Source organism: Nonomuraea sp. NPDC050547 (assembly GCF_044457345.1).
Taxonomy (GTDB): Bacteria; Actinomycetota; Actinomycetes; order Streptosporangiales; family Streptosporangiaceae; genus Nonomuraea.
Window position 1 is genome coordinate 113920 of sequence record NZ_JBITGW010000018.1, and the last position, 55477, is coordinate 169396.

The following is a 55477-nucleotide window of genomic DNA, read 5'->3' on the forward strand; positions in this document are numbered from 1 at the left end:
TCATCAGCTTCCCGCGCGACTCGATGGTCGACATCCCGCGGTGCAAGAACGAGACCACCGGCGCGATCATGCCGCCCCACCGGGACATGATCAACGCGGCCTACAACTCCGGCGGCATCGCCTGCACGATGACCACCCTGGAGACGCTGACCGGCATCCCCATCCAGCACTTCGCCGAGGTCGACTTCAGCGGGTTCAAGAACATCGTCGACGCCCTGGGCGGCATCGAGATCTGCCTCAAGAGCGGCGTCAACGACAAGAAGTCCAAGCTCGTGCTGCCGCCTGGCAAGAGCAAGCTCAACGGCGAGAAGGCGCTCGGCTTCGTCCGCCTGCGCAACTACGGTGACGGCAGCGACATCCAGCGCATCCGCCGCCAGCAGCTCTTTCTCGGCAAGGTCGTCGCCAAGGCCACCAGCAGCGAACTGCTGACGAACGTGCCTCAGTTGTCCAGCTTCGTGAAGGCGGCCGGCCAGTCGGTCACCATGGACCCGGGCCTGGCCGACGACCCCGAGAAGCTCATCCAGATCGCGCAGAGCGCGGCGAAGATGACCGCGGGCGACGTCAAGTTCATCACGGTGCCGTGGGGGGCCGACCCCACCGACCCCAACCGCGTGGTCTGGAAGCAGCCCGCCGCCAACGAGCTCTTCAACATGATCAAGACCGACGTCGACATCGCGGTGCCCGAGCCCACCCCCACCGGTTCGGCCAAGCCGAAGATCACGGTCAAACCCGAGCAGGTCGAGGTCCAGGTCCTCAACGGCACCGCCACCCAGGGCAAGGCCAGGGAAGTCGCCGACCAGCTCACCAAGGAGGGCTTCCGGGTCGTCAGCCTGGGCAACTACAAGCCCGCGACCGGCAGCGTCGCCAAGACCGAGCTGCGCTACGGCAAGAAGGCCACCAACGGCGAGGACTACGCCGGCGTCGTGGGCAAGGCGACCTCACCGGCCGTCACCCCGGCCAAGGGCGGCGTGAAGCCGCTGACCACCGAGCCCTACACCTCCACCGTCCCGCCCGCGGAACCCGTCGGCGGCACGAAACCGCCGGTGATCCAGCTGATCGTCGGCGACGACTGGAAGGGCGTAAAGGTGACGAAGGTATCCGAAGACGTCAAGCAGAACACTGTGAGTGCAAACCAGTCCAACGTGTGCACCTAACCTCCAAGTTCCCTGTGGATACGGGGTTTCTTGGCGCTCCTTCGGAGACAGGAGTGTCCCGCGGCGCTAGTGTTGTGAGGTCGGCGACTGCGCTCGTACGACGTCGTCCAGGCGTCAGTCGAGACAGACGGTCGCGTTCCCCCGACCCCGAACGAACTGAGCGTCTGCCACGTGACTGACACCCGGTCCACCGTCCCTGCCACCACCATCGAGCAGCAGGACAGCACCGACGCCAAGAACCGGTGGCCGCTGCCGGGGCAGGACGCGGGTTTCTGGGGGCAGGAGAAGGACGAGCCGGATCCGGCGCCGCCGCCGGCCAAGAAGCGCGACCCTTATCTCGACAACGTCAAGTTCGTGCTCATCGCGCTGGTGGTCGTCGGCCACTCGCTGGTGCCGACGCTCAACACCGACTCCTCGCGGTCGCTGTACATCTTCATCTACATGTTCCACATGCCGCTGTTCGTGCTGATCAGCGGTTACCTGTCGCGTAACTTCTGGAACTCCAACGCCAAGACCAACAAGCTCGTCGACACGTTCGTCATCCCGTACGTGATCGTCGAGGTCGGCTACGCCGTGCTCCGCACCGCCGTCGGGCAGAAGTGGAGCCTGACGATCATCGATCCGGCGTGGCTCAACTGGTACCTGCTGGCGCTGCTGTTCTGGCGGCTGTCGACGCCGGTGTGGAAGCGGATGAAGTTCCCCATCCCGGTCGCCATCGCGATCTACCTGTTCGCCGGGTTCTCGCAGATCAGCGGCGACTTCAGCATGGACCGCTTCTTCGGCCTGCTGCCCTTCTTCGTGATCGGCCTGGTCATGCAGCCCGAGCACTTCGAGCTGCTCAACCGCAGGTGGATCAAGATCGTCTCGGCGGTCACGCTGGTCGGCGCCGCGGCCAGCGCGATCCTGGTGGCCCGCTTCGACCCCACGCTCAAGCCGTTCTACTTCAAGCACAGCTACCAGGACATGGACCTGTCGTGGTGGATGGGCCTCGGCGTGCGCACCGGTTTGCTGGCCTGCTCGCTGGCGATGTGCTTCGCCGTGCTGTCGCTGGTCCCGCGCGGCGAGACCTGGTACTCCGACCTCGGCACCCGCACGCTGTACGCCTATCTGCTCCACGGCATCCCGGTGCTGATCGCCAAGGACCAGGGCTGGCTCGACCTGCCCTGGCTGCAGGGCCCGCTGGGCGTGCTCGCGATCGCCTCCAGCGCGTTCGCCCTGGCCATCGTCCTGTGCCTGCCCGAGACGCGCACGGTCTTCAAGTGGGTCCTTGAGCCACGCTTGACCTGGCTATACCGCCGTCCCTCCGGAAGTTAATCGTCAGTTCCACCGCCCTTCACCTGACTGACCCGGGCAAACCTCAGCATCAAGACATGCGGGTATGTGTCGCGACGATTGACCATCATCCCGAGGATGCCAGGATCATGCATCGGCAGATCCGCGCACTCCTCGATGCGGACCACGACATCACGTACGTGGCGCCGTTCACCTACTTCAACGTGACACCACCGCTGCCCATCACCGCGATCGACGTACCGCGCGGCGCCGGGCACGGCAGGGCGCGGGCCGCCCTGCGCCGCGGCGTCAGGGGCGCGGACCTGCTGCTCGTGCATGACGCCGACCTGCTGCGCGCCCTGCCCTACCGGCATCCGCCGGTGGTCTGGGACGTACGCGAACCGGCCGACTCCCGGCGTGCCGCACGCGCGGAGCGCCGCCACCACGTGATCTCGCCATCCGTGGTGCCAGAGGCCACTCTGGTGTCGCCCGCCCCTCCCCCTCCCGGCGACACCAGGGTGGTCCACCTCGGTCGCCTGACGGCCGAGCGCGGCGCCGCCGAGCTCATCGCGCTCGCCGAACGGCTGGTGCCGCACGGCATCCGCCTCGATCTCATCGGCCAGGCCGACCGCGAGTCGCGGGTGTTGCTGCGCGACGCCCAGCGGGTCGGCCTGCTCGACTGGTTCGGCCATGTGCCCAACCGCCACGCGCTGCGCATGGTCGAGGGCGCCTTGGCCGGCATCTCCCTGGCGCCCGCCGACGTCACGGGCGTACCGACCAAGGTGCTCGACTACATGGGGCGTGGCGTGCCCGTCATCACCACTCCTCAGTCGGGCACGCTGGTGCAGACCGCTCGCTGCGGGCTCGTCGTCCCTTTTGACGTGGACTCGGTACGGCATGCCGTACTCGACCTCAAGGAAGACCCCGACCGCAGGGCCAACATGGGCGCCCGCGGCCACACCTACGCCCGCCTGCACCACCACTGGCCCGACCACGCCCCGGCCTTCGTGGCCCGCATGGAGTCGCTGGCAGGGGTGGCGCACTCACTGGCGGTCTAGAAGCGGGCGAGGTCGAAGGTCGCGTCGATGAGGCCCACCGCGCGCACCCGCGGGTCCTCCAGCAGCTTGCGCAGGCGTTCGACCGGCACGCCCTCGTCGAGGTAGGCGTAGGCGAGCCCGTCCTTGGCGGCCTTGCGGACGCGGTCGAGGGTGAGATCGAAGGCGCGCAGGTCAGCCGCGTCGGAATCCTGGAGGATCTTGTCCCAGGAGCGGAACTCCGCCAGGATCCCGGTCGGGTTCTCGTAACACCAGCCCGACGTCCCCCTGACCGGCGTGCGATCCCACGTGCCCGACCCGAACGTGATCGGCACGGATCCGGGCCTGGCCTCGTAGACGATCGTCTCGGGGCAGGCGTGGTAGGTCTTGCCGAACGCGACCAGCTGCTCGGCCGTCGCGGGCTGGTTGAACTCCACCATGGCCAGGACGTTCATGCCCTTCGGCAGCTCGGCGAGGATCTTGCGGGCTTCGTCCTTGTCGAGGGGAGACTTGTGCCCGACCCTGCTCAGCGCGGTGGCCACCGCGGTGTTGGCGTCGTTGCCCAGGGGCAGGTGCCGCAGCCCGCCGAAGAGGTTCGTGGTGATCTCGTAGGGCACCTCCGCATTGCCGTAGAACCCGCCGTAGGCCCTGAGCTGACCGGCCGTGAGCGGCAGGCTCGCCGACCAGGGGGTGGTGTCGCAGCATTCGCCGAGCACGATCCGATAGGACGGGTTGTACATCTTGAACGCCGTCCCGAACACGTCGTGGATACGGTCCGTCCGCCCGCTGCCCTTCTGCACCAGGATCGGCGCCAGCACCAGCACCAGCACCAGCGCGAGCAGCCCGGCCAGCACGAGCGAGGCCGTCTTGACCAGCCCGCGCCGTACCGCCTTCCTGGTGGCCTTGGGGTCGAAGTCGGGCAGGTCCAGCTCGCTCATCCGGGGGCTCCGTAGGTCTCGGCGAAGGCCGCGCGGGCCCGCCATAGCGCTGTCTTGATCGTGTTGTGCTTCTTGCCGGTCATCGCCGCCACCTCGACCATGGAGAAGCCCTCCAGGTAGACCAGCTCCAGCAGCCTCCTGTGCTGGGGCGGAAGGCGGTCGAGGGCGTCGCGTACCTCCAGGGCGTCGACCCCCATGGAGGGGACGCCGAGCTCGTCCGGGTCGGGTAAGGCCAGCTCGACCCGCCTGCGGCGCACGTGGTCGAGCAGGACGTTGCGGGCGATGGCCAGCAGCCAGGCCGCCGGGTTCTCTCCGCGCCAGCCGAGCATCGCCCGGGTGGCCTTGACGAAGGTCTCCTGGGCGAGGTCCTCGGCCAGGTGGGGGTCGCGGGTCCGGCGCAGCAGGAACCCGCACACGAGCGGCCAGTGCTCGCGATAGAGCTCCTCGATGATGATGGCCTCCGCATTCCTTGGACAGTCACATCAGACCAGACGGGATCCGGACAGGAATGGTCACATCGCTTCGTGGTTGATGTACTGGAGGCATGGCATCGCATCTGATCCAGGGCCGAACGGTGAGTCTGCCCGTCCGGGTGAGAGACGCGACGGTCTGCAGCACGATGTACCCGGTACGCGCCGACGCCGCCCGAGCGGTGATCGCCTACTCGGGACTGGACGTGGCCGAGGTCTTCCCCGGCAAGGCCGTCTGCACGCTGATCTTCGTCGACTACCGTGACGGCGACCTGGACACCTACCACGAGTTCGGGGTGGCGTTCCTGGTCCGTCAACCGGGTACGGCGGGCACAGCGGGCCTGTCCGATCTGCGGAACGCCGCGGCGTTCATCCACTGGCTACCCGTGGACCAGTCGTTCACCATGGAGGCCGGCCGTTCGATGTGGGGATTTCCCAAGGAGCTGGCCGAGATCGACCTGAGGTTGTCCTCCCCCTACAAGCGCTGCATCGTCCGCAAGGACGGCCGCCTGGTCATCGACCTGCTGCTGAAGCCGGGTTTCCCGGTGCCGAGGCCGGCCGTACCCCTGACCGCCTACACCCACCGCGACGGCGTCACGAGGAAGATCCCCGCAGAGATGTCGGCGAAGGGCGTTCGGCTGCGGCCGGGAGGCGCCCTGGTCAGGCTGGGCAACCACCCGATCGCCAAGGAGCTGAGCGAGCTGGGCCTGCCGAAACGGGCGCTGCTGAGCACGACGGTGGAGCGGGCGAGCATGTCCTTCGGAGCCGCGGTGGATCTCTAGACGATGGGCGGGCGGCCCAGCTTCACCATGCGCCAGGCGGTCTTCCACGCCATTGGGCGGCGTTCGCCCGCCGGCGTGCGCAGGCCCTCCAGGAAGCCGGTGAACCACGCCTTCAGTGCCGTGCCGGAGCGTTCGCGCACCAGCGTGAGCACGACCCAGTTGACCAGGTAGAGGGCGGCCAGCGGCCAGGGCAGGTTGCGCCGGGCGAGCCACACGCGGTTGCGCGCGTTGAGCCGGTAGAAGTCGGCGTGGCGGGTCGGCGGCACCTGCGGGTGGTACATGACGGTCTCGGCGTCGTACTCGATCCGGTAGCCCTCGCCGAGCAGCCGCCAGGCCAGGTCGGTCTCCTCGTGCGCGTAGAAGAAGCGCTCGGGCAGCCCGCCCACCTGGAGGAAGGCGGAACGCCGGATGGCCGAGGCGCCCCCCAGGAACGTGGTGACCGGCGAGGAGCGCTGCGGGTCCCCTGCGCGCAGGCGCGGCACGTGGCGCCGCTGGCCGACGCCGCCTTCCGGGTCCATGACGCGGAAGGAGATGACGGCCAGATCGGGCTCGGTGGCGAAGCGGTCGCGTACGTGGGCGACGACCTTCTGGTTGGCGTACCAGCCGTCGTCGTCGAGGAACAGCACGACGTCGCCCGAGCACTCCTCGACGCCCCGGTTACGTCCGGCCGGGATGCCGGTGTTGTGCTCCAGGCGGACCGTCTTCACGATCGCGGCCGAGCCCTCGGGTGGCGTCGCCGTCACCTCGGGCACGTCGGCCCCGTTGCCCACGATCACCACCTCGACGTCGCCGTCGACCTGGTTGAGCGCGGAATCGACCGCCCGGTTCAGCTCCGCGACCCGGTTGCCCATGGTGAGGATGACGCACGAGATCTTCAACGTGTCATCACCTTGACGCGTTGAGAGCACGAGCGGAGCATTCTTTCATGATCACCGAGTCTGCTGGTATGCATATTTCCTGATATTGGTGGAGCTAAGCGTATCGGAACCGTGGGTGAACCCCCACCGAACGGCGGACGTCCGATCAATACGACGGACGCCGAGCCTGAGCGGTTCCGACGAGGGCTCACGCAAGCCGCCTCGATGCCAAGATGCTCACCAGGTGCAACACCATCTGGAGTCCCGCGGCTATCAGGCAGGCTACGGTGAGTACACGGGTCGCCGTGAGGTTTCCGGCCAGTTGGTCGATCACGGCCGTGCCCAGCGCGAGCAGGGACAACTCGATCGGCTGCACGATCCGGTGAAACTTCGTGGCCGACAGGACGCGCCGGCCCAGCCCCAGCAGCCCCGAGCGGAACTGCCCCACCGACGCCTCACTGGCCGAGTCGAGCCCGCCCTTGGCACGGGCCACGTCGACCAGGTCGGTCTCGGCCTTGATGAGGATCGCGCCGAGCGCGGCGGCGAAGCCCATCACCGTGTACCAGTCGGGCAGCACCTCGGAAGCCCGCCAGCCCAGCCCGGCCAGCACGGCGGCCTCGGTGAAGTAGGCGCCGACCCGGTCGAGGTAGACGCCGGTCAGCGAGGTCTTGCCGGTCCAGCGGGCCAGTTCGCCGTCGGAACAGTCGAGCAGCAGGTACACCTGCACGAGCAGGGCGGCCAGGAAGGCGCCCCAGATCCCGGGCAGGGCCATCGCGAAGCCCGCCAGGACTCCGGCGATCGTCATCACCCAGGTGAGCTGGTTCGGCGTGACCCGGGTCTTGGCCAGCAGCCAGGTGACCCGGATCGAGATCGCGCGCATGTAGAGCACGCCCGCCCAGTGCTCGCCGTTCTTGCGGTCGAGGTGGCCCTCCGGCTGGGCTACCGCGCGCAGCTCAGCTACCGAAGGCCCGGACATAGTCCGCCACCCGTCCACGCACTTCGGATTCCGACAGCCGCATGTGCTCCAGGATCGTGTAGCGACCCGGGCGGGTGGAGGGCGCCAGCATGACGGCCTCGGTGAACTGCTCCGCGCTCAGCCCGATGTCACCGGGCGCGACGGGCAGCCGGTGCTGCCTCAGGCAGTCGACGACCTGCTGGAGCCGGTCGGCGTCGTCCCGCAGGAAATAGCAGAACGCGGTGCCGATCCCGGCGAGCTCGCCGTGATTGGAAGTGCCGGGGAAAAGCTGATCCACGGCATGAAGGATCTCATGATCCCCGCCACTGGAAGGACGGGATGACCCTGCGATTACCATCGACATGCCCGACAAGATCAAGGATTCGGCCAGTACCGTCAGGAAGGCGTCGGTCTCGATGGAGTCCTTACGCCCGATCAGAGCCTCCGCCGCGGTACGCGCCATCGAGCACGCCAGCCCGTCGATCGGCTCCCCGCGCTCGACGTTGGCCAGCTGCCAGTCGTCGATCGCCGACAGGTTGCTGATCACGTCGCCCACCCCCGAACGCACCAGCGACTCGGGCGCGGCGTGGACGAAGTCCAGGTCGACCAGGATCGCCAGCGGCATCGGCACGCCGAACGACCCCTTGCCGCCCTCGTAGACCAGCGAGGCGGTGGGCGAGCAGATGCCGTCGTGCGAGAGGTTCGTGGCCACCGCGACCATGGGGATGCCGGCCAGCGACGCGGCGTACTTCGTGGCGTCGATGGTCCGTCCGCCGCCGACGCCGACGACCACCTCGTAGGCGCCCTTGCGCAGGTCGCCGCCGAGCGAGACGGCCGCGTCGACGGAGCCGTCGGCCACGCGGAAGACCTCGGCCTGATCCAGCGTGGGGGCGATCAGGCCCTCGATGTGGTCGCCCTGGCCGGGGCCGACGGCGACCGCGACCCTGCCGGAGGTGGCCACCCGGCTGTCGTTGAGCAGCGCGCCCAGCTGGGCGACCGCGCCGCGCCGTACCTCCATGGTGAGCGGCGCGGGCAGCATCCTCGCGAGAAGCGGCATCTGCGCCTCCCTCAGTAATTGACGGCTATGGTGCGAGCCTTGGCCAGGTCGTCGTGGTTGTCCACTTCGACCCAGTCGACCTCGCCGATGGGGGCGGCGTGGATCTGCTCGCCGCGGTTGACCATCTCCTGGTAGCCGTCCTCGTAGTAGAGCTGAGGGTCGCGCTCGAAGGTGGTCTTGAGCGCGTCGGCCAGGCGGTCGGCGGCGCCGGGACGGATCAGCGTGGCGCCGATGTACTCGCCGTACGCCTCGGCGGGGTCCATCAGCTTGGTGATGCGCTTGAGCGAGCCGCCCTCCAGGGTGACCTTCATCTCCTCGTCGGCCAGCTTCTTCACGTCGTCGACGGCCAGCAGGATGTCGCTGGTCTCCGGCGCGGACAGCAGCGTCTTCTCGACCGAGACGGGGTGGACGGTGTCGCCGTTGACCAGCAGCGCGCCCTGCGCGAAGTAGTCGCGCGCGCACCACAGGGAGTAGGCGTTGTTCCACTCCTCGGCCTTGTCGTTGTACACGAGCGTGAGGTTGACGCCGTGGCGTTCCTCGAGCGCGGCCTTGCGCTCCTCGACCGTCCCCGCCGCGTAGCCGATGATCACCACGACGTCGCGCAGGCCCACCTCGGCGAGGTTGCGCAGCGAGATGTCCATGATCGTGGTCTCACCGTCGACCGGCACGAGCGCTTTAGGCAACGTGTCGGTGTACGGCCGCAGGCGTCGTCCGGCTCCAGCGGCCAGCACCATTCCCAGCAACGTGCACTCCTCAGTCGAGCGTGACTCTCCAGGCCCCAAAGGTTAGTTGCCTTTTCGCCCTGCGAGGGTAATCCGCTCTTAGTCCTGTGTTCCCATATCCGTTGCTTCCACCCCGGATCTGGGCGCGGCGAGCCAGCAGGTGACGCTTTCCCAGCCGAACAACAACCAAAGGTAGAGGGCCAGCAACGCGAACCCCGCCGTGGGCAGCGATACGAGTACGGCCAGCGAGACGGCGATCATCCGCCCGTCCCAGCCGAGGCCGAAGGTCGTCAGCCACGGCGGCGGATAGACCCGCTGCCTGATCCGGTAGACCAGGTCGTAGTGGTGGAAGGCCATCGCGCCCAGCAGCATGAAGATCAGCACGGGGTGGACCCCGTGGCCGAACCCGCAGCTGGCCACGAAGGCGTACTCGATGACCCGCAGGATCGGCGGGCACAGCCAGTCGAGGCGGCCGTCGTGCGGCGCGCTGCTGCCGGGACCGGCCAGCAGCAGCGTGACCGCCGGCGCGAACACCGCGAGACCGTTGGCGCCGCCGACGCCGATCACCAGCAGGATGCCGGTGACGAAGGCGCCCGCGATGAGCGGCGGCAGGGGCGGCAGCTGCCCGGCGACGAGGGCGCCCATGCCGCGCGAGAGCGGCCCGTCGTCGCGGTAGGCGACGACGGTGCTGGCGGGGACCGGAGTCATGTGAATGGTGATCACTTCGCCATCGACCTCGCGATCCGCCCGGCGAGCGAGTAGAGGGCGGCGACGCCGCCCCACAGGAGCAGGGAGAGGAAGGTGACGCGGGCGTTGAACACCGCGGCGGTGATCGCGATCAGCGCCATCCGCTCTCCGATCGGCAGGACGATGATCTTTTTCAGCCAGCGCAGGACGCTCTCCCCCTCCATGCGCTGGGCCAGGCCGAGCATCCCCTGTTTCGGCACGGTGTAGCGCCCCTCGTCCGCCGACTCCAGCAGGGAGCGGGCCGGGCGGGCGAAGGACGAGCCGATCCGCGCGGCGTCGGAGACCGCGCCGCCGAAGGCGAAGTCGATGGTGTGCCTGACCACCTGGAGGACCATCGCGGCCGCGGCCAGGTACCAGATGCCGCCGGGGCCGCCGCCGGTCCAGGGCAGCCCGGCCGCGTACCCGATGGCGAGCCCGACATAGACGACATACTCCTTCAGCCGGTCGGCCATCGCGTCGACCCACGAGCCGAGCGGCGAGAAGGTGCGCGTGTAGCGGGCCACCTGCCCGTCGAGGCAGTCGAGCATGAACGAGAGGTAGAGCAGCACCGCTCCGGCGATCTGCGCCTCACGCGTGCCCGCCGAGAACCACACGGCCGCCAGTACGGCGAGCCCGATCGAGATCCCGGTGATGGCGTTGGGCGTGAGCCGGAGCCTGGCCGCCGGCCTGATGAGGTAGCGCGACCAGACCGAGACGAAGTGGGTGGCGAAGAAGCCGTCGTCGTCCTTGACCGCGAAGTTGAGCCGCACCCGCGACTCGTCCACCTCCGACAGCCGCTCGATGGCGCTGTCGGCGGAGGCCTGCGCGGTGACCCGGTCGCTGTGCAGCGGCCCGATCGCCGCCGCGCGCACCCGCACGCCGTAACGGACCAGCCCGACCAGCAGCAGGTCGATCGCCTCGACGGGGCTGACCGGGCCGAGCCGGCCGGTCTCGGCCAGTTCCGCGAGCTCTTCCGCGACCTCGGCCAGGCTGCCGAGGTCGGCCTCGCCGGCCTGAAGGACGCCGCGGAAGGTGGCGTTGGCCTCGGGGACGAGGTGGAAGGAACTGCCCGCGGCCACGACCTTGCCGCCCTCGACGCGCACGGGCGGGCGCAGGGGCGCGGCGGAGGGGTCGTGGCTGACCAGCGCCGCCGAGCCACGGGCCGGATGTTCGAGCACCAGGGCGAGCGCCTCGGTGTGGGCGACCAGGTCGGCGGGCAGCACCGCGACGGGACCGGCGCAGACGCGCGCCAGCTTGGCCACGCCGCGCAGGTCGGAGCAGAGCCCGTTGCCGGACGACAGCACCTGCATGTCGCGCACGGGCAACGTGACGAGTTGGTCGCTGATCCGGTCGAGCAGGGTTCCGTCGGCGCAGGAGAGCGTGGCGGCCGGTGTCGTGGCGAGGATGGCCACGGATGTGGCGGTGATCTCTCGCGTGAGTGAATCGGGCAAAGCGCAGGTCTCCTCCCAGTCGCGAGGGAGTGCGTGGACACAGCGTAGCGACCTGGCGACGCGATATCACGGAACAAGACCGTTACGCTCGCGGCATGGACTCTCGGTTGCGCTCTGTAGGGGTGGTTCTGGCCGGCGGGGTCGGTCAGCGTGTCGGGCTGAACACGCCCAAACAGCTGATCAAGATCGCCGGGCGGACGATCCTGGAGCACACGCTGGCCCTGTTCGACTCCGCGCCGGAGATCGACGAGATCGTGGTGCTGATGACCCCCGGCTTCACCGACCAGGTCGAGGAGATCGTGGCACGGGGGCGTTTCGGCAAGGTCAGCAAGATCATTGAGGGCGGCGCGAGCCGTACGGAGACGACGTGGCGGGCGCTGAAGGCGCTCGGCCCGCAGGAGTGCAACGTGCTCCTGCACGACGCCGTGAGACCGCTCCTGGAGCCCCGGATCCTCACCGAGTGTGTTCGGGCCCTGGAGACCTATTCGGCCGTGGACGTGGCCATCCCGAGCTCCGACACGGTCGTCGTGGCGGTGCCGGGACCGCGCGGGGAGATCATCCGCGACATCCCCGACCGGTCGCGGCTGCGGCGCGGGCAGACGCCCCAGTGCTTCCGGCTGTCGGTGATCCGCGAGGCGTACGAGCGGGCGTTCGCCGACCCCGACTTCGACAAGCAGCCGGCCACCGACGACTGCGGCGTGGTGCTGCGTTATCTGCCGGACGTGCCGATCTACATCGTGCCGGGCAGCGAGCACAACATGAAGGTGACGCATCCGGTCGACGTGTACATCGCCGACAAGCTCTTCCAGCTCGCCGCGGCCGGCGCGCCGGCGCCGCAGCCGCGCGACTACCGCGAGGCGCTGGCCGGGCGGAGCGTGGTCGTCTTCGGCGGCAGCTACGGCATCGGCGCCGACGTGGTGGACCTGGCCCGCGGCCACGGCGCCGAGGTGCACTCCTTCTCGCGTACGCAGAACGGCGTGCGGGTCGAGGACCTCTCCTCGGTGGCCAAGGCGCTGGCCCAGGTCGGCCGGGTCGACTACGTGGTCAACACCGCGGGCGTGCTGCACATGGGCAAGCTGGCCGAGGTCACCGACGAGACGATCGCCGAGACGGTCGGGGTCAACTACCTGGGCCCGGTCAACGTGGCCCGCGCCGCCTATCCGTACCTGCGCGAAAGCAACGGCTGCCTGCTGCTCTACACCTCCTCCAGCTACACGAGGGGCCGCGCCGACTACAGCCTCTACTCCTCGACGAAGGCGGCGGTGGTCAACCTGACCCAGGCGCTGGCCGACGAGTGGACGGGCGACGGCATCCGGGTCAACTGCGTCAACCCGGAGCGCACCAGCACGCCCATGCGCGAACGCGCCTTCGGCGAGGAACCCGCCCACACTCTGCTGTCTCCGCGCGCCGTCGCCCAGACCTCACTCGACGTGCTGATTTCCGACCTGACAGGGCAGGTGATCGACGTCCGGCTCGACGGGACCTAAAGCTGTTACTGTCCGAATGCATGCGGAGACTCTGTGTCAAGGCCGTGCTTCTGGGCAGCTATCCGGTCCTGCTGCTGGCCGCCCTGTGGCCGCACCCGCTGCTGTTCGCCGCCGTGGCCGCGCTCTCCTACCTCGCCGAGCACCTCGCGGCCCGCGTGGCCAGGCCGTTCGTGGACCTGCTTTCGCGGGTGCACCTGGGCGTCACGGTGCGCTTCGTGATCAGGGAGATGGCCGCGGTGATCCTCGTGGCCAAGACCACGGGCCCCGGCTCGCCCTGGCTCACGGCACTGGCCGTCGGGCTGTTCGCGATGCACGGGGTCCGCGCGGTGCAGACGAGCCTCGCCATACGGCTGCGCCAGACCGTCGCCACCATGCCGGTCACCACCCGCCACCTCGACGTCACCGCGCTCAACCTCCCGAAGACGCCGCCCGAGTTCCTCACCAACTACCGCGGCGTGCGCTTCCTCTACCTCGACGTCCTGCCCGTGCTCGGCGCCGCGCTGGGCGGACTGGCCGCCGCCGCGGGCGCGGCTCTCGGCCTGCTGCTGGGCTGCGCCGGGGTGCTGCTCCTCATCCCCTACGTACGGCGGGCCGCCCCGCTGACCGACGCCCCCCGCATCCTGGCCGTCGTCGACAAGCAGGTCAGGGACTACCACCCCGAGGTCATCCTGTACTTCAGCGGCGCCAACGAGGCCGCCTACCAGGCCAGGATGTGGCTGGCGACGCTGGAGCGGATCGACCGCCGGGCCATCGTGGTCCTGCGCGAGCGCGGCCTGGCCGACCGGCTGGGCCAGACCACGCTGCCGGTCCTGTGCATCCCGTCGTCGGCCGACCTCATGGGCTTCCACGCGCTGGGCAGCGCCCGGCTGTGCCTGTACGTGGCCAACGTCGGCAAGAACATCCACATGCTGCGCATCCCCGGCATGCGCAGCGTCTTCGTCGGGCACGGCGACAGCGACAAGGAGGCGTCGTTCAACCCGTTCTCGCGGGTCTACGACGAGGTGTGGGTGGCCGGTCCCGCCGGGCGCGACCGCTACCGGCGGGCCAGGGTCGGGGTGCGGGACGAGAACGTGCACGAGGTGGGACGGCCCCAGCTGGAGGGGATCTCGGCCGAGGGGCCCGGCCTGCCGTACCGGACGGTGCTGTACGCGCCGACGTGGGAGGGATGGACGGACGACCTGCACCACACCTCGCTGACCACGATGGGGCCGCGGATCGTGCGGGCGCTGCTCGACCACGAGCCGGAGCTGCGAGTGGTCTACAAGCCGCATCCGCTGACCGGGCACCGGGACAAGGCGGCCGCGCGGGCCCACGCGGAGATCGTGGCGATGCTGGACGCCGCCGCGCTGGCCAGGTCGAAGGCCAGGCATCCGTCGGGCGGGGCGGCCAGGGCGCCGGTCAAGCATCTCGTGGTGACGAAACCGGACCTGTACGCGTGCTTCAACCAGGCGGACCTGATGATCGCCGACATCTCCAGCGTGGTGGCCGACTTCCTGGCCAGCGGCAAGCCGTACGCGGTGACGAACGTGTCGGGGATGGCGGAGAAGGCCTTCCACGAGCGCTACCCGACGACGGGCGCCGGGGTGTTGCTGGGCCAGGACCTCGCGGCCCTGGCCGGGTTCTTGGACGGGGAGGACGCGCTGGCGTGCGCGCGGCGGAAGCTGCGCGCCTACCTGCTGGGCCCGGACGAGCCGGATGCCCTCACGCGGTTCAACGCCGCGGTCGAGCGAGCTTTCTGGGACTCGTGAGGAAGCCCCAGCCCCAGGAGACGTGCATGGTCGCGTAGACCGCCGGGAGCCTGAGCTTGGCCGCCCCGGGCAGGCCGCTGCCGGTCAGCGCGGAGCCGGCCACGATGGCCAGCGCGTAGCCGCCGGGAACGATCAGCGCCAGGGGGAAGAACGGCGAGACGATCAGCCCGAGCGCCATCGCCAGCACCGCGAAGGGCGGGGCGAGGTAGCGCAGGTTGATCGTGCCCTCGTGGGTGCGGGAGACCACGCGGCGCCAGCGGCCGTAGTGGAAGTACTGCTTGGCCAGGGCCTTCACGTTGGGCCGCGGCCGGTAGGAGACCCGCATCCTGGGCTGGAACCACACGAGCCCGCCGGTCTGGCGGATGCGGTGGTTCATCTCCCAGTCCTGGGCGCGCTGGAAGTGCTCGTCGTAGCCGCCGACCCGCTCCAGCGCCTCCCTGCGGAAGACGCCCAGGTAGACGGTGTCGGCGGGGCCGGCCGTACCGCCGATGTGGAAGGCGGCGGCGCCGACGCCGATCTTGGAGGTCATCGCGCACGCGACGGCCTGCTCGAACGGCGTGATCCCTTCGGCGGCCATGATGCCGCCGACGTTGTCGGCGCCGGTCTCCTCCAGCGTCTCCACGGCCACGCGCAGGTAGTCGTCGGGCAGCATGGCGTGCCCGTCGACTCTGGCGATGATCTTGTTGCGGGAGGCGCCGATGGCGGCGTTGAGCGCGTTGGGGGTGCGCCCGGTGGGGTTGGGGACGACCGTGATCCGCCGGTCGGCCGCCGCGATGGCGTCGGCGACCTCCTGCGTCCGGTCATGGGAGGGTCCTACGGCCAGCACGACCTCGATCTCGCCCGGGTATCGCTGGGACAGGATCATGTCGACGGCCTCTTGGAGGTGCCGCTCCTCGTTGAGGATGGGCATGACGACGGAGATGGGTGGCCAGGCGCGCGTATCCGCGTGCGCGTGCGGCGAGTCGGGCAACTGCTTCATGGCGGGCCTCACGCTACTGTACGAGCAGGGGAGGAAGGCAATCGAAAGCCAGATCCCTCCGGCAGGATAAAGGGGGCAGTGCATGGGCGGGCCGGGCGAGGAGGACGCGGGAGTGCATGTGGGCGGCGACGCCTACGGCGGCGTCAGGCTCGCGAGCGGCCGCAAGCGCAAGCCCCCCAAGAGCGCCAAGGCCCGACGACGTAACCTGCTGATCGCGGGGGCGCTGTCGACGGCGGTGCTGGTCGGCACCGGTGTGGTGTGGGCGACGCCGCGCCAGATCGCCGGGGTCGACGCCGGCATCACCGAGTCCGCCCCCACGAGCGCCATGAACATCCTGCTGGTCGGCGTGGACAAGCGCGACAACCTCACCCGCCGGCAGCAGAACCAGCTGAAACTGGGCCGGGAGAGCGGCGAGCGCACCGACACGATGATGGTGATCCATCTGTCGGCCGACCACCGCAAGGTGACCGTGGTCAGCCTCCCCCGCGACACCTGGACCGAGATCCCCGGCAAGGGCCAGCACAAGATCAACTCTGCCTACCAGTTCGGCGGGGCGCCGCTGGCGGTCAAGGCGGTGCAGCAGGCGACCGGGCTGAAGATCCACCGCTACATCGAGGTCAACGTCCTCGGCTTCATCGACGTGGTCGACTCGCTCGGCGGCGTGACCGTGTGCACACCGGTGCCGATCAACGACCCCAAGACCGGGCTCAACCTCGCCGCCGGCACCCACGAGCTGGCCGGGACCCAGGCGCTCGGCTACGCGCGCACCCGCGCCACCGTCCGCTCCGACCTCGACCGCATCGACCGCCAGCAGCAGGTCATCTCGGCGCTGCTCAACAAGGCGCTCAGCGCCGGCACGCTGGGCAACCCGGCGCGGCTGGCCGCGTTCGTCAACTCCACGCTCAGGACCATCAAGATCGACCCGGACGACGGGCTGCTGGGGCTGGCCACGCAGATGCGCGACGTGTCGCTCGACGACGTGCGCTTCGCCACCGTCCCCCTGGCCAATCTCGACTTCAAGACGCCGACCGGCGAGTCGGCGGTGCTGTGGGAGAAGGACGCGGCCAAGGAGTTGTTCCGCCGCATCGCCGCCGACGAGGACCTCGCCAAGCCCACGCCCAAGCCGACGCCCAGCGCGACGCCGTCCGCCACGACGACCATCCCGCCGGAGCGCATCTCGGTCAAGGTGCTCAACGGCACGCTGATCACCGGTCTGGGCGCGCGGACCAAGACCGCGCTGAAGGAGTCGGGCTTCCAGGTTCCGGGCGAGCCGGGCAACACGACGAAGAAGGACTACAAGAAGACGATCATCCGGTACGGCCCCGGCCGGGCCGACTCCGCGCGTACGGTGGCGGCGGCCATCCCCGGCGCCGAGCTGCGCGAGGCCGACATCCCGGGCATCGAAGTGGTCATCGGCGCGGACCAGCCGAAGATCAAGAAGCTCAAGCCGTCCGGCGAGCCGAGCCCCAAGCCGAGCTCCACCGCGACCCCTACGACGAAGACCGCATCCCAGAACATCTGCCGGAAACAAGCATAAGAGCCTGCAATCCGGGCAGGTGACGGGCATGGAGGTCAGGTCCTGGCACGAGGAAGGCTGTACGGTCGTCCACGCCCGCGGAGATCTAGACGTCTCAGGGGCGCCCCGTCTCAGCGAGGCCATCGACGCGGTGTGGAGCGGCGCCGATCCTCCCCATCTCGTGATCGACCTGACCGAGGTCCCGTTCTGCGACTCCGTCGGGCTCGGTGTGCTCGTGGGCGCGCTCAACCACGTACGGGAGCTCTCGGGACGGCTCGTCCTGGTCGTGGAACCGGGCATGATCACACACCTTCTCACCATCACCAACCTCGACCAGCACTTCGTGACCAGCCCTTCTGTCACGGCGGCACGCGCCACACTGACCACGGCGGCCTAAGCTCCCACTGACGTTCTTTGTCCGTGGAGGCATTCGCATTGTTCGATCAGTTCCCCGAGCCCGCGCGCTCCCAGCTCATCGCCGCCCATGACGAGGGCAAGGTCAGGCCCGAGTGGTGCTTCACCGACGGCGACGCTCGCGTGTGCTTCTGGGCCCCCTACCGGGGCGCAGAACCGGTGATCACGTGGCACTTCTCCCCCGGCCCCGACCCGGCCACCGGCGCGGCGCTGCTGCGGCGCGGCCTGGCCGACGTGGGGCTCACCAAGATCTTCCATGACATCGCTCTGTCCCCCGGGATGACCCCCACCGTGGACCGGCCGGTCGAGCACGACGCGCTGATGGGCGCCGGCTTCACGCTGGAGGTCGAACGGGTGCGGCTGGAATGGCGCTCCGGCAGCGACATCCCCGCCGACTCCGGCCGGCTCACCTACCGCCCCGCCCGCAAGCACACCGAGCGCGAGGTGCTGGACGTGCTGGTACGCGTCTCCGAAGGCTCACTCGACCACGACACTCAGGTCGAGCTGGCCACCGTAGGCCCCGAGCACGAGGCCAGGTCCATGTACGACGACCTGATCAACCGCAAGGGCAAGCCCGACTGGTTCGTCATCGGCTACGCGGCCGAGGAGCCCGTCGGCCTGGTCGCCCCCGACGACCACTCCATCGCCTACATCGGTGTCGTGCCTGAGCACCGTGGCAAGGGCTACGTCTCCGACCTGCTCGCCCAGGGCACCCGCACGCTCGCCGAGGCCGGGGTTGAGCGCATCGTGGCCGCCACCGACGTGGCCAACACCCCCACGTCCAACGCCTTCCGGCGGGCCGGATACTCCGAGGTCGGCAGGCTGTTCCGTTACTACTGGAGGGCCCCGTGAGACTCGGCGTGATGTTCGACCGCGACCTGCCGCCCGAGCGGCTCGTCCCCTTCGCCCGCGAGCTCGACGCCACCGTCGTGGACGACCTGTGGGTCGTGGAGGACCTCGGCTGGACAGGCGGCGTCTCCTCGGCCGCCACCGCCCTGGCCGCCAGCTCGCGGTTGCGCGTCGGCCTCGGCATCGCGCCCGCGCCGTTGCGGAACCCGGCCCTGCTGGCCATGGAGTTCGGCAACCTGGCCAGGCTCCATCCCGGCCGCCTGGCCGCGGGGGTCGGGCACGGTGTCCAGGCGTGGATGCGGCAGGTCGGCGCGGCCGTACCGTCTCCGCTGGCTTTGCTTGAGGAGACGATCACGAGCGTGCGGGCGCTGCTGCGCGGCGAGAGCGTGGTCGTGGACGGCAAGGCCGTCCACCTCGACGGCGTCTCGCTCGTCCACCCGCCCGCCGAGCCGCCGCCCGTGCTGGCGGGGGTGCTGAGCCCCAGGTCGCTCGCGCTGTCGGGACGTGTGGCCGACGGGACGATCATCCCCGAGGGCTTCGGGGCGGCGCGGGTGCCGTGGGTGCGCGCGCGGATCGCCGCGGACGGGCCGCACGAGCTGGTCGCCTTCACTCACCTGTACGTCGGCGACGACGCCGAGCAGGTGGCGCGGCCGATCGTGGCCGAGTACAGCGCGTTCCTGAAGGTGGCGCCGGAGGAGGTGGCCATGGCGGTCGGCGGCGTCGAGCAGGCCGCGGGCCACGTCCGCGCGCTGTGGTCGGCAGGGGTGGACACCGTCGTGCTGCGCCCGGTCGGCTCTTCCCCGCTGCGGCACGTGCACGAGGTTCTCAAGGCCCTGTGAATCTGGCCGTTCGGCCGATGCCGGGTCGGTCGCGCGGCCGATGGCGGGGGGCGGCGGCCGCGCGACGATCTCTTCCATGAGACGAATCGCGGTGATGGCCGCGGGCATCGCGCTCCTCGCGGGCTGCGGCGTGGAACTCGACGCGCCCGAGCAGCATTCGGCACAGACGTTCACCCACACCGGTGGCACGCTCACGATCAAGTCGTCGCTCGGCGGGCTCCGGGTCGAGAAGGGCTCGCCCGGAGTGGTCAAGGTCGACCGGTGGCTCAAGGGCAAGGCGGCCGAAACGGGCAACTCCTCCTGGTCGCTGTCCGGCGACATGCTGCGGCTCAGCGCCAACTGCAACATGGTCATCGGCGACTGCGGCGGGCGCTACCTGATCACGGTGCCGCCCGGCATCAAGCTCGTGGTCGAGGGCAGCGACGGGGTGATCGCCACCGGCCTGGCGCAGGACGTCGACATCGCGGCGACGGAGTCGATCCGCGTGATCGACATGGCCGGCGCCCTGCGCCTGCGGACCGAGGGCGCGGTCACCGGGGAGCGCCTGCGCTCGGGCCGGGTGCGCGTGCGCACCGACTTCGGCGCGATCCACCTGCGGTTCGCGGTACGGCCGGCGAACGTGGACGTCCTCTCCCGGGACGGCGGCGTGGTGACCGCGGTGCCCGCCGGCGTGTACAAGGTGGTGGCCAAGAGCCAGGACGGCTCGGTCAGCACCAAGGTCAAGAACGGCGACAGCCCGGACACGATCACCGCCAGAAGCGGAAGCGGCAACATCAAAATCCTTTACGATGACTGACCAGTCAGTCATAATAGGCTTATGTCACCGAAACGAGTGGACAAGGCGGCCCGCAAGCAGGAGATCCTGGCCGCCGCCGTCCGCGTCTTCGCGCGCAAGGGCTTCGCCGCCTCGCGCATCGACGACGTCGCGGAGGAGGCCGGCATCGCCAAGGGCAGCGTCTACCTCTACTTCGACAGCCGCGACGCCCTCCTGGAAGCCGCCTTCTCCCAATACACCGCCGACGCCGACGCCATCCTCCGCCAAGCCCTGAACGGCACGGACCCGCCGCTGGAGCGCCTGGGCCTGCTGGTCCGCGGCACCATCGACGTGATCGCCGGCGCGCCCGATCTGGCCAGAACCCTGCTCGACCTGTGGGCGACCGACCACATGCGCCCCGCGTACAAGGCCTACCGCGAGGCCGTCGCCGAACTGATCGGCCAGATCCGCCCCGGCCTCGGCCTGCCGCACGCCACCGTCATCGTCGGCGCCATCGAAGGCGTGGTGCTGCAGTGGCTCGTCGACCCCGAGGTGCCGATCGCCGACCTGGCGGGCCCCGTCCTCGAGGTCGTGGTCGAGGGCCTGAGGGAGCGCGCATGAGCACCCACCGCACGCTCGACGATCGCCTCATCGCCCCCGGCGCCACCCCGCGCGACCGCGCCGTCGTCTACACCAGCGCCGTGGCCGGCACCGTTCTCGCCACCGCGCTGGCCTATGGCGCGGGGCTGTCCGCGCTGCCGCTCGTGCTGATCGCGATCGTGGCCTTCGACCTGTACGGCGGGGCCGCCGTCAACGCCACCACCGCCGCCAAACGGCACTTCCACCGGCCGGGCCGTACCTGGCGGCATCACGTGGGATTCGTCGCCATCCATGTGCAGCCGTTCCTGCTCGCCCTGGTCGTACCCGGATTCACGTGGACCGCCGCCGCCGTCGTCTACGCGCTGGCCCTCGGGGGCGCCGTCATCACCGTCAGCGTGCCCTCGGACGTGCGGCGGCCGGTCGCCTTCGGCTGCACCGCGCTCGCGATCGGGCTGGCGCTGCCGCTGGCGATCCCGGCGGCGATCGGCTGGCTCGTGCCCGTGCTGTTCGTCAAGCTCCTGCTCGCCCATCTCCAACCGCTCTGAAGAAAATCCGAAGTCCCGCCGCGCACCATGGCCGCATGACCGAGACCACCGACAGCAGGGACCGATCCGTCGCCGAGCACGTCCGCCGCTACCTGGCGACGGACGGCCGGGACGGCTACATGGAAGGCGGCGTGACCAACCTCGTCCTGACGACTGTGGGCAGGAAGAGCGGGGTGCGGCGCCGTACCGGACTGTTCTTCGGACAGGACGGCGACGCCTACGTGCTGGTCGCGTCGGGCAGCGCCTATGGCGCGCCGCTCCCGGACTGGTATCTGAACACGGTGGCGAACCCCGAGGTGGACGTCCAGATCCTCGCCGACCGCTTCCAGGCCCGCGCCAGAACCACCACCGGCGCCGAACGCGCCCGGCTGTGGGCGATGATGCTCGCCGTCGCCCCGGCCTACCGCCCCTACGCCGCCGCCGCGCTCCAGGAGATCCCGATCGTGGTCCTGGAGCGCGTCCGATAGTCTCCGACCCGATCGAGAGGACGGAGACCGGAGCCATGACCATGTCGAGGAAGGGCTCGCGCCCGATCACCGTCGACGGCGCCGATTTCCGCTGGCGGCTCAGCCGCCGGCCCGGCGACGACCGGGCCCCGCTGACCTTCGCCGTCGAACGAGCCGAGGAGCCGGGCAGCGTCCTGATGGTGTCGCTCCCCTGCGGCCGCCCGGACAACCACGTGGGCGAGCGCACCATCGCGGTCCGCCCCGTCCTGGTCGCCGGATGCGTCCGCCAGGCCGTGGAACAGGGCTGGGACTCCGCTCAGCGAGGCCCGGTCTTCACCCTCAAGATCACCGAAGAAGAACTCACCACCCACCTGGGCGAACCCCCCACGTACCTGATCCCCTTCCTCTGGGGCATGATCCCGGAAGGCGGCACCGTCAGGGACCTCCCCCGAGCCACCCAGATCTGGAGCCGCTGACCCTTCAGGTGGCGTGTCGCCACGGGACGCCGGGAAGATCCTCGACCCTGCCGTCGGCCCGGCGCAGGCGGACCTCTCGCTCCTCGGTGGCGTAACCGATGTCGAACAGCTGAAAGCCCTGGTCGGCGAAGACCTTGGCGAGCTCGGCCCCTGCCACCAGGAAGCTCCGTCCCACGCCGGGAGTCGGGGTCGTCGGACTGTGCTGGAAGCACGATCAGGAGACCAGCGTCAACGTGGAGGAACTCGTCCGGAATCTGACCGACAAAGCGGCGTTCGAGGCCTTCAAAAGGACGGCCGGCGTGGACGCCGTCATGGGATTCACGTGGGAGGAGTTCCAGCGTTACAGCCATCGCGGCGCGGTCTTCTCCAGCCCGGTCAGAAATGCCCACGCGAAATTCATGGGTTGCGTGAGCATCGATGTCTCCCATGGTTACCATGACATGGACGCGCAGCGCGTCTGGCACGTGCTGAATTCCCTGGGCTTCGTTCTCGGGCAGGACGGATTCGAAAATGCCTGATCTCCTCCGTGACATCACCCGTGCCACTTGCGCCGCTTATGACGCCCATGCCGATGCCTATGGTGAGATTTCCGAGGACTACGACCAGTTTCCCGGCCTCCGGCAGGAGGTCGTCGGCTTCGCGGACCGCGCGCCGTACGGCCCGCCCGTCCTCGACCTGGGATGCGGCGGCGGGCGCGACACCCGCCTGCTGGCGGCCCTGGGTCGCCGGGTGGTCGCGGGCGACTACTCCCCCGGCATGCTCACCTGGGCGCGGAGCCGTTCGGCCGGTCCGTCGGGCTTCCTGCGGCTGGACGCGCTCTCGCTCCCTCTCCGCGACCGCTGCGTCGCGGGCGTGTGGGCTTCGGGTTCCCTCCTGCACCTACCGCTGGCCTTGATGGGCGGGGCGCTGGCCGAGGCGTACCGGGTGCTGGTTCCGGGCGGGATCACCGTGATCAGCATGCGCGACGGCGAAGGCGGGGGCTGGCGGAGCGGCGGGTCGCTGGAAGGAGAGCGCTGGTTCACCTTCGTCCGCCCGGAGACTTTCACCGGGTACATGGAGTCGGCGGGGTTCTCCGGCATCCGCGTCCGGTTCTCGGGCCGCGCGGGATGGTATGTGGCGTCGGGTGAGCGGTAGTTCCCGTTACGTCCAGGCGTCGGGGTCGCAGTTCGGGGCCGCTCTGCGGATGCCGCCCCTGGGGTCGTCGACGTCGCCCTGATACCGGGGGATCAAGTGAATGTGCAGGTGGTCGATGGTCCGGCCGGCGGCCTTTCCGTCGTTGATCCCGATCGTGTACGCCTCGGGAAAATGTTTGTCGTCGATCAGGTTCTTCGCTTCACGCATCAGGGCGTAAGCACTGAGCATCTCCCGCTCATCGAGCTCGAAGAAAGACTCGACATGCCGTTTGGGCACGACCTCGACGTGGCCCGGATTGGCGGGGTAATTGTCGAACCGCGCATAGAACAACTCGTTCTCACACAGAGTCGTATGGAGCGAGGGGTCGTCCGGTTTACAGAAAATACAGTCGACATTAGCGCCGTCGCCTGAACTGTCCGCAATGAGCATTGCGTCCCCTGTCACCATAATATGCGCCATCGAGATATCGACGAACTGCCCACTACCGTACTGCGGACGCATACTGAGGGACGTCGATTCGGGGACTTTCGGCACCCGGCCCCCACAACGAGAGGACCGGGTGCGTCAATCGCTACTTGAGGAGCTGGCGGGCCATGACCATGCGCTGGATCTGGTTGGTGCCCTCGTAGATCTGGGTGATCTTGGCGTCGCGCATCATGCGCTCGACCGGGAACTCACGCGTGTAGCCGTATCCGCCCAGGAGCTGGACGGCGTCGGTGGTGATCTCCATGGCGGCGTCCGAGGCGGCGCACTTGGCGGCGCTGGACAGGAACGTCAGGTCCTTCTGGGGGGTGCCGTGCATGGCGAGTTCGGACTTGGCGGCCGCGTGGTAGGTGAGCTGCCTGGCCGCCTCCAGCTTCATCGCCATGTCGGCGAGCATGAACTGGACGCCCTGGAAGTCCCCGATCGGCTTGCCGAACTGCTTGCGGTCCTTGACGTAGCCCACGGCGAAGTCCAGGGCGCCCTGGGCGATGCCGAGAGCCTGGGCGGCGATGGTGATGCGGGTGTGGTCCAGGGTGGCCAGGGCGGTCTTGAAGCCGGTGCCGGGGTCGCCGATCATGCGGGACGCGGGGATACGGACGTTGTCCAGGATCACCTGGCGGGTGGGCGAGGCCTTGATGCCGAGCTTCTTCTCCTTGGGGCCGAAGGAGACGCCCTCGTCGGACTTCTCCACGACGAAGGCCGAGATGCCCCTGGCGCCTTCGCCGGGCGCCGTGACGGCCATCACCGTGTAGTACTCGGAGATGCCGGCATTGGTGATCCACATCTTGGCGCCGTTGAGGACGTAGTGGTCGCCGTCCGGTACGGCCTTGGTCTTCATGGCGGCGGCGTCCGAACCGGCCTCGGCCTCTGACAGGGCGTAGGAGAACATCGCCTCACCGGTGGCCACCGGGGCCAGGTAACGCGACTTCAGGTCCTCGGACGCGGACAGGAGCAGGGGTACGGTGCCCAGCTTGTTGACCGCCGGGATCAGGGACGAGGACGCGCAGGCCCTGGCCACCTCTTCGATGACGATGACCGTGGCCAGGGCGTCGGCGCCGGCTCCGCCGTACTCCTCGGGGACGTGTACGGCGTGCAGGTCGGACGCGACGAGCGCCTTGTAGACGTCCCAGGGAAATTCCTCGTTCTCGTCGGCCTCCGCCGCACGCGGGGCGATCTTCTCATCGGCCAGGGCGCGGACGGTCTCGCGAAGCATGTCGTGCTCTTCGGCCGGCGCGTAGAGAGGGAAGCTCATAGCACAAATACTAGGACGTCCGAGCAACTTGTTACCAGCGGGTACGGTTTGCTGGGTTTATGCAGGTGGCACAGACGAGGTAGTGAGGGCCGGTAGCATGCCTGGCGATCGAAAGGAGCTCACTCGTGCCATATCGCCTCACGGTGATCGGGACCGGATACCTGGGTGTCACGCATGCCGCGTGCATGGCCGACCTCGGATTCGACGTCCTGGGCCTAGACATCGACGCGGACAAGATCCGCCGCCTCCAGAACGGTGAGCTTCCCATCCACGAACCCGGGCTGGAACCCGTCCTGCGCCGCGGGCTCGAATCCGGCCGGCTGCGCTTCACGACCTCCTACGAGGAGGCCGGGGAGTTCGGCGACGTGCACTTCCTCGCCCTCGGCACGCCGCAGAAGCAGGGCGAATACGCGGCCGACACCTCCTACCTCGACGCGGCCGTCGAGTCGCTGGCGCCGTACCTCACGCGGGACTGCCTGATCGTCGGCAAGTCGACCGTGCCCGTCGGCACCGCCGCCCGGCTGGCCGACAAGCTGGCCAGGCTCGCGCCGATCGGCGCCCAGGCGGAGATGGCCTGGAACCCCGAGTTTTTGCGGGAGGGCCACGCCGTACAGGACACGATGCACCCCGACCGCATCGTCGTCGGCGTGCGCTCCGAGCGGGCCGAGAAGATCCTGCGCGAGGTTTACGAACCGCTGGGCGAAGTGCCCATGGTCGTCACCGACTTCGCCACCTCCGAGCTGGTCAAGGCGGCCGCGAACTCGTTCCTCGCCACCAAGATCTCCTTCATCAACGCGATGGCCGAGGTCTGCGAGGCGGCCCACGCGGATGTCCAGCAGCTGGCGACCGCGCTCTCCTACGACGACCGGATCGGCGGCAAGTTCCTCAACGCCGGGCTCGGGTTCGGCGGCGGCTGCCTGCCCAAGGACATCCGGGCGTTCATGGCCCGCGCGGGCGAGTTGGGCGCCGACCAGGCGCTGACGTTCCTGCGCGAGGTCGACGCGATCAACATGCGGCGCCGGGCCCGCATGGTGGACCTGGCGCGCGAACTGGCCGGCGGCTCGTTCCGCGGCTGCACGGTCGGCGTGCTGGGCGCCGCGTTCAAGCCCAACTCCGACGACATCCGCGACTCCCCCGCGCTCGACGTCGCGGTCACGATCGGCGAGCAGGGCGGCGCCGTCACCGTGTACGACCCGATCGCCCTCGACAACGCCCGCAAGGCCCACCCCGAGCTGAACTACGGCACCTCGGCCGTGGACGCTGTCCGAGGGGCGCATGTCGTCCTGTTGCTCACGGAATGGCAGGAGTTCGTGGACCTCGACCCCGAAGCCCTCGGCACGGTGGTCGCGGAACGCAAGATCGTCGACGGCCGCAACGCCCTCAACCCCACCGCCTGGCGCGCCGCCGCCTGGCACTACCGCGCCCTCGGCCGCCCCTGACTCTCCTTCTATCCTTTACGGCCGGCCCCCGGCCCACGCCACCCGCCGACGCGGGCTGACGCAGGTCGGGGGGATCGCTTCTCACGTCGGACGTGGTCCCCACCGCAACGGCCGTCCCTGGGCCACCTGGACCGGAAACCCCTTCCTCGGCACGCTCGGCCCTCGCCTCTGGGTTGAGGTGTGGGTTTCAGGTGGTTGTCAGGCTGGTGATGAAGAGTTCGGCCTCTTCTTCGCCCATTCCGGTTTCGCCGCGTACCAGGTAGATCGCCTGTTGGCGGTGGCCTTCCGCGACCAGGTCGCGGACCCGGCCCGCCAGGTCGCCCGCGGGCCGGCGGGACAGTGACGGGCGCATGCCGGCGAAGGCCGGGTGGTCGGTGAGCCCGCGGCGGCCCGCGGCCACGTCCTCCACCAGGTCCTTGGCCTCTTTCAGGCCGAGCCGGGTGCGCTCACGGACGATCTTGATGGCCTGGATGGTCTTTCCCTGCCGCAGCAGGCGGAGGACTTCCTGCTCGGTGTCCGCGGCCGAGTGGAGTGAGGGAGGCGGCGGCTTCTGTTCGCCCCGGCGCCGGCCGGCCAGCGTCACCAGGCTCACGCCCACCGCGGCCGCCACCACTCCGAGGATCAGCACCATCTCCATCAGCCCGAGTCCCATGCCCCGCATGATATTCACGGCCGGACGCGATGGCACCCTTCGGATGTCAGCTCGCGCGCTTGGGCGTGAATCGCAGGCCGGAGTGCAGCCCGGCCGGACGGTCGCCGGTGGCGGGGAGGGCGGCCAGCAGGGCACCCCTGCCGATGACGCCGGAGAAGACGGACGCGTCCAGGCCTTCTGGCGCGTAGAGGCCGGGGGCGAGGCTGCGGTAGGTGACCGGCGGGGCGGCGCCGGCCGGGACCCCGCAGGCCTCGTAGGTGGCGCGGTGGTCGTCGTCGTAGGGCTCGAAGTGGTTGGTGACCCGCAGTGCGTCGTCGTCGACCTCGACCACGACGTGGCTCTGGAACGAACCGTACTCGCCGGCCAGTTCGGGGCCGGGACGCTCGGGCGGGCCGCCGAAGGGCGGGGTCACCGCGCGTCCGGTCACCTCTTCGATCACGGCGATGTGCAGCTGGTCCTGGAGCAGGACGTTGGCCGGGCCGGTGCCGAAGCTGGTGATGACCGTGTCGTATTCCGGCAGGATCGTGAAGGCCGAGTTGCCGCCCGGTGAGGTGCCGCCGTGGAAGGCGGCGGTGGTTCCGGCGATGGGCTCGAGCCACCAGCCCAGCCCGATGGGCGGCGCCTGCGGAATGCCCAGGTCGAAGGTCGGGGTCAGCATGGCCTTCACCGAATCGGCCTCGATCACGCGGGTGCCGTTCTGGGCGACGCCGGCGTTGAGATGCATGCGGCCGAACGCGAGCATGTCCGCGACGGTGACGATCGGCGTCCCGCCCGCGGCCCCGATCGATTCGGGGACGCTGAACAGCGACGTCGCGCGCAGGGCCATCGCCTCCATGTCGAAGAAGGCGCCGACGGCCGTGCGGCGCAGGAACGCCTGGGTCTGGACTGCGGTGGCGTCCCGCATCCCGCACGGCTCGAACAGGTCGCGCCGGATCGCCACCTCGTACGGCAGGCCGGTCTGTTCCTCGATGATGCGACCGGCGAGCACGAATCCCGGGTTCGAGTAGTGAATGCACGTGCCCGGCTCGAACAGGACGTTCACGTTCCGCAGATGCTCCACGTACTCCCGGTGGGCGTCCCTGCCGCGCACCGCGCTGGGCACGAGCCCGTCGGCGTCGATGCCGTTGGTGTGGTTGACCAGCATCCGCACGGTGATCCGGTCGGCCGCCGCCGGATCGCTCAGGCCGAACTCGGGCACGTACCGCCGCACCGGCGCGTCCAGGTCGACGGAGCCGCGCTCGACGAGCTGGAGCAGCATCGTCGTGGTGAGGACCTTGCCGACCGAGCCGAGCAGCCACGCGGTGTCCTCGGTGAACGGCTGGTCCGTGTTGAGGTTGGCGGTCCCCCGCGCGAGCGTGAACTGCTCACCGCCCACGGAGACGCCGATGACGGCCCCTGCCACCGCGCCGCCGGCCAGCGACTCCTGAAGCGTCTCGTCAAGACGCCGCCGAATCGATTCCATCGTTTCCATCCCCCTAGTCGTACGTGGTACGAGCTCTTCGTACCGCGTACGATTAACGTACGGATACGCTGTACGAGATGTCAACTCAGGACCAGAACCAGCCGCGGACGCCCCTGTGGGCCCGTCCCGCCCCAGCGGTGCGGCAACCACGGTTCACGCGGGAGCAGATCGCGAAGGCGGCGATCGCGATCGCCGACGCGGAGGGGTTCGCGGCGCTGTCCATGCGCCGGCTCGCCGACGAGCTCGGCGCGGGCACGATGACCCTGTACCACTACGTGCCGAGCAAGCAGGACCTGCTCGCGCTGATGAACGACGAGATCCTGAGCGAGCTGGCCGGCCCCGACACGGGCCCCGGAGCGCTATCCGACACCGGCTGGCGCGACGCCCTCGCCCGCTTCGGGCGGGGCCTGCGCGCGATCTCGGAGCACCGCCCCTGGGTGATCACGGTCCTGGGCAGCAAGGACATCGGACCGAACGGCATGCGCGCCCTTGAGCGGGTCCTCGCCTCGCTGGCCGGCACGCCCTTCGACGCCGCGGAGAAGCTGGAGCTGATCGCGCTCATCAGCTATTACGTGGCCGGCTACACCACGCAGGCGACCCCGGCCGAGGAACCCGGCGAGGAGTGGATCAACGGAGTCGCCGCCTTCGTCACCTCACGCCTGGAGACCGGGGAGTTCCCGCACATCCAGCAACTCCTGGACGGCGGTGACGCCGAAGCCTTCGTCCGCCGGCTGGACACGCAGACGGCCGGCGACGAACAGTTCGAACGCGGGCTCACGCGGATCCTCGACGGGATCGAGGCCGAGCTCGGACGACGTTGGCCTGCCCGCGACACTTCGTGATCTCATGGCAGGTGAGCCGATTCCTACGCGGAGGGCGATACCGTGAAACCCGGTCCGATTCTCGCGATCGTCGCTGGAGCGCTCGTCAACGTCGGGGTGGTCCTCGTCGTCGTCTACGCCATGGTGATCGGCGCCGCGTCCTCCAGGCTCCCGTGGAAGCCCGTCAGCGAGTCCTTCGCGTTGCGGCCGGTCCTCGACATGCGGACCGCGCCCTGCGCCGCCGGCTGGATCGCCGGCCAGGACAACGCCTCCTGCTACCAGCTCGACCAGGCCACGGAGGTCACCGCCGAGAAGGCGACGGCGAACTTCGGGCCGTCGGGGCAGTGGGTCATCCAGGTCACGCTGAACGAGGCGGACGGGCGCGAGTTCACGGCGCTGACGGAGAAGGTCCACCAACTGCCGCAACCGCGTAACCAGCTCGCGATCGTCATCGGCGGCAAGGTGATCAGCGCGCCGACCGTCCTGGAGCCGATTCCCGGACGGGTGCTGGAGATCACCGGCGGGTTCGACAAGAAGACCGCCGAGGAGCTGGCCGCGCGGCTGGGCGGCGGCTGAGCCGCCTAGGACAGCTCCGCGGCCTCGGCGCGCAGCTTCTCGCCCTTCGCGTACGCCTGCTGCTTCAGGTCCTCCTGGAAGGTCACCATGCGCTGCCTGAGGGCGTCGTCGGAGGTGGCCAGAATGCGGACGGCCAGCAGCCCGGCGTTGCGGGCGCCGCCGATCGCGACCGTGGCGACCGGCACCCCGGCCGGCATCTGGACGATGGACAGCAGGGAGTCCATGCCGTCCAGGTACTTCAGCGGCACCGGCACCCCGATCACCGGCAGCGGGGTCACCGAGGCGAGCATCCCGGGCAGGTGGGCCGCGCCGCCGGCGCCGGCGATGATGACGCGGATGCCGCGGGCGTCGGCCTGCCGGCCGTACTCGATCATCTCGGCGGGCATGCGGTGCGCGGAGACCACGTCGGCCTCGAAGGGGACGTCGAACTCCGCGACCGCCTCGGCGGCCGCCTTCATCACGGGCCAGTCGGAGTCGCTGCCCATCACGATGCCGATCATGTGTACTCCCCTGTCGTGAGGTAGACGGCGGCGTGGCGGGCGCGAGCCCGTACCTCGTCGAGGTCCTTGCCGAGTGCGGTCACGTGACCGATCTTGCGGCCGGGACGCACGTCCTTGCCGTAGAAGTGGACCTTGACGGCGGGGTCGTGGGCCATCGCGTGTTCGTAGCGTTTGAAGAGGTCGGGGTCGTCGCCGCCGAGCAGGTTGACCATGACCACGTACGGCGCGGTCATGGCCGGCGAGCCGAGCGGCAGGTCGAGGACGGCGCGCAGGTGCTGCTCGAACTGGGAGGTCAGCGCGCCCTCGATGGTCCAGTGGCCGCTGTTGTGGGGGCGCATGGCCAGCTCGTTGACGACCAGGCCGTGCTCGGTCTCGAACATCTCGACGGCCAGCAGGCCGGTCACGCCCAGCTCGTGGGCGATCTTCAGGGCGATGCGCTGGGCCTGGGCGGCGTCCTCCGAGTCGAGCATCGGGGCCGGGGCGATGACCTCGACGCAGATGCCGTCCTCCTGGACGGTCTCCACCACGGGGTAGCTGACGCCCTGGCCGTGGGGCGAGCGGGCCACCAGCACGGCCAGCTCCCGCTCGAACGGCACGAAGGCCTCGGCCATCAGCGGAATCCCGCTCTGGAACGCCTCCCTGACCTGGCCGGTGTCCCGGCACACCCAGACGCCGCGCCCGTCGTAGCCGCCCCTGACCGCCTTGAGCACGACCGGCCAGCCGTGCTCGGCGGCGAACCGCTCGACCTCACCCGGCTCCGCGACCCGCGACCACGCGGGGCACGGCGCGCCGATCTCGGTGAGCCGCTCGCGCATGACCGCCTTGTCCTGCGCGTGCACGAGCGCGTCGGCGCCGGGGTGTACGGCGTGCCCGTCGGCGGCCAGTTCCCTGATGTGCTCGGTGGGCACGTGCTCGTGGTCGAAGGTGATCGCGTCACAGCCCTTGGCGAACTCGCGCAGCTCGCTCAGGTCGCGGTAGTCACCGACGCGGGTGTCGACGATCACGCGGGCGGCGCTCTCGTCGAGCGCGTTGGCCAGTACGCGCAGTTCGACACCGAGCGCGATCGCGGGCTGCTGCGTCATCCTGGCCAGCTGACCGGCGCCGACGACACCGACGACCGGCCCGATGGGGCGGTAAGAGGGGCTGCTCACGTGCCCAGAGCATACCGTCGCCCACCGTCACGGCCGTACGTCGGCCAGGTCCCTGCGCGATCCCAGGGTCCGCACCTTGTTGTCCGGCGTCAGCTCGCTGACCAGGCTGACGATCTCGACCCCGGTCAGGCGGTCCAGGTCACTCTCGCCGGTGAAGGCGCGCAGGTCGGCCTTGCCGTACAGGGGATGGGCGTCGCCGCGCTGGCGGAAGGTCAGCCGCAGCGTGTGGAAGACCAGCATCGACCCGCCCGCCGTCCCGATCGTGCGCGGTGCGTCGAGCAGCTCCACGTCGACGGTCAGCCGGTCGGGACGCACCCGGGCGGGCTTGGCGGCGAGTTCGTCGCGCAGCTCGCGCACCGGATCCGCGTCGGGGAAGCGCACCCCCGACAGCCCGGCCGGGTCGGTGAGGTACGTCAGGTGGCGTTGCGGCACGAGCCGGGCCCGCCGCACGATGACCGGATCGGGTTCGCCACCGGGCGAAGTGGAGCTGCCCGGAGTGTCGCCGGGCGGGTCGTCGGTGACCGGGACGGGGCCGAAGCCGAGCCGCCACCCGCCGCCCGCGTGGACGAAGACGAAGTAGGCGGGCTCCGGCTCGGTGGCCAGGACGGCGAACCATCCGCCCTCCTCCGGCAGCAGGAAGGCCGGCTTGGAGTAGGTCGTGCGGGCCGGAGCTGGGCGGCCGTTCCGGGTCGCCGCGCAGGCACGGCCGCCCAGCGTCTTCTCCGCCCAGGTGGTCGCGGCGACCACGGCGGCGCAGTCGCGCTCGCGCCAGGCCTCGTCGAGGCCGGCGAGCGAGGCGAAGGTCCGCGCGGCGGTGGCCTCGTCGATCCGCTGGGCGGTGGACGGTGTTTCCGAGGGCGGGCCGGCGGCCGGGGGAAGGCTCGTGCCACCGCAACCGGCCGTCGCCATGGACAGACCGGCGAGCAGGGCGATCAGTTGACGCGGCAAGGGGGAGTCCCTGAGGTCATGGCCGTCCGGGGTCCTGTCCCCGAGCTGAACCGCACACTAGTGCCCCAGAAATGCAAATACCCGTCATAGGACGATATTTGTAGACCCCTAATTTGGTGCGTGGTTGATGATTCATGTTGAGGCTAGGGGTCCGCCCCCAGACCTGGACCGGTACCCTGGGAGCGACGTTGCCGGATATGCGCAGTGGATCGGAAAGGACCGAGGACGAGACGTGGAGTTTGTGAAGCGCCTCTACCAGCGGTTCGCCACCCTGGTCCACGAGCTGGCCAAGTTCGGCACGATCGGCGCGCTCGCCTTCGTCGTCGACTTCGTCGCCCTCAACCTGTTCCGCCAGGGCTTCGGCCCGCTGACCTCGCTGGTGTTCGCCACGATCATCTCCACCACCTTCGCCTACGTGGGCAATCGCTGGTGGACCTTCCGGCATCGCGAGCAGAGCGGCCTCGGCCGCGAATACTTCCTGTTCTTCCTGTTCAACGGCATCGCCCTGCTGATCAGACTGCTGATCACGGGCTTCACCACCTACACGCTCGGCATGCACGACCTGCTGAGCTACAACATCGCCAACGTCATCGGCGTCGGCCTCGGCACCCTGTTCCGCTTCTGGTCCTACAAGCGCTGGGTGTTCCTGGAGGCCACGGAGCCGATCCCCGCCGAGCTGCCCGAGGTCGAGAGCCGGCGGCGGTGACCGAACCGCGCGTGGGCCGCTGAGGCCTCAGGCGGGTCCGGTCACCACACGGCTCGGGCGCTTCTCCTCCGCCGGGCGCAGGAACAACGAGAACACCGCGGGGCGGCGCCGTACGAGCTCCAGCCTTCCGCCGTCGGCGGCGGCCAGCGCGCGGGCGAGCGTCAGCCCGAGACCGGTGCCGCCACCGCCGCTGACGTTGCGCTCGAACACCCGGCCGGCCAGGTCGTCGGCGATGCCGGGGCCCTCGTCGGCCACCTCGATGACCACGTAGTTGTCGCTGCGACTGGTCGAGACCTTGACCGTGCCGCCGCCGTGACGCAGGGAGTTCTCCAGGAGCGAGGCGACGACCTGGCCGAGTCCGCCGGTGGTGCCCAGCGCCTCCAGGCCACGCTCGCCTTCGAGCAGCAGGTCGCGCCCGCTGCCGCGGAAGACCGGCGCCCACTCGGTGACCTGCTGGACGAGCACGTCGTCCACGGTGATGGGCTCGGCCTGGGAGTGCCGCTGCCTGCGTGCGGCGGCGAGCAGTTCGTCGATCACCGCGGTGAGCCGCTCGGCCTGCACGATGGCGGCGTCGCCCTCCTCACGCACGACCTCGGGGTGGTCGGCGGCGGCCACGATCTCCTCCAGACGCATGGTCAGCCCGGTCAGGGGCGTGCGCAGCTGGTGGGAGGCGTCGGTGGCGAACTCCCGCTCACGGGTGAGCAGGTCGGAGATCCGGGTGGCGCTGCGGTCGAGGACCTCCGCCACCCGGTCGAGTTCGGGTATGCCGTACCGGTGCTTGCTGGGCCGGGCGTCACCTGAGCCCAGCCGTTCGGCGATCTTGGCAAGGTCCTGGAGGGGGAGCGTCAGCCTGCGGGACTGGACGATGGCCAGCCCCACGGCGACGGCCAGAGCCGCGACGGCCAGAGCCACGATGAGGAGCAGGCGTGCGCGCACGTCCTGCTCCACCTGGTCCTTGTCGCGGCTCACCCGGACGTAGATGCCGCTTTCCGACTGGGCGTCCTCCGTCATCTGGTGACCGGACGGCGGCGGCGCGCCGACGATGGTCGCCTTGGGGGGGTTGCCCCGCTCGTAGATCTGGATATATCGCTCTGGATACTTCTGCTCCAGCTGCTGGGGGTCGAGAGGCGTGTCCTGGATGCGAGCGTATTCGACCTCACCCACCAGCCGCGTCGCCTCCGCCCTGAGCTCCTGGGAAGCCTCGTCGACGATCAGGCGGCTGACCACGAGACCCAAGGGGACCCCGAGCAGCAGAACCGCGATGACGGCGACGAGCAGGGTGGAGGAGAGCAGGCGGCGGCGCATCGCCTACTCGCGTTCGAAGCGGAAGCCGACTCCCCGGACGGTGGTGATGTATCGGGGCTTCGCGGCGTCGTCGCCCAGCTTGCGGCGCAGCCAGGAGATGTGCATGTCGAGGGTCTTGGTGGAACCCCACCAGTTGGTGTCCCAGACCTCCCGCATGATCTGCTCCCGGGTGACGACCTTTCCGGCGTCACGCACCAGCACGCGCAGCAGGTCGAACTCCTTGGTGGTCAGGTGCAGCTCCTTGTCGCCCATCCAGGCTCGGCGGGAGTCGGCGTCGATGCGGACGCCCTGCACGACCGGGGTCTCCGAGGTGCCGCGGCGCAGCAGCGCCCGCACCCTGGCCAGCAGCTCCGCCAGGCGGAACGGCTTGGTGACGTAGTCGTCGGCGCCGGCGTCGAGTCCGACGACGGTGTCCACCTCGTCGACGCGTGCGGTCAGGATCAGCACCGGCGTGCCGTGGCCTTCGGCCCGGATCCGGCGGGCGACCTCCAAGCCGTCCATTTCCGGTAGTCCGAGATCGAGAACTATGAGATCGATGCCGCCCGACAGGGCCCTCTCCAGGGCCTGCGGGCCGTCGGGACTCACCTCAACCTGATAACCCTCGCGACGCAGGGCGCGCGCGAGCGGCTCGGAGATCGAGGTGTCATCCTCGGCGAGAAGTACGCAGGTCATGAAGCGATCGTAGGACCTTAGGCGATCGTTTCCCGGGCACAGCGCGCGGTTTGACTTGTCGTTGACCTATCCATTGACCTGGGCAAACGATGATATACGTTGGTTATTGGCGATTTACCCACCCGGCCAAACACCCCCATGCTTCTCCCCGCCCAACCGGCCTGTGCGCCTTCGGCGTGTCGCGGCTTCGCCGTAGGAGAAGACAGCCGTACGAGAAGAGAAACGCCCGCCGGAACCCCGGCGGGCGCTTGGTGAATCCTCTAGCTGGCGGACGGCGGCTCCGCGTAGCGGGCGAGGTAAAGCTGCTCGCCCAGCGACTGGATCAGAGCGAGCTCCGTCTCCAGGTAGTCGATGTGGTGCTCCTCGTCGGCGAGGATGTCCTCGAAGACACGCGCGGAGGTCGCGTCACCCTTTTCCCGCATGAGCAGGATCGCCGGCCGCAGCCGCTTCACCACCGACAACTCGACGTCCAGGTCCGCCTTGAGCTGCTCTTCGACCGTCTGCCCGATGTGCAGCGTGCCCAGCCGCTGGTAGTTGGGCAGGCCTTCCAGGAAGAGGATGCGGTCGGTGAGGCGCTCGGCGTGCCGCATCTCGTCGATCGACTCGGCGCGCGTGTGCTCGGCGAGCTTGGTGTAACCCCAGTTCTCCTGCATTTTGGCGTGCAGGAAATACTGGTTGATCGCGGTGAGCTCGGCGGTGAGCTGCTCGTTGAGCAGCTCGATGATCTGCTTGTCGCCCTGCATGGACGGGCCCCTCGTGCTAAGCGGTCGTCAGTTCTTCAGACCGCTTCAGGATCGCACAGATCTTGCGCACGCAAGATGCACAGTCGCCGCCGGCGCCTGTGGTGTCGCGGATCTGCCGCACACTCTTGGCGCCGGATGCGATGCAGTCGTGGACCTCATTTTCGGTCACAGCACGACAAACGCATACGTACATCCGGGGGCAGCCTCTCGCAAGATATAAGGTTAGGCACGCCTAAGATACCTCACTTCGGTAAGGCTTGCCTATGTTAGGTGTGCCACACGGACACTACCTACCAGAGAGGACATTCCCCCTAGGGGGTATGTTTCAGTGACCCCGCTTGATCCACTCCTCCAGATGCGGGGCCTCCGCGCCGATCGAGGTCGAGTCGCCGTGGCCGGTGTGGACGCGGGTTTCGGCAGGTAGCGTCAGCAACCGCTCCTTGATCGACTCGACGATCGTCTCGAAGGAGGAGTACGACCTGCCGGTCGCGCCGGGCCCTCCGCGGAAGAGCGTGTCGCCGCTGAACAGCGCGGTGAGCTCGGGCGCGTAGAGGCAGACCGCCCCCGGCGAGTGGCCCGGGGTGTGGATCACCCGCAGCTCGATCCCGCCGACCTCCAGCTTGTCGCCGTCGCTCAACGGCTCGTACGTCACGGAGTCGCCGTACACCTGCTCCCACAGCACCTGGTCGGCCGGGTGCAGCAGGATCGGCGCGTTCAGCTCGGCCGCGGCGTTGATGTGGTCGTTGTGGGCATGCGTGCAGACGATCGCCTTGATCCGGCGGCCGCCCACGCGCTCGGCGATGGCCGCCGCGGAGTGCGCCGCGTCGATGACGATCACCTCACGGGCGTCGCCGACCAGCCAGACGTTGTTGTCGACCTCCCAGGTCCCGCCGTCCAGCGAGAACGTCCCCGAAGTGATCACTTTGTCGATCATGCGTTGTCTCCTAGGCAGGCGGGCGGAACGGTCACAGCACCACGACCGACCGCAGCACCTCACCACGGTGCATCTTGGCGAACGCCTCCTCCACCTGGTCCAGCGCGATCTCCTCCGAGACGAACTTGTCCAGCGGCAGCCGGTTCTGCAGGAACAGGTCGACGAGCATGGGGAAGTCACGGGAGGGCAGGCAGTCGCCGTACCAGGAGGACTTGAGCGCGCCGCCACGGCCGAAGACGTCGAGCAGCGGCAGCTCCAGCGTCATCTCCGGCGTCGGCACGCCGACCAGCACGACGGTGCCGGCCAGGTCGCGGGCGTAGAAGGCCTGCTTGTAGGTCTCGGGGCGGCCGACGGCCTCGATCACGACGTCGGCGCCGTTGCCGCCGGTCAGCTCGCGGATCGCCTCGACGGGGTCCTGCGAGCGGGAGTTGACGGTGTGGGTGGCCCCGAAGCCCTTGGCCAGCTCCAGCTTGCGGTCGTCCACGTCCACGGCGATGATCGTCCCGGCTCCGGCCAGCGAGGAGCCCAGGACGGCCGCGTCGCCGACGCCGCCGCAGCCGATCACGGCCACGCTGTCGCCCCTGCCGACGCCGCCGGTGTTGATCGCGGCGCCGATGCCGGCCATGACGCCGCAACCCAGCAGCCCGGCCACCTGCGCCGGCGCCTCCGCCGAGACCTTGGTGCACTGACCGGCGGCGACCAGCGTCTTCTGCAGGAACGCGCCGATGCCCAGGGCGGGCGAGAGCTCGGTGCCGTCGGCCAGCGTCATCTTCTGCTTCGCGTTGTGGGTGGCGAAGCAGTACCAGGGACGGCCGCGCAGGCAGGCGCGGCACTGGCCGCACACCGCGCGCCAGTTGAGGATCACGAAGTCGCCCGGCTCCAGCCCGGTGACGCCCTCGCCGACCGCCTCGACGGTGCCGGCGGCCTCGTGGCCGAGCAGGAACGGGAAGTCGTCGTTGATGCCGCCCTCCCGGTAGTGGAGGTCGGTGTGGCAGACACCGCACGCCTGCACGTTCACCACCGCCTCGCCGGGACCCGGGTCCGGCACCAGCACGGTCTCGACGGAAACTTCCTGGCCCTTGCCTCTGGCGATGACGCCACTGACTTCGTACGGCATGCCAGTCATCTTGCTTTCAAGAGGAAGATCTTCGCAAGACGTAGGGCTGCACCACGCCGAGCCCCCGAGCAGGGCGACGCCGGATCCTGAGCACGTCGAGGCCCGGCTGCCCGGCGAGTTCGGCGGCCAGGCCCGCGTCCACGACGATCGTGCCGGGCCGGGCGATGGCGGTGAGGCGGGCGGCGAGGTTCACGGTGGTGCCGAAGACGTCGCCCATCATCTGCAGCACCGGCCCGTAGGCCAGGCCGATGCGCAGTTCGTCCGCCTCGACCAGCTCAAGCGCGATCCGCGCGGCCACCCCGGCGGACGGCGCGCTGAACAGCACCTCGTCGCCGAGCGTCTTCACCAGCCGGGCGCCGTGGGCGGCCACCACGTCCGCCGCTCGCGCCTCGAAGCCCTCCACCAACGCCGCGAGCTGCCGTTCGTCGAGGTCACGGGCGCGCCGGGTGAAGGAGACCAGGTCGGCGAAGCCCACCGCGATGTTGACCTTGGCCATCTCGGTCTCTTCGCTGATGTCGGCCAGCGCGAGCATCCTGGTGCCCGCGGCGGCCAGCTGCGCCCGCCAGACGTGCACGAGCACGTGCTCGAAGTCGGGCAGCAGGTTCTGGGCGGTCTCCAGCACCGCCGCCAGCTCGCTGTCGCTCGCCTCTGCGTCCTTGGGCAGCATCGCGCCGACCATGATCTCGGCCTGCCACTGCGCCAGCCTGGCCGTGGTACGGCCCAGCGCGCGGGTCATGCGCAGCACGGTCTGCTCGTCGAGCAGGCCGCTGTCGAGCATGGTGCGCACCCGCCCGAGCGCGGCCACGTCGGCGTCGCTGAAGGCCACCGCGTCGTCGGACAGCGTGGCGAAGCCGAGCGCGCGCCAGATCCGCTCGGCCAGATCCTGGGAGACCCCGGACTTGGCCGCCACCTCCGCGCGCGTGTAGCGGGCGGGCGTGCCGACCAGCAGCCGCTCGATCTCCTCTGCCGTGGGCCGGCCCGGTGTCTCCACGCCCGCGGGCTACTTGCCGTCGACCTCGCCGTCGGAGACGTCCTCGACGGCGCGGAACAGGTCGGCTCGGACGTCCTGGATCTGCGGGATGTCACGCAGCGCGAGCTGCCCCTGGTCGCTGGCCGACTCCACGGTCAGCGTGCCGCAGCCCAGGATGCGCTCGGCGAACGACTGGTCGGAGCTGACCGAGTTGACCTTGGTCAGCGGGATCTCGTCCGTCGACTTGTTCAGCACGCCGGTGCTGATCGTGAAGCGGTGGGTGGTCAGGACGTAGCCGGTGTTCTTCCACTGCAGGTACGGGATGAACGACCAGATCGTCAGCAGCAGGATCGCGACGACGCCGATCGCGAGCCTGCCGTAGGTGGCGTACTGCCAGTCGCCGGGCACGAAGTAGATCGCGACCCCGGAGGCGATGACGATGAGCACCAGCGCGGCGAAGGGCGCGATCAGCCGCTTCCAGTGCGGGTTGAAGGCCCGGATGCGGCGCTCGCCCTGCGTCAAGTGGTGGTCTGGGAGAGTCATGCGGAAATCGTGCCACTCTATGGTGCCGGTCGCACGTGAACGACGTCACCCGCGCTCAACGTGTGACCCTTGCCGTCGGCCTCGACCTGCAGGTGGCCGTTCGGGTCGACGCCGGTGGCCACGCCCTCAAGGACGCGCTCGCCGGGCAGTTCGACCCTGATGCGGCGGCCGATCGTCGCGCAGGACGCCTGGTAGGCGGCGCGCAGCCCGCAGGCGTCGGCGTCGCCGTCGGCCTCGGTCCATTCGCGGTAGTGGCTTTCCAGCTCGCGCAGGATCGCCCTGATCAGCGGGTCGCGGTCGACGCAGGCGGCCTGCTCGACGGCGAGCGAGGTGGCGGTCTCGACGGGCAGTTCGGCCGGCTGGAGCGAGACGTTGAGCCCCATCCCGATCACCACCGCTTCGTCGATCCGCTCGGCCAGCACCCCGGCCAGCTTGCGCTCGCCGATCAGCAGGTCGTTGGGCCACTTGAGCCGGACGTCCACCTCGGCCAGGCGGCGCACCGCGGAGGCGGCGGCCACGCCGAACAGCAGCGGCAGCCAGCCGTGCCGGACCTGCGGGACCCTCGGGCGCAGCAGGACGGAGAACGTCAGGCCGGAGCGCGCGGGCGCGTTCCACACCCGGCCCAGGCGGCCGCGACCGGCGAGCTGGGTCTCGGCGACGAGCACTGCGCCCTGCTCGGCGCCGCCACGGGCGGCCTGGGTCAGGTCGGCGTTGGTGGAGCCGGTGCTGTCGATGACGGTGATGCCGGTCCACAGGCCGCCGGGCCGTACCAGAGCGCGGTTGAGCGCGCCCTGGGACAGAGGCGGGCGATCGAGGTCGGAGTAACGCGAGTCAGCCACGTCCACCATCTTCCTACGGCCTGGTCCCCGGCTCCGCGCGGAGGGGAGAATGGGGAGATGAGCAAGCTTCTTGACCCGCGTAACTGGGCGTCTTGGCGGCCGTTCGGCATCGGCCTGCGCAAGCCCAACAACTACCTGGAGTTGTGGAAGGCGTTCAAATCGGTCAAGGGCAACAGGCGCTACGCCTGGCGCATTCTCAATCAGGGAACCTGCGACGGCTGCGCGCTCGGGACCCAGGGCATGCGCGACTGGACGATGGACGAGATCCACCTGTGCAACATCCGGCTGCGCCTGCTGCCGCTCAACACGATGCCGGCGCTGAAGTACAGGGCGCTCAAGGACGTCTCCGGGCTTCATGGGAAGAAGAGCGCGGAGCTGCGGGAGTTGGGGCGGCTGCCGTACCCGATGATCAGGAGGGCGGGCGAGGCGGGCTTCACGCGCGTTTCGTGGGACGAGGCGCTGGAGGTGGCGGCGCGGCACCTGCGCGAGGCGCGCTTCGGTGTCTATCTGACCAGCCGCGGCGTGCCCAACGAGAACTACTTCGCGGCGCAGAAGGCGGTGCGCGCGATGGGCAGCAACAACGTCGACAACGCGGCGCGCATCTGCCACTCGCCCTCGACGGTGGCGCTGAAGGAGACGATCGGGGCGGCGGCCACGACCTGCTCCTACACCGACTGGATCGGCTCCGACCTGATCGTGTTCATCGGGTCGAACCCGTCCAACAACCAGCCGGTGGCGATGAAGTACCTCTATCACGCCAAGAAGGCCGGGACCCGGATCGCGATGGTCAACGCCTATCGCGAGCCGGGCATGGACAAGTACTGGGTGCCGTCCAACGCGGAGTCCGCGGTGTTCGGCACGAAGATCACCGACGAGTTCTTCGGCGTCAACGTGGGCGGCGACATCGGCTTCCTCAACGGGGTCCTCAAGCACCTGATCGAGAAGGGCTGGGTGGACGAGGAGTTCGTCCGCTCGCGCACGAAGGGCTTCGACGAGGTACGGCAGGCCGTCGCCGCCCAGTCGTGGGAGTCGCTTGAGGCGCTGTCCGGCTCCACCAGGGCCGAGATGCTGCGCATGGCGGAACTGCTGGGCCGGGCCCGCTCGGCGGTGCTGGTGTGGTCGATGGGCATCACGCAGCACGCGTTCGGCGAGGACAACGTGCGCTCGATCGTGAACCTGGCGCTGGCGCGCGGGTTCGTGGGGCGTGACAACTGCGGACTGATGCCGATCCGGGGGCACAGCGGGGTGCAGGGCGGGGCGGAGATGGGCGCGTACGCGACGGGCCTGCCGGGCGGCCTGCCGATCAACCCACCCAACGCCACGAAATTTACCGACATGTGGGGATTCGAGGTGCCCAGCTCCCCCGGACTCACCGCGACCGAGATGATCGACGCGGCGCACGCGGGCGAGCTGGACGTGCTGATCTCCTCCGGCGGCAACTTCCTGGAGGTGCTGCCCGATCCGGCCTACTGCCGCGAGGCGCTGTCGCGGCTGAAGCTGCGGGTGCACGTGGACATCGTGCTGTCCTCGCAGATGCTGGTGCCGAGCGCGGGCGACGTGCTGCTGCTGCCCGCGCAGACCCGCTACGAGATGGTCGGCGGCGTGACCGAGACCTCCACCGAGCGCCGCATCATCTTCTCGCCCGAGGTCGAGGGCCCGCGGATCGGCGAGGCGTGGCCGGAGTGGAAGATCTTCACCGAGCTGGCCGCCCGAGTCCGCCCGGAAATTTCTGGAAAAATCACCTACACCGGTACGCCCGACATCCGCGAGGACATCGAACGGGCCGTCCCCTTCTACGCCGGAATCGCGGACCTGCGGGTGTTCGGCGACAACGTCCAGTACGGCGGCCGCCACCTGTTCGCCGACGGCCGCTTCCAGACCGCCGACGGCCTGGCCGTCTTCTCCCCGGTCACGCCGCCCTCGCCGGAGCGCCCCGACGGGTCGTTCATGGTGGCCACGCGGCGCGGCAAACAGTTCAACAGCATGGTCCACGAGCGCCGCGACGGCTTCAACGGCGCGATGCGCGAGGCCGTGCTCATGAGCGCCTACGACGCCGACCGCCTCGGCCTGCCCGACGGCGCGCCCGTCGAGCTCACCTCTTTGGGCGAGCGGCAGCGCACCTACCGGGGCAAGGTGCTGCGGGCCCCGCTCATGCCGGGCAACCTGCAGATTCACTGGCCGGAGGGCAACGTGCTGCTCGACGAGTCCCGCCGCTCCCCCGACGCCAAGATCCCCGACTACAACGCCCTCGTCACGGTGAAGCAGCTGTGAGCGAGCGCCCTGGGCCCACCACGCGCGTACGGATCCGGGAGATCACCGGGTCCGCCGCCCGGGACCGCCGCGACGACCTGGCCACCGAGGAGCCTCTGGAGATCCGTCTGCGGTCCGGCGGGGAGCGCAGGACCGCCGCGATCACCATGCGCACGCCGGGGCACGACTTCGAGCTGGCCGCCGGGTTCCTGCACGGCGAGGGGATCGCGGGGCCCGGCGAGATCGCGGCGATCGGCTACTGCACCGACGAGGACGTGCTGCCCGAGGCCCGCTACAACGTCGTCACGGTCCGGCTGCACACGCCGATCCCCGATCTGCCCGCGCTCGAACGCCACTTCCTCACCTCCAGCGCGTGCGGGATCTGCGGCTCGGCCAGCCTCGACGCGCTGCGGCACCGCTGCTCACCGGTCGCGCCGCCGGAGCTGGGGCTGACCCAGGAGGTGCTGTACGGCCTGCCGTACCGGCTGCGCGAGTCGCAGGGGGTCTTCGGCAAGACCGGCGGCCTGCACGCGGCGGGCCTGTTCACGGCGGGCGGCGAGCTGGTGGCCACGCGCGAGGACGTGGGCCGGCACAACGCCGTGGACAAGCTGGTCGGCTGGGCGGGGCTGCGCGGCGAGCTGCCGCTGGCGTCGAACGTCCTGATGGTCAGCGGCCGGGCCAGCTACGAGATCATGCAGAAGGCGCTGGCCGCCGGCATCCCCGTGGTGTGCGCGGTCTCGGCGCCGTCGTCGCTGGCGGTGGACCTGGCGAGGGAGTTCGGCATGACGCTCGTGGGCTTCCTGCGCGGCGAGCGCTGCAACGTCTACGCGGGAGCGGAGCGCATCAAGGTCGCCTAAGTGTGGAACAAAGCATTCCGTTCTGATAGAGTTCTTATCAGAACGGAACGCTTCGCTTCCCGAAGGAGACCTCCCATGGCCGAGATCCGCCCCTACCACATCGACGTCCCCCAGGCCGACCTCGACGACCTGAAGGCCCGCCTGGCCAGGACCCGCTTCACCGACGAGCTCCCCGACGCCGGCGAGGACTACGGCGTGAGCGCCGGCCGGGTCCGCCGCATGGTCGAGCACCTGCGCGACGAGTTCGACTGGCGCGCGCTGGAGGCCAGGCTCAACGCCCACCCGCAGTTCACGACCGAGATCGACGGCCAGAACGTGCACTTCTTCCACATCCGCTCCGCCAAGGAGGACGCGCTGCCGCTGGTGCTGACCCACGGCTGGCCGGGCACCGCCCTGGAGTACGTCGAGGTGATCGAGCCGCTGTCGCGTGACTTCCACCTGGTCATCCCGTCTGTGCCCGGATTCGGCTTCTCGGGTCCGACCACGGAGCGCGGCTGGAACGCCGCCCGCGTCGCGGCCGCCTGGGCCGAGCTGATGAAGCGCCTGGGCTACGACCGCTACGGCGCCGTGGGCAACGACGGCGGCTCGATCGTCACGCCGTACATCGGCAGGCTCGCCCCCGAGCACGCCGTCGCCCTGCACGTCACCCAGATCTTCTCCTTCCCCTCCGGCGACCCGGCCGAGTTCGAGGGGCTGAGCGAGGAGGACATGGGCAGGGTCCGGTTCCTGCAGAGCTTCTGGGAGACCATGGGCGCCTTCAACACCATGCAGTCCCAGGCCCCGCAGACCCTCGCGCACGCCCTCGCCGACTCCCCCGCCGGCCTGCTCGGCTGGATGGGCCAGCTCATGGGCGAGGAACTCGGCATCGACTGGGCGGTGAGCAACATCGCCGTCCACTGGTTGTACGGCACCGCCGCCTCCTCGGCCCGCTTCTACTACGAGAACGCCAAGCTGGAGCAGCCCGCGGAGCCGACCACCGTGCCGATCGGGCTGGCCAACTTCGCCAACGACTTCCAGTCGATCAGGCGCTTCGCCGAGCGCGACCACAAGAACATCGCCCAGTGGAACTTCTACGACGTCGGCGGGCACTACGCCGCGCACGAGGTTCCGGAGGTGTTCGCGCAGGATGTGCGCGATTTCTTCGCGCGGTGGAACGCGGAATGAACCTTTCCGCATAGGGCCGTAGCTTCCGTGCTACGGCCCTTTCGCATGGGGTGCCGGCCGTACGCGAAGATCTTGCGAAAACAGTGGAATGAAGCATTCCGTTCTGCTATTGTTGGAACAGAACAAGCCGTTCCGATTCAGGAGGAACACCATGACCGTCCTCGACACCCGGCCAGTGGCCGCAACCGCCGCTCCCGAGCAGCCCGCCGCCTACAAGTGGCGCTGGCCGGCCCTGGCCGTGATCCTGTCCGGATCCGTCATGGAGCTGCTGGACGCCACGGTCACCCACATCGCGGGGCCGACCATGAGGAACGACTTCGGCGCCGGGAACGCGTTCATCCAGTGGCTGGGCGCCGCGTACATCCTGGCGATGACCGCGGGCCTGCTCACCGGCGGCCGGCTGGGCGACATCGTGGGACGCAGGCGGATGTTCCTCATCGGGATGATCGGCTTCACGGTCGGCTCGCTGCTCTGCGCGGTCTCCGTCTCGCCGGAGATGATCATCGCGGCCCGGGTCGTCCAGGGCCTGTTCGGCGCGGCCATGATCCCCCAGGGGATGGGGATGATGAAGGAGATGTTCCCGCCCAAGGAACTGGCGAGCGCGTTCGGGCTGATGGGCCCGGTCATGGGACTGTCGGCCATCGGCGGCCCGATCCTGGCGGGGTGGCTGGTCAGCGCCGACCTGTTCGGCACCGGCTGGCGGATGATCTTCCTGATCAACCTGCCGATCGGCGTGGCGGCGGTCTTCGCGGCGCTGCGCTTCCTGCCGAAGACCCCGCCGATCGGCGGCGTCAAGCTCGACCTGCCCGGCGCGATCCTCGCCTCCGCCGGTGTCGTCCTGATGGTCTTCCCGCTGGTCCAGGGCCAGGAGCACGGCTGGCCCGCGTGGTCGTTCGCGCTGATGGCCGCCTCGGTCGTCACCCTCGTCGTCTTCGTCGCCTACGAGAAGCGCCGTGCCGCCCGCGGCGGCGACCCGCTGGTGGCGCCCTCGCTCTTCCGCAAGCCCGCGTTCCTGTCCGGCATGGCCGTCGGCACCGTCTACTTCGCCGCCTTCGGCGGGGTGTTCATGGTCATCGGCCTCTACACCCAGCTCATGCTCCACTACGACCCGCTGAAGGCCGCGCTGACCGGCGTCCCCTCCTCCCTCGGCATGATCGTGGGCATGATCGTCGCCCAGTCCACCCAGCGCTTCGGCCGCAAGGTCCTGCTGGCCGGCGCCGTCATCATGGCCCTCGCGGTCGTGGCCCTGCTGATCGTGGCCGAGCCGGGCGTCACCCCCTGGCAGCTCGCTCCGGCCCTGCTCTTCGTCGGTCTCGGCAGCGGCATGATCATGGGCCCGTACTTCAACATCGTCCTGGCCGCCGTGGACCCGCAGGAGACCGGCTCGGCCTCCGGCACGCTGACCGCGCTCCAGCAGGTGGGCAACGCGCTCGGCCTGGCCGTACTCGGGACCGTCTTCTTCGGGACCGGCAGCGCCGAGATCACCTTCGCGGTCGCGGCGGGCATGATCGTGGTCACCTTCCTCGTCGGGCTGATGCTCCCCCAGCAGGCCCGCCAGGACGCCGAGTTCGTGCACTAGGGATTTCGGAAGAAAGGGCCCGGCGTTTTCGCCGGGCCCTTTCCGACTTTGGATGGAGCCGTCCGCGCCCTCGGACGGATGCGGGCCGCCCCTGGGGGTCCGTAGCGTCGCAGGCATGACCACCACGGCGCCGGCTTTAAGGCGCATCCACGAGATCGACGCCGTCCGCGGCTTCGCGCTGGGCGGCATCCTCGTCGCGAACATCAGCTTCTTCGCCGACCCCGGGCTGTCCGTGGCCATCTCCAGCATGGACTTCAACCGCGACCCGGTGAGCCTGACGGTCCAGACGCTGGTGCTGACGAAGTTCTACGTCATCTTCTCGTTCATGTTCGGCTACTCCTTCACGATGCAGATGCGCTCGTGGGGCGAGAAGGTCAAGCCGCGGATGCTCCGCCGCTGCCTCGGGTTGTTCGTGCTCGGCGTCACGCAGGGCATCCTGTTCTGGATCGGCGACATCCTCACGCTGTACGCCGCGCTCGGCCTGATCCTGCTGGCGCTGCGCAACGTCCGGCCGAGAACCGCCGTCAAGATCGGCTGCTGGATCATCGGCGTCATGTCGGCGATCTGGCTCATCCTCGCGGGGCTGACCATGCTCGACCCCTCGGCCGGCGTGACGACGCCCACCGACCCGGCGGTCATGGCCGCCGCGCAGGCGCAGGTCACCGGCAGCCCGCTGAGCTTCCTGCAGTTCCAGCTGGAGACCTACCCGATGCTGGCGGCGTTCATCTGGTTCGGCCAGGGCCCGATGGCGATGGCGTTGTTCCTGTTCGGCATGGCCGCGGGCAAGTCGCGGCTGCTGGAGGACCCCGAGCGCTGGGCGCGCTTCGTGCCGCGCGTCCTCTGGATCGGGTACGGCCTCGGCCTCCCGGCGGCCGTCTTCTTCACCTGGTCCAGCCAGCACGAGGGCGCCCTGCAACTGGTCGGCCTGGCGCTCAACAACATCCTGTCCCTGCCGCTGGCCGCCGCGTACGTGGTGACGCTCCTGCTACTGGTGCGGCGCCTGCCGGCGATCGGCGCCGCGCTGGCCCCGGCGGGCAGGGCCGCCGCCTCCAACTACATCGGGCAGTCCATCCTGCAGTGCCTCGTCTTCACCGGGTACGGGCTGGGGCTCGGCGGCAGGCTGACGCCGATCGCGGTGATCGGCGTGGCCGCGGCGATCTACACGGTTCTGTTGCTGCTGAGCGCCTGGTGGATGCGCAACCACCGCTACGGCCCGATCGAACGGGGCCTGCGCGGGTTCACCCAGTATTCTGCAGACCCGCGGCCACTCCGTTGACCGACAGCAGGAGCAGCGTCGAGAGCCGCTCGGCCTCCCGCTCGGGGACCTCGCCCCTGCGCAGCGCGGTGAGCGCCCGCAGCTGCAGGTGCGACAGTGCGTCGACGTAGGGGTCGCGCAGCTGCACCGCCCGCGAGAGGACCTTGCGGTTCTCCAGCAGGCGGGTGTGCCCGGTGACCTGCAGGACCAGCTTGCGGGTCAGGTCGTACTCGGCCATCACCTGCCCGGCGAAGTCGTTCCGGCCGCCGAGCGCGAGATAGCGCTCGGCGATCGAGCGGTCGGTCTTGGCCAGCGACATCTCGGCGTTGTCCAGCATCGCGTTGAACAACGGCCACTCCTCGTACGCCGCCCGCAGCTCCTCGACCGAGGCGACCGAGGCCAGCCCGGTGCCCAGGCCGTACCAGCCGGGCAGGTTCACCCGGGTCTGCGCCCAGGCGAACACCCACGGGATGGCCCGCAGGTCGTCCAGCGACCGGGGCGCCCCGAGTCCGCGCCGGGCCGGGCGGGAGCCGAGCCGCAGCGAGCCGATCTCCTCCAGCGGGCTGACCAGCGCGAACCATTCGGGGAAGCCCGGCGCCTCGGTCAGCGCGCGGTAGGCGCCCTCGGAGGCGGAGGCCACCTGCTCGGCCAGCGTGCGGAAGCGCGCGGCGGCAGCGGCGGTACGGCTGCCGTTGGTGGGCGAGGAGGCCAGCAGCACGGCGTTGGCCACCTGCTCCATGTGCCGCCTGGCGATCGCCATGTGGCCGTAGCGGGCGAAGATCACCTCACCCTGCTCGGTCACCTTGAAGCGTCCGGCGACCGAGCCCGGCGCCTGGGCCAGCACCGCCCGGTTGGCCGGGCCGCCGCCGCGGCCGAGCGCGCCACCGCGGCCGTGGAACAGCCGGAGCTTCACCTCGTGCTCGCGGGCCCACTCGGTGAGGCGCTCCTGGGTCTGGTAGAGCTTGAGCGTGGCCGCGGCCGGGCCGAGTTCCTTGGCCGAGTCGGAGTAGCCCAGCATGATCTCCATGCGCCGCCCGGTGGCGGCCAGCCTGGTCTGGACCTTGGGGATCTCCAGCATGCCGGTGAGCACGCCGGGGGCGTTGTCGAGGTCCTGGCCCGACTCGAACAACGGCACCACGTCGAGCACCGGTGCCCGGATGCCGAGCGCCGCCTCGGCCAGCTCGTAGACGGCGGCCACGTCGTCGGCCGAGCGGGTGAAGGAGACGACATACCTGCAGCAGGCGTTCACGCCGAAGCGCTCCTGGATCCAGGAGATCACCCGGATCGTGGACAGAACCTCCTCGGTGAGCGGCGACAGCTCGCCGCCCGCCCTGATCTCCGCCAGAGCCGTCGCGTGCACCTGCGAGTGCTGGCGGACCTCCAGCTCGGCCAGGTGGAAGCCGAACGTCTCCACCTGCCAGATCAGGTGCTGCAGCTCGCCGTACGCCTGCCGGGCCGCGTGGCCGGCCAGCGACTCCTGGGCCAGTCTGAGGTCGGCCAGCAGCTCGGCGGGCGCGCGGTAGGCCAGGTCGAGGTCGCGCTGGTTGGTGGCCGAGATGCGCGCGGCCACGTACAGCAGCCACTGGCGGTGCGGCTCCTGCGGCGAGCGGGTGGCCAGCTCGGAGACCAGGTCGGGGTGCGCGTCCTCGGCCGCGGAGATCGCCGAGCGCAGCGCACGCGACGGCGCGGCGTAGTGGGCGTTGGCGGTGAGCGTGCGGGCGATGCGGGTGGTGGCCGTCTCCAGCGCGGTGAGCACGTGCTCGGCCTGGATGAGCACGGCCTCGCGGGTGACCTTCGCGGTCACGTTGGGGTTGCCGTCGCGGTCGCCGCCGATCCAGCTGCCGTAGCGGATGAACGGCCGCGCCAGCGGCGACCTGGTCCCGGCGCCCTCGCCGAGCGCCGCGTCCAGCGAGCGGTAGACCTGCGGCACCACCCGGAACAACGTCTCGTCGAAGGCGGCCATCGCGGTGCGTACCTCGTCGAGCGGGTCGAGCTTGGTGTCGCGCAGCTGGGCGGTGCGCCAGAGCAGGTCGATCTCCTCCAGCAGCCGCCGCAGGTTCTCCTCGCGCTCCGAGGCGCCCCGGCCGGGCGCGTTGTACTCGGTCAGCTGGGTGCTGACGCGCTGGATCGCGGTGACGACCGCGCGCCTGCGCGCCTCCGTCGGGTGCGCGGTGAGCACCGGGTGCAGCTCCAGCTCCTCCACGAGCTCCTGCACGCGCGCGGTCCCGAGCTCCTGTACGGCGTGCGCCAGCGACTCCTTCAGCACCTCGCCGTCGGTGTCGCGCTCCCGGAGCGTCCTGATGCGGTAGTGCTCCTCCGCCAGGTTCGCCAGGTGGAAGTAGCAGGTGAAGGCCCGCGCGATGAGCACCGCCCGGTCGATCTCCCATTCGGCGACCATCGCGGCGATCTCGTCGGCGGAGGCCTCTCCCCTCCTGGCGGCGATCACGGCCTTGCGCAGCCGCTCGACGTCGGCCAGCAGGTCCTTGCCGCCCTGCTCGGCGATCACGTCGCCGAGCAGCCTGCCGAGCAGTTTCACGTCCCGGCGGAGCTCGTCCGGCATCTCGACGACGGCGGCGCTGCGGCGTTCAACTGCCTGGTCAGTCATGTTTCGAAGGGTACAGAGTGCCTGTGAACGAGCGCAGACCGGTCTCACCTAATGGACTAGACCACTGCTCACGTGGGACGGGACACCGCGGCCAGCACTTCGGGCATGCGCGCGTGACCCACCGTGGCCGCCAGCCTCCGGCCGAAGTACTCCACCGCGAAGCCGTACGGCAGGGCCGCCACGCTCACCCACGCCACCCCGAACACCACCGGCAGGACCAGCGGCAGGCTCAGCCCGGCGATGCCGATCATGGCGGCGAACGACCCGGCGAACGCCTGCCCGCCCTGGCCCGGGGCGGCGCCGGTGAAGGCGTTGAGCCGGTCGGGCACCGTGTACGGCAGGATCACGCTGGTCATGGAGGCCACGCCGAGGCCCACGCCGTACACGCCCCATGCGGTCAGGGCGGCGGGCAGGATGGCCGACGGCGTGCCCGCGAACAGGGAGACGGCCACGGTCATGAGGGCCAGCAGGGGCAGCGCGATGAGCGCCGCGGCCAGATGCCGGCCGGCCAGGTCGGTGCGCAGGCCGCGCTCGTCGCCGAACGCGACCGTGTTCATCCACAGGGAGCGGCCGTCGATGCCGAACGCGTTGCACGACTGCAGCGCGAGCATCAGCGCGCCGAGGCACGCGGGCCCGATCACCAGCGGCAGGCCACCGCCCCCGCCGGACTGACCGGTGATGGAGAAGGCGATCACGCCGGTGACCACGATCGAGGCGAACCAGCCGACGCGGAAGCGCGGGTCGCGGCGGATGTACTTGAGCTCCTTGGTGACCACGGCGGCGAGCGGGCCGTCGGGCAGGAAGCGGTCGACGATCCCGCTGGAGCGGCGGACGGAGGCCGACTGGGTGGAGGCGTCCGCGGTGACCAGCGCGTGGGCCAGCGCCTTGATCCAGAGCCAGCCGATCAGGACCACGAGCGCCGCGACGACGAGCAGTTCGGCCAGGCCGACCAGGCCGCCGTCGGCGATGGCGTGGGCGGCCAGGCCGGGCGGCGTCCAGCGGAGCACTCCCGCGGTGCTGCCGATGAGCGCGACCGGGTCGCCGAGTCCTCTGTTGGCGATGAGGTTGGGCAGCTGGAACAGCAGCACCGCGAAGATCGCCGCCACCGCCAGCGCGTCCCGGCCGCGGCGCGAGCGCAACGCGCCGGACAGGGCCGTGGTGATCAGCCTGGAGGTGACCAGGCAGAGCGCGAACTGCAGGAACACCGCCACGACGCCGACGAGCACGCCGCCGATCCCGCTCGCCAGCCCCACCAGCGCGCCGACCGTGATGATCAGGGTGGCGGCGGGCCAGACGCCGGTCGCGGAGGCGGCGAACATGCCCACGGCCAGCTGCCCCGTGCGCAGGGGGAACAGCGAGAGCCTGGCCGGGTCGAGCGTGTCGTCCAGCCCGAACGCCAGCAGCGGGACGATCGCCCAGCCGATCCAGAACATCGTGAACGCGAGGACGGCCAGGTTGGTGGCCATGGCGGGCTCGGCCAGACGCAGCAGGCTCATCAGCAGGAACCCGAGAGCCGCCACGGCGATCGCGGCGAGCAGGGTGAAGACGAAGCCCAGCTTGCGCGCGAGGTCCCCGCGCAGGTTCCCGGCGACCAGCCGCAGCTTGAGCCGCGCGAACAGCAGCGCCGTGCTCACCGCTCACCGCCGGCGCTGGGGCTCTCCTCCGCTGTGTCCACCGTGGCGCCGTTGGCGCCGAGCCAGGTCAGGCCCGTGTCGCCGGCCCGCTTGGGGCCGCCGACGAGGTCGAGGAAGGCCTGGTTGAGTGTACGGTCGCCGCGTACCTGGGCCAGCGGGCCCTGAGCCACGATGTGACCGGCGCTCATCACCGACACCCAGTCGCACAGCCGTTCCACGAGGTCCATGACGTGGCTGGAGAAGATGACCGTCGAGCCGGAGGCGGTGAAGCGCTGGAGCACGTCGGTCAGGGTGTTGGCGCTGACCGGGTCGACGCCTTCGAACGGCTCGTCCAGGAACAGGACCGACGGGTTGTGCAGCAGCGCGGCGGCCAGGCCGATCTTCTTGCGCATGCCGGTGGAGTAGTCGACGACGAGCTTGTCGGCGGCCTCGCGCAGGTCCATGACGCCCAGCAGTTCCTCGGTGCGCTGCTCGACCTCGGCCATGGGGATGGCGCGCAGCCGGCCGTTGTAGTGGAGCAGCTCGCGGCCGGACAGGCGCTCGAACAGCCGCAGGCCCTCCGGCAGCACGCCGACCCTCGCCTTGACCTGGACCGGATCTCGCCAGACGTCCAGGCCGTCGATCACCGCCCGGCCGCCGTCCGGGCGCAGCAGTCCGGTGATCATGCTGAGTGTGGTGGTCTTGCCCGCGCCGTTCGGCCCGACCAGGCCGGCGAAGCTTCCCGCCGGCACCACCAGGTCGACTCCCGCGACCGCGATCTGCTGGCCGTAGCGCTTGAAGAGCCCCTGTGTGCGAACCGCCTCCGTCATGGAACCAGCGTAGAAGGAGGGATTAACCTTCTGGGCATGAGTGCTGCTGAGGAATTGCCGGAACTGCCGGATATTCACACCACCGCCGGTAAGATCGCCGACCTTGAGCGCCGGCTGGACGAGGCCGCGCACGCGGGGTCCGCGGCGGCGGTGGAAAAGCAGCACGCCAGAGGCAAGATGACCGCGCGCGAGCGGGTTGTGGCGCTTTTGGATGAGGGTTCGTTCGTGGAGTTCGACGAGTTCGCGCGGCACCGCTCGACGATGTTCGGGCTGGAGGGCAAGCGGCCTTACTCCGATGGAGTGATCACCGGTTACGGCACGGTCGACGGCCGTCAGGTGTGCGTCTTCTCACAGGATGTGACGGTTTTCGGGGGCTCGCTGGGTGAGGTCTATGGCGAGAAGATCGTGAAAATTCTGGATATGGCGATCAAGACCGGCTGCCCGATCATCGGGATCAACGAGGGCGGCGGCGCGCGTATCCAGGAGGGCGTGGTCGCGCTCGGCCTCTACGCCGAGATCTTCAAGCGCAACGTGCACGCCTCGGGCGTGATCCCGCAGATCTCGCTGATCATGGGCGCGGCGGCGGGCGGGCACGTGTACTCCCCGGCGCTGACCGACTTCGTGGTCATGGTCGACCAGACCTCGCACATGTTCATCACCGGCCCGGACGTCATCAAGACGGTCACCGGCGAGGAGGTGACGTTCGAGGAGCTCGGCGGCGCCCACACGCACAACACCAGGTCCGGCGTGGCCCACTACCTGGCCACCGACGAGGACGACGCGCTGGAGTACGTGAAGGCGCTGCTGTCGTACCTGCCCTCCAACAACCTGGACGAGGCCCCCGTCTACGAGGCCGCCGCCGCCCTGGAGCCGGACCCGGAGCTCGACACGCTCATCCCCGACTCGGCCAACCAGCCCTATGACATGCACCTGGTCATCGAGCACGTGCTGGACGACGGTGAGTTTCTGGAGGTTCACGCGCAGTTCGCGCCCAATGTGGTGGTCGGCTACGGCAGGGTGGACGGCCATCCCGTCGGGGTCGTGGCCAACCAGCCGATGCATTTCGCGGGATGCCTCGATATCAACGCATCGGAGAAGGCCGCACGATTTATCCGAACATGCGATGCATTTAATATCCCAATCGTGACTTTTGTTGATGTCCCGGGATTCCTTCCGGGCACCGACCAGGAATGGAACGGCATCATCCGCCGCGGCGCCAAGCTCCTCTACGCGTACGCCGAGGCCACCGTCCCGCTCGTCACGATCATCACCCGCAAGGCGTACGGCGGGGCCTACGACGTCATGGGCTCCAAGCACCTCGGCGCCGACATCAACCTGGCGTGGCCCACCGCCCAGATCGCGGTCATGGGCGCCCAGGGCGCCGTCAACATCCTCTACCGCCGCGAACTGGCCGCCGCCGGCGACCCCGACGCCGAGCGCGCCCGGCTCGTCACCGAATACGAAGACACGCTGGCCAATCCGTATATCGCCGCTGAGCGGGGTTATGTCGACGCCGTAATCCGTCCATCGGACACCCGGCCGCAAGTGGTGAAGGCTCTGCGGGCCCTCCGTAACAAGCGTGCCTCGCTACCACCTAAGAAGCATGGGAACATCCCGTTGTGATGGATGCCCGCAGCGTAGCGAGGACATCCATCACAACGCACGAGCGAAGCGAGTCAAAGCAACACCGTGATGGATGCCCGCAGCGTAGCCAGGACATCCATCACAACACACGAGCGAAGCGAGTCAAACAGCACCGTGATGGATCCCGGCATAGCGAGCGAAAGAGCACTGTGACAGCACATCTGAAAGTCGTGCGGGGCGATGCGACGCCCGAGGAGATCGCCGCTCTGGTCACCGTCCTGACCACGCGGCAACCGGAACCCACGCATACGCCGGGCCGTAAGCCCGAAACTTGGCGAAACCCAGCCCGAGCCATGCGTAGGCGACTCGTGCCAGGGAAGTCGGCTTGGCGGTTGAGCGCCCTACCCTAGATGGATCCCTGGAATCGGGTGTCAACTTCCCCGAGAGTTGGGACTATCTAGAAAAGTAGGCGTATATAGTCAGCCGATCAACTAAGGCCGCGGCCTGGAGGACGACATGCCCATCCCAGACCTCACGCCGCATCCTGTGGCAGCGAAGTACGCCGTCCTGGTGGATGTCGGTTATCTGTATGCCGCCGCAGGTGAAGTGCTGCTTGGCGCGAAGGAACGCAAGGAATATCGGGTTGCGGCGGATGAGCTCATCCAGAGCCTCCAGAAACATGCAATGGAACGTATTTCCGGAGAACTGCTGCGGATCTATTGGTATGACGCCGCACGCGACCGAGTGCCCACCGTCGATCAGCGAGTGATCGCACAGTTGCCCTGGGTGAAGGTACGACTGGGCAACCTTAACGCGCGTGGCCAGCAGAAGGGCGTGGACGCTCAGATCAGGAGCGACCTTGAAGCGCTGGCCAGGCATCACGCGGTGACCGACACGATCCTGCTGGCGGGCGATGAGGACATGGTGCCCGCCGTCGAGGCCGCGCAGGCCTACGGCGTGCGGATACACCTGTGGGGCGTCGAACCCCCGTATGGCACCAACCAGGCCGAGCGCCTCGTGTGGGAGTCCGACACCGTTGAAGTGATTTCTGCAGATTTCCTGAGACCTTTTTTCAGCCGCGCACCACAACCCGTCCCGGTCACGCCGCCCGCCGCGGCGCCGTCGCCGGCCACCGTCTTCGCCGGTCGCCCCGCCACCCCGAAGCCGCAGGTCAAGCCCGGCCAGGTGGCCAAGCTCGGCCCGTCGCGGCCGCGCGTGGAGGACGTGGGCGAGCACGTGGCGCAGAAGTGGATCCTCACCCGCGGCCGCGACAACATCCGCGACCTGCTGCCGGGGCCGATCCTGCCGACGGTCATCGACACCGAACTGCTCATAGAGGCGGAGAAGGAGCTCGGGCACTCGCTGCGTCCCTACCCAGAGGCGCGGGTGTGGCTGCGTGACGGGTTCTGGGCCCGGGTCTAT

General features: G+C 69.5%; 58 protein-coding genes (2 of these 58 running past the window's edge). 29 read left to right on the forward strand and 29 right to left on the reverse strand.

From position 1 onward, the window contains the following. From ACIBHY_RS38360 to ACIBHY_RS38370, 3 genes are all read left to right on the forward strand, one after another. On the forward strand, window positions 1-1154 hold the 3' portion of the coding sequence (locus ACIBHY_RS38360; RefSeq protein ID WP_397252131.1) for an LCP family protein. Its footprint begins 463 nt before the window's first position; the window shows 1154 of its 1617 coding nt (coding positions 464-1617); its start codon lies beyond the left edge, outside the window; its stop codon occupies window positions 1152-1154. Window positions 1155-1325: 171 nt separating this feature from the next. Then, window positions 1326-2468: an acyltransferase family protein gene (locus tag ACIBHY_RS38365; RefSeq protein WP_397309267.1), complete on the forward strand. Its 1143-nt coding sequence runs from the start codon at window positions 1326-1328 to the stop codon at window positions 2466-2468. A 107-nt stretch (window positions 2469-2575) separates the two neighbouring features. Next, window positions 2576-3484, forward strand: a complete 909-nt coding sequence (locus ACIBHY_RS38370) for a glycosyltransferase (RefSeq protein ID WP_397309269.1) — start codon at window positions 2576-2578, stop codon at window positions 3482-3484. Here the strand turns inward: ACIBHY_RS38370 and ACIBHY_RS38375 are convergent. After that, window positions 3481-4398: a hypothetical protein gene (locus tag ACIBHY_RS38375; protein ID WP_397252134.1), complete on the reverse strand. Its 918-nt coding sequence runs from the start codon at window positions 4396-4398 to the stop codon at window positions 3481-3483. The genes ACIBHY_RS38370 and ACIBHY_RS38375 overlap by 4 nt on opposite strands. Continuing rightward, window positions 4395-4853, reverse strand: coding sequence for an RNA polymerase sigma factor (locus ACIBHY_RS38380; RefSeq protein WP_397252271.1), 459 nt, complete (start codon window positions 4851-4853; stop codon window positions 4395-4397). The genes ACIBHY_RS38375 and ACIBHY_RS38380 overlap by 4 nt, the downstream gene beginning before the upstream one ends. Before the next feature lie 89 nt (window positions 4854-4942). Between ACIBHY_RS38380 and ACIBHY_RS38385 the strand changes: the two genes are divergently transcribed. Beyond that, the gene (locus ACIBHY_RS38385; protein WP_397252135.1) at window positions 4943-5650 is read left to right on the forward strand and encodes an acetoacetate decarboxylase family protein; all 708 of its coding nucleotides are present in this window, start codon (window positions 4943-4945) and stop codon (window positions 5648-5650) included. Here ACIBHY_RS38385 and ACIBHY_RS38390 read toward each other — a convergent pair. The 6 genes from ACIBHY_RS38390 to ACIBHY_RS38415 form a co-directional block, all read right to left on the reverse strand. Next, a complete protein-coding gene (locus ACIBHY_RS38390) occupies window positions 5647-6528 on the reverse strand; it encodes a glycosyltransferase family 2 protein (protein WP_397093842.1) in 882 nt (293 codons plus the stop codon). The genes ACIBHY_RS38385 and ACIBHY_RS38390 overlap by 4 nt on opposite strands. A 187-nt stretch (window positions 6529-6715) precedes the next feature. After that, window positions 6716-7483: a CDP-alcohol phosphatidyltransferase family protein gene (locus ACIBHY_RS38395; RefSeq protein WP_397252136.1), complete on the reverse strand. Its 768-nt coding sequence runs from the start codon at window positions 7481-7483 to the stop codon at window positions 6716-6718. Next, the gene (locus ACIBHY_RS38400) at window positions 7461-8519 is read right to left on the reverse strand and encodes an iron-containing alcohol dehydrogenase family protein (protein ID WP_397252137.1); all 1059 of its coding nucleotides are present in this window, start codon (window positions 8517-8519) and stop codon (window positions 7461-7463) included. Before ACIBHY_RS38400 ends, ACIBHY_RS38395 begins: the two co-directional genes overlap by 23 nt. Window positions 8520-8530: 11 nt before the next feature. Then, the gene (locus ACIBHY_RS38405) at window positions 8531-9262 is read right to left on the reverse strand and encodes a sugar phosphate nucleotidyltransferase (RefSeq protein WP_397252138.1); all 732 of its coding nucleotides are present in this window, start codon (window positions 9260-9262) and stop codon (window positions 8531-8533) included. Window positions 9263-9340: 78 nt separating this feature from the next. After that, the gene (locus ACIBHY_RS38410) at window positions 9341-9949 is read right to left on the reverse strand and encodes a DUF5941 domain-containing protein (RefSeq protein WP_397252139.1); all 609 of its coding nucleotides are present in this window, start codon (window positions 9947-9949) and stop codon (window positions 9341-9343) included. A gap of 11 nt (window positions 9950-9960) precedes the next feature. Beyond that, window positions 9961-11418 carry a CDP-alcohol phosphatidyltransferase family protein gene (locus ACIBHY_RS38415; protein ID WP_397309270.1) on the reverse strand — a complete coding sequence of 486 codons (1458 nt, stop codon included), beginning with the start codon at window positions 11416-11418 and terminating at the stop codon, window positions 9961-9963. A gap of 95 nt (window positions 11419-11513) precedes the next feature. Between ACIBHY_RS38415 and ACIBHY_RS38420 the strand changes: the two genes are divergently transcribed. Together ACIBHY_RS38420 and ACIBHY_RS38425 are read left to right on the forward strand one after the other, a co-directional pair. Further along, a complete protein-coding gene (locus tag ACIBHY_RS38420) occupies window positions 11514-12905 on the forward strand; it encodes an SDR family NAD(P)-dependent oxidoreductase (RefSeq protein WP_397309271.1) in 1392 nt (463 codons plus the stop codon). A gap of 20 nt (window positions 12906-12925) precedes the next feature. Continuing rightward, the gene (locus tag ACIBHY_RS38425) at window positions 12926-14653 is read left to right on the forward strand and encodes a CDP-glycerol glycerophosphotransferase family protein (protein WP_397309272.1); all 1728 of its coding nucleotides are present in this window, start codon (window positions 12926-12928) and stop codon (window positions 14651-14653) included. Here the strand turns inward: ACIBHY_RS38425 and ACIBHY_RS38430 are convergent. Beyond that, window positions 14616-15632: a glycosyltransferase family 2 protein gene (locus tag ACIBHY_RS38430; RefSeq protein ID WP_397252144.1), complete on the reverse strand. Its 1017-nt coding sequence runs from the start codon at window positions 15630-15632 to the stop codon at window positions 14616-14618. The two genes, ACIBHY_RS38425 and ACIBHY_RS38430, sit on opposite strands and share 38 nt — an antisense overlap. Window positions 15633-15714: 82 nt before the next feature. On the opposite strand from ACIBHY_RS38430, the gene ACIBHY_RS38435 reads away from it, so the two are divergent. The 9 genes from ACIBHY_RS38435 to ACIBHY_RS38475 all read left to right on the forward strand — a co-directional run bounded on the left by ACIBHY_RS38435 (window position 15715) and on the right by ACIBHY_RS38475 (window position 22071). Further along, a complete protein-coding gene (locus ACIBHY_RS38435; RefSeq protein ID WP_397252145.1) occupies window positions 15715-17169 on the forward strand; it encodes an LCP family protein in 1455 nt (484 codons plus the stop codon). A 28-nt stretch (window positions 17170-17197) separates the two neighbouring features. After that, complete coding sequence (locus ACIBHY_RS38440) at window positions 17198-17545, forward strand: STAS domain-containing protein (RefSeq protein ID WP_397252146.1); 348 nt, start codon at window positions 17198-17200, stop codon at window positions 17543-17545. Window positions 17546-17568: 23 nt separating this feature from the next. Beyond that, complete coding sequence (locus tag ACIBHY_RS38445) at window positions 17569-18414, forward strand: GNAT family N-acetyltransferase (RefSeq protein WP_397309273.1); 846 nt, start codon at window positions 17569-17571, stop codon at window positions 18412-18414. After that, complete coding sequence (locus tag ACIBHY_RS38450; RefSeq protein ID WP_397252148.1) at window positions 18411-19250, forward strand: LLM class flavin-dependent oxidoreductase; 840 nt, start codon at window positions 18411-18413, stop codon at window positions 19248-19250. Before ACIBHY_RS38445 ends, ACIBHY_RS38450 begins: the two co-directional genes overlap by 4 nt. A gap of 76 nt (window positions 19251-19326) precedes the next feature. Next, entirely contained in the window at window positions 19327-20046 is a 720-nt protein-coding gene (locus tag ACIBHY_RS38455; protein ID WP_397309274.1) for a hypothetical protein, read from the forward strand. 21 nt (window positions 20047-20067) lie between these two features. Next, complete coding sequence (locus ACIBHY_RS38460; protein ID WP_397252150.1) at window positions 20068-20625, forward strand: TetR/AcrR family transcriptional regulator; 558 nt, start codon at window positions 20068-20070, stop codon at window positions 20623-20625. Continuing rightward, window positions 20622-21149, forward strand: coding sequence for a hypothetical protein (locus ACIBHY_RS38465; protein ID WP_397309275.1), 528 nt, complete (start codon window positions 20622-20624; stop codon window positions 21147-21149). The genes ACIBHY_RS38460 and ACIBHY_RS38465 overlap by 4 nt, the downstream gene beginning before the upstream one ends. 35 nt (window positions 21150-21184) lie before the next feature. After that, window positions 21185-21616 (forward strand): nitroreductase/quinone reductase family protein, encoded by a 432-nt coding sequence (locus ACIBHY_RS38470; RefSeq protein ID WP_397252152.1) that lies wholly within the window; start codon window positions 21185-21187, stop codon window positions 21614-21616. Between the two features lie 35 nt (window positions 21617-21651). Further along, window positions 21652-22071 carry a hypothetical protein gene (locus ACIBHY_RS38475; RefSeq protein WP_397309276.1) on the forward strand — a complete coding sequence of 140 codons (420 nt, stop codon included), beginning with the start codon at window positions 21652-21654 and terminating at the stop codon, window positions 22069-22071. 4 nt (window positions 22072-22075) lie between these two features. On the opposite strand, the gene ACIBHY_RS38480 is transcribed toward ACIBHY_RS38475, so the two are convergent. Beyond that, window positions 22076-22246, reverse strand: coding sequence for a hypothetical protein (locus ACIBHY_RS38480; protein ID WP_397309277.1), 171 nt, complete (start codon window positions 22244-22246; stop codon window positions 22076-22078). A 58-nt stretch (window positions 22247-22304) separates the two neighbouring features. Here ACIBHY_RS38480 and ACIBHY_RS38485 point away from each other — a divergent pair, with 58 nt between their 5' ends. Both ACIBHY_RS38485 and ACIBHY_RS38490 read left to right on the forward strand, forming a co-directional pair. After that, entirely contained in the window at window positions 22305-22589 is a 285-nt protein-coding gene (locus ACIBHY_RS38485) for a hypothetical protein (protein ID WP_397252155.1), read from the forward strand. Further along, window positions 22582-23205, forward strand: coding sequence for a class I SAM-dependent methyltransferase (locus ACIBHY_RS38490; protein ID WP_397252156.1), 624 nt, complete (start codon window positions 22582-22584; stop codon window positions 23203-23205). Before ACIBHY_RS38485 ends, ACIBHY_RS38490 begins: the two co-directional genes overlap by 8 nt. Before the next feature lie 6 nt (window positions 23206-23211). Here ACIBHY_RS38490 and ACIBHY_RS38495 read toward each other — a convergent pair whose 3' ends face one another. Beyond that, window positions 23212-23706 (reverse strand): HIT family protein, encoded by a 495-nt coding sequence (locus ACIBHY_RS38495; RefSeq protein ID WP_397309278.1) that lies wholly within the window; start codon window positions 23704-23706, stop codon window positions 23212-23214. 70 nt (window positions 23707-23776) lie between these two features. Beyond that, window positions 23777-24940 (reverse strand): acyl-CoA dehydrogenase family protein, encoded by a 1164-nt coding sequence (locus ACIBHY_RS38500; protein ID WP_397309279.1) that lies wholly within the window; start codon window positions 24938-24940, stop codon window positions 23777-23779. A gap of 125 nt (window positions 24941-25065) precedes the next feature. On the opposite strand from ACIBHY_RS38500, the gene ACIBHY_RS38505 reads away from it, so the two are divergent. Continuing rightward, window positions 25066-26379 carry a UDP-glucose dehydrogenase family protein gene (locus ACIBHY_RS38505; RefSeq protein ID WP_397252159.1) on the forward strand — a complete coding sequence of 438 codons (1314 nt, stop codon included), beginning with the start codon at window positions 25066-25068 and terminating at the stop codon, window positions 26377-26379. Window positions 26380-26566: 187 nt separating this feature from the next. Here the strand turns inward: ACIBHY_RS38505 and ACIBHY_RS38510 are convergent, their stop codons facing one another. Next, window positions 26567-27031 carry a ribosomal protein L7/L12 gene (locus ACIBHY_RS38510; protein ID WP_397309281.1) on the reverse strand — a complete coding sequence of 155 codons (465 nt, stop codon included), beginning with the start codon at window positions 27029-27031 and terminating at the stop codon, window positions 26567-26569. 46 nt (window positions 27032-27077) lie between these two features. Then, the gene (locus ACIBHY_RS38515; protein ID WP_397309282.1) at window positions 27078-28493 is read right to left on the reverse strand and encodes a serine hydrolase domain-containing protein; all 1416 of its coding nucleotides are present in this window, start codon (window positions 28491-28493) and stop codon (window positions 27078-27080) included. Between the two features lie 77 nt (window positions 28494-28570). Here ACIBHY_RS38515 and ACIBHY_RS38520 point away from each other — a divergent pair, with 77 nt between their 5' ends. Both ACIBHY_RS38520 and ACIBHY_RS38525 read left to right on the forward strand, forming a co-directional pair. Further along, entirely contained in the window at window positions 28571-29335 is a 765-nt protein-coding gene (locus tag ACIBHY_RS38520) for a TetR/AcrR family transcriptional regulator (RefSeq protein WP_397252162.1), read from the forward strand. Window positions 29336-29377: 42 nt separating this feature from the next. Beyond that, window positions 29378-29890, forward strand: coding sequence for a SecDF P1 head subdomain-containing protein (locus ACIBHY_RS38525; RefSeq protein WP_397309283.1), 513 nt, complete (start codon window positions 29378-29380; stop codon window positions 29888-29890). A gap of 5 nt (window positions 29891-29895) precedes the next feature. Here ACIBHY_RS38525 and purE read toward each other — a convergent pair whose 3' ends face one another. The 3 genes from purE to ACIBHY_RS38540 are packed head-to-tail and all read right to left on the reverse strand — an operon-like array spanning window position 29896 to window position 32489. Continuing rightward, on the reverse strand, window positions 29896-30390 hold the full coding sequence (purE, locus tag ACIBHY_RS38530; protein WP_397252164.1) for a 5-(carboxyamino)imidazole ribonucleotide mutase: 495 nt from the start codon (window positions 30388-30390) through the stop codon (window positions 29896-29898). Beyond that, complete coding sequence (locus ACIBHY_RS38535) at window positions 30387-31541, reverse strand: 5-(carboxyamino)imidazole ribonucleotide synthase (protein ID WP_397309284.1); 1155 nt, start codon at window positions 31539-31541, stop codon at window positions 30387-30389. The genes purE and ACIBHY_RS38535 overlap by 4 nt, the downstream gene beginning before the upstream one ends. A 27-nt stretch (window positions 31542-31568) precedes the next feature. Beyond that, window positions 31569-32489, reverse strand: a complete 921-nt coding sequence (locus tag ACIBHY_RS38540; RefSeq protein WP_397309285.1) for a hypothetical protein — start codon at window positions 32487-32489, stop codon at window positions 31569-31571. A gap of 232 nt (window positions 32490-32721) precedes the next feature. Between ACIBHY_RS38540 and ACIBHY_RS38545 the strand changes: the two genes are divergently transcribed. After that, window positions 32722-33195, forward strand: a complete 474-nt coding sequence (locus tag ACIBHY_RS38545) for a GtrA family protein (protein WP_397252167.1) — start codon at window positions 32722-32724, stop codon at window positions 33193-33195. A gap of 27 nt (window positions 33196-33222) precedes the next feature. Here the strand turns inward: ACIBHY_RS38545 and ACIBHY_RS38550 are convergent, their stop codons facing one another. The 9 genes from ACIBHY_RS38550 to ACIBHY_RS38590 form a co-directional block, all read right to left on the reverse strand. Further along, window positions 33223-34500, reverse strand: coding sequence for an ATP-binding protein (locus ACIBHY_RS38550; protein WP_379609939.1), 1278 nt, complete (start codon window positions 34498-34500; stop codon window positions 33223-33225). 3 nt (window positions 34501-34503) lie between these two features. Further along, a complete protein-coding gene (locus tag ACIBHY_RS38555; protein ID WP_012888073.1) occupies window positions 34504-35172 on the reverse strand; it encodes a response regulator transcription factor in 669 nt (222 codons plus the stop codon). A 260-nt stretch (window positions 35173-35432) separates the two neighbouring features. Further along, a complete protein-coding gene (gene bfr / locus ACIBHY_RS38560; RefSeq protein ID WP_379609940.1) occupies window positions 35433-35915 on the reverse strand; it encodes a bacterioferritin in 483 nt (160 codons plus the stop codon). Between the two features lie 16 nt (window positions 35916-35931). Next, window positions 35932-36108, reverse strand: a complete 177-nt coding sequence (locus tag ACIBHY_RS38565) for a bacterioferritin-associated ferredoxin (protein WP_184957801.1) — start codon at window positions 36106-36108, stop codon at window positions 35932-35934. A 132-nt stretch (window positions 36109-36240) separates the two neighbouring features. Then, window positions 36241-36849, reverse strand: coding sequence for an MBL fold metallo-hydrolase (locus ACIBHY_RS38570; protein ID WP_397309286.1), 609 nt, complete (start codon window positions 36847-36849; stop codon window positions 36241-36243). Between the two features lie 31 nt (window positions 36850-36880). Next, entirely contained in the window at window positions 36881-37966 is a 1086-nt protein-coding gene (locus ACIBHY_RS38575) for an S-(hydroxymethyl)mycothiol dehydrogenase (protein WP_184957803.1), read from the reverse strand. A 16-nt stretch (window positions 37967-37982) separates the two neighbouring features. Continuing rightward, window positions 37983-38957 carry an adenylate cyclase regulatory domain-containing protein gene (locus tag ACIBHY_RS38580; RefSeq protein WP_397252169.1) on the reverse strand — a complete coding sequence of 325 codons (975 nt, stop codon included), beginning with the start codon at window positions 38955-38957 and terminating at the stop codon, window positions 37983-37985. A 9-nt stretch (window positions 38958-38966) separates the two neighbouring features. Beyond that, entirely contained in the window at window positions 38967-39479 is a 513-nt protein-coding gene (locus ACIBHY_RS38585) for a PH domain-containing protein (protein ID WP_397093793.1), read from the reverse strand. 17 nt (window positions 39480-39496) lie between these two features. Further along, entirely contained in the window at window positions 39497-40327 is an 831-nt protein-coding gene (locus ACIBHY_RS38590; RefSeq protein WP_397252170.1) for a biotin--[acetyl-CoA-carboxylase] ligase, read from the reverse strand. Window positions 40328-40375: 48 nt separating this feature from the next. Here ACIBHY_RS38590 and ACIBHY_RS38595 point away from each other — a divergent pair, with 48 nt between their 5' ends. From ACIBHY_RS38595 to ACIBHY_RS38615, 5 genes are all read left to right on the forward strand, one after another. Beyond that, window positions 40376-42589 carry an FdhF/YdeP family oxidoreductase gene (locus ACIBHY_RS38595; protein WP_397309288.1) on the forward strand — a complete coding sequence of 738 codons (2214 nt, stop codon included), beginning with the start codon at window positions 40376-40378 and terminating at the stop codon, window positions 42587-42589. Then, window positions 42586-43425 (forward strand): formate dehydrogenase accessory sulfurtransferase FdhD, encoded by an 840-nt coding sequence (gene fdhD, locus ACIBHY_RS38600; RefSeq protein WP_397309289.1) that lies wholly within the window; start codon window positions 42586-42588, stop codon window positions 43423-43425. The genes ACIBHY_RS38595 and fdhD overlap by 4 nt, the downstream gene beginning before the upstream one ends. A 75-nt stretch (window positions 43426-43500) precedes the next feature. Next, window positions 43501-44589, forward strand: coding sequence for an epoxide hydrolase family protein (locus ACIBHY_RS38605; protein ID WP_397309290.1), 1089 nt, complete (start codon window positions 43501-43503; stop codon window positions 44587-44589). A gap of 151 nt (window positions 44590-44740) precedes the next feature. Then, complete coding sequence (locus ACIBHY_RS38610; RefSeq protein WP_397309291.1) at window positions 44741-46168, forward strand: MFS transporter; 1428 nt, start codon at window positions 44741-44743, stop codon at window positions 46166-46168. A 115-nt stretch (window positions 46169-46283) separates the two neighbouring features. Then, window positions 46284-47444, forward strand: coding sequence for a DUF418 domain-containing protein (locus tag ACIBHY_RS38615; protein ID WP_397309292.1), 1161 nt, complete (start codon window positions 46284-46286; stop codon window positions 47442-47444). Here ACIBHY_RS38615 and ACIBHY_RS38620 read toward each other — a convergent pair. From ACIBHY_RS38620 to ACIBHY_RS38630, 3 genes are all read right to left on the reverse strand, one after another. Beyond that, window positions 47407-50028 (reverse strand): phosphoenolpyruvate carboxylase, encoded by a 2622-nt coding sequence (locus ACIBHY_RS38620; protein WP_397252176.1) that lies wholly within the window; start codon window positions 50026-50028, stop codon window positions 47407-47409. The two genes, ACIBHY_RS38615 and ACIBHY_RS38620, sit on opposite strands and share 38 nt — an antisense overlap. A gap of 68 nt (window positions 50029-50096) precedes the next feature. Continuing rightward, on the reverse strand, window positions 50097-51662 hold the full coding sequence (locus ACIBHY_RS38625) for a hypothetical protein (protein ID WP_397309293.1): 1566 nt from the start codon (window positions 51660-51662) through the stop codon (window positions 50097-50099). Further along, window positions 51659-52471, reverse strand: coding sequence for an ABC transporter ATP-binding protein (locus ACIBHY_RS38630; protein WP_397252179.1), 813 nt, complete (start codon window positions 52469-52471; stop codon window positions 51659-51661). Before ACIBHY_RS38630 ends, ACIBHY_RS38625 begins: the two co-directional genes overlap by 4 nt. Before the next feature lie 36 nt (window positions 52472-52507). On the opposite strand from ACIBHY_RS38630, the gene ACIBHY_RS38635 reads away from it, so the two are divergent. The 3 genes from ACIBHY_RS38635 to ACIBHY_RS38645 form a co-directional block, all read left to right on the forward strand. Then, window positions 52508-54094 carry an acyl-CoA carboxylase subunit beta gene (locus ACIBHY_RS38635; protein WP_397252181.1) on the forward strand — a complete coding sequence of 529 codons (1587 nt, stop codon included), beginning with the start codon at window positions 52508-52510 and terminating at the stop codon, window positions 54092-54094. Further along, window positions 54094-54465 carry an acyl-CoA carboxylase subunit epsilon gene (locus tag ACIBHY_RS38640; RefSeq protein WP_397309294.1) on the forward strand — a complete coding sequence of 124 codons (372 nt, stop codon included), beginning with the start codon at window positions 54094-54096 and terminating at the stop codon, window positions 54463-54465. Before ACIBHY_RS38635 ends, ACIBHY_RS38640 begins: the two co-directional genes overlap by 1 nt. 106 nt (window positions 54466-54571) lie before the next feature. Continuing rightward, window positions 54572-55477: the 5' portion of an NYN domain-containing protein gene (locus ACIBHY_RS38645; RefSeq protein WP_184957816.1), read on the forward strand. Its footprint extends 39 nt past the window's final position; only the first 906 of its 945 coding nucleotides appear in the window; its start codon is at window positions 54572-54574; its stop codon lies off the right edge, out of view.

Excerpts from the sequence above, each read along its gene's own strand:
- ACIBHY_RS38370 (WP_397309269.1), top strand. The coding sequence starts at position 2,576 with ATGCATCGGCAGATCCGCGCACTCCTCGATGCGGACCACGACATCACG.
- ACIBHY_RS38375 (WP_397252134.1), bottom strand. The coding sequence starts at position 4,398 with ATGAGCGAGCTGGACCTGCCCGACTTCGACCCCAAGGCCACCAGGAAG.
- ACIBHY_RS38385 (WP_397252135.1), top strand. The coding sequence starts at position 4,943 with ATGGCATCGCATCTGATCCAGGGCCGAACGGTGAGTCTGCCCGTCCGG.
- ACIBHY_RS38395 (WP_397252136.1), bottom strand. The coding sequence starts at position 7,483 with ATGTCCGGGCCTTCGGTAGCTGAGCTGCGCGCGGTAGCCCAGCCGGAG.
- ACIBHY_RS38400 (WP_397252137.1), bottom strand. The coding sequence starts at position 8,519 with ATGCCGCTTCTCGCGAGGATGCTGCCCGCGCCGCTCACCATGGAGGTA.
- ACIBHY_RS38410 (WP_397252139.1), bottom strand. The coding sequence starts at position 9,949 with ATGACTCCGGTCCCCGCCAGCACCGTCGTCGCCTACCGCGACGACGGG.
- ACIBHY_RS38420 (WP_397309271.1), top strand. The coding sequence starts at position 11,514 with ATGGACTCTCGGTTGCGCTCTGTAGGGGTGGTTCTGGCCGGCGGGGTC.
- ACIBHY_RS38425 (WP_397309272.1), top strand. The coding sequence starts at position 12,926 with ATGCGGAGACTCTGTGTCAAGGCCGTGCTTCTGGGCAGCTATCCGGTC.
- ACIBHY_RS38430 (WP_397252144.1), bottom strand. The coding sequence starts at position 15,632 with ATGAAGCAGTTGCCCGACTCGCCGCACGCGCACGCGGATACGCGCGCC.
- ACIBHY_RS38435 (WP_397252145.1), top strand. The coding sequence starts at position 15,715 with ATGGGCGGGCCGGGCGAGGAGGACGCGGGAGTGCATGTGGGCGGCGAC.
- ACIBHY_RS38440 (WP_397252146.1), top strand. The coding sequence starts at position 17,198 with ATGGAGGTCAGGTCCTGGCACGAGGAAGGCTGTACGGTCGTCCACGCC.
- ACIBHY_RS38455 (WP_397309274.1), top strand. The coding sequence starts at position 19,327 with ATGAGACGAATCGCGGTGATGGCCGCGGGCATCGCGCTCCTCGCGGGC.
- ACIBHY_RS38460 (WP_397252150.1), top strand. The coding sequence starts at position 20,068 with ATGTCACCGAAACGAGTGGACAAGGCGGCCCGCAAGCAGGAGATCCTG.
- ACIBHY_RS38465 (WP_397309275.1), top strand. The coding sequence starts at position 20,622 with ATGAGCACCCACCGCACGCTCGACGATCGCCTCATCGCCCCCGGCGCC.
- ACIBHY_RS38470 (WP_397252152.1), top strand. The coding sequence starts at position 21,185 with ATGACCGAGACCACCGACAGCAGGGACCGATCCGTCGCCGAGCACGTC.
- ACIBHY_RS38475 (WP_397309276.1), top strand. The coding sequence starts at position 21,652 with ATGACCATGTCGAGGAAGGGCTCGCGCCCGATCACCGTCGACGGCGCC.
- ACIBHY_RS38490 (WP_397252156.1), top strand. The coding sequence starts at position 22,582 with ATGCCTGATCTCCTCCGTGACATCACCCGTGCCACTTGCGCCGCTTAT.
- ACIBHY_RS38495 (WP_397309278.1), bottom strand. The coding sequence starts at position 23,706 with ATGCGTCCGCAGTACGGTAGTGGGCAGTTCGTCGATATCTCGATGGCG.
- ACIBHY_RS38500 (WP_397309279.1), bottom strand. The coding sequence starts at position 24,940 with ATGAGCTTCCCTCTCTACGCGCCGGCCGAAGAGCACGACATGCTTCGC.
- ACIBHY_RS38510 (WP_397309281.1), bottom strand. The coding sequence starts at position 27,031 with ATGGGACTCGGGCTGATGGAGATGGTGCTGATCCTCGGAGTGGTGGCG.
- ACIBHY_RS38515 (WP_397309282.1), bottom strand. The coding sequence starts at position 28,493 with ATGGAATCGATTCGGCGGCGTCTTGACGAGACGCTTCAGGAGTCGCTG.
- ACIBHY_RS38520 (WP_397252162.1), top strand. The coding sequence starts at position 28,571 with ATGTCAACTCAGGACCAGAACCAGCCGCGGACGCCCCTGTGGGCCCGT.
- purE (WP_397252164.1), bottom strand. The coding sequence starts at position 30,390 with ATGATCGGCATCGTGATGGGCAGCGACTCCGACTGGCCCGTGATGAAG.
- ACIBHY_RS38550 (WP_379609939.1), bottom strand. The coding sequence starts at position 34,500 with ATGCGCCGCCGCCTGCTCTCCTCCACCCTGCTCGTCGCCGTCATCGCG.
- ACIBHY_RS38555 (WP_012888073.1), bottom strand. The coding sequence starts at position 35,172 with ATGACCTGCGTACTTCTCGCCGAGGATGACACCTCGATCTCCGAGCCG.
- bfr (WP_379609940.1), bottom strand. The coding sequence starts at position 35,915 with ATGCAGGGCGACAAGCAGATCATCGAGCTGCTCAACGAGCAGCTCACC.
- ACIBHY_RS38565 (WP_184957801.1), bottom strand. The coding sequence starts at position 36,108 with ATGTACGTATGCGTTTGTCGTGCTGTGACCGAAAATGAGGTCCACGAC.
- ACIBHY_RS38570 (WP_397309286.1), bottom strand. The coding sequence starts at position 36,849 with ATGATCGACAAAGTGATCACTTCGGGGACGTTCTCGCTGGACGGCGGG.
- ACIBHY_RS38575 (WP_184957803.1), bottom strand. The coding sequence starts at position 37,966 with ATGCCGTACGAAGTCAGTGGCGTCATCGCCAGAGGCAAGGGCCAGGAA.
- ACIBHY_RS38585 (WP_397093793.1), bottom strand. The coding sequence starts at position 39,479 with ATGACTCTCCCAGACCACCACTTGACGCAGGGCGAGCGCCGCATCCGG.
- ACIBHY_RS38590 (WP_397252170.1), bottom strand. The coding sequence starts at position 40,327 with ATGGTGGACGTGGCTGACTCGCGTTACTCCGACCTCGATCGCCCGCCT.
- ACIBHY_RS38595 (WP_397309288.1), top strand. The coding sequence starts at position 40,376 with ATGAGCAAGCTTCTTGACCCGCGTAACTGGGCGTCTTGGCGGCCGTTC.
- ACIBHY_RS38605 (WP_397309290.1), top strand. The coding sequence starts at position 43,501 with ATGGCCGAGATCCGCCCCTACCACATCGACGTCCCCCAGGCCGACCTC.
- ACIBHY_RS38610 (WP_397309291.1), top strand. The coding sequence starts at position 44,741 with ATGACCGTCCTCGACACCCGGCCAGTGGCCGCAACCGCCGCTCCCGAG.
- ACIBHY_RS38615 (WP_397309292.1), top strand. The coding sequence starts at position 46,284 with ATGACCACCACGGCGCCGGCTTTAAGGCGCATCCACGAGATCGACGCC.
- ACIBHY_RS38620 (WP_397252176.1), bottom strand. The coding sequence starts at position 50,028 with ATGACTGACCAGGCAGTTGAACGCCGCAGCGCCGCCGTCGTCGAGATG.
- ACIBHY_RS38630 (WP_397252179.1), bottom strand. The coding sequence starts at position 52,471 with ATGACGGAGGCGGTTCGCACACAGGGGCTCTTCAAGCGCTACGGCCAG.
- ACIBHY_RS38635 (WP_397252181.1), top strand. The coding sequence starts at position 52,508 with ATGAGTGCTGCTGAGGAATTGCCGGAACTGCCGGATATTCACACCACC.
- ACIBHY_RS38640 (WP_397309294.1), top strand. The coding sequence starts at position 54,094 with ATGGATGCCCGCAGCGTAGCGAGGACATCCATCACAACGCACGAGCGA.